The organism is Mesorhizobium atlanticum (assembly GCF_003289965.1).
Taxonomy (GTDB): domain Bacteria; phylum Pseudomonadota; class Alphaproteobacteria; order Rhizobiales; family Rhizobiaceae; genus Mesorhizobium; species Mesorhizobium atlanticum.
Genome location: NZ_QMBQ01000009.1, coordinates 227,802 through 282,112 on the forward strand (window position 1 = coordinate 227,802; position 54,311 = coordinate 282,112).

41 protein-coding genes and 16 pseudogenes are annotated in these 54,311 nt (G+C 58.5%); 12 read left to right on the plus strand and 45 right to left on the minus strand.

The window, feature by feature from the left end; translation table 11 throughout:
* Nucleotides 1-115 precede the first annotated feature (115 nt).
* The 5 genes from proX to DPM35_RS26970 all read right to left on the minus strand — a co-directional run bounded on the left by proX (nucleotide 116) and on the right by DPM35_RS26970 (nucleotide 4,864).
* On the minus strand, nucleotides 116-1,123 hold the full coding sequence (proX, locus tag DPM35_RS26950; RefSeq protein ID WP_112130274.1) for a glycine betaine/L-proline ABC transporter substrate-binding protein ProX: 1,008 nt from the start codon (nucleotides 1,121-1,123) through the stop codon (nucleotides 116-118).
* A 58-nt stretch (nucleotides 1,124-1,181) separates the two neighbouring features.
* Nucleotides 1,182-2,516, minus strand: a complete 1,335-nt coding sequence (locus DPM35_RS26955) for an NAD(P)/FAD-dependent oxidoreductase (protein ID WP_112130221.1) — start codon at nucleotides 2,514-2,516, stop codon at nucleotides 1,182-1,184.
* Nucleotides 2,517-2,560: 44 nt separating this feature from the next.
* Nucleotides 2,561-2,884: a 2Fe-2S iron-sulfur cluster-binding protein gene (locus DPM35_RS26960; protein WP_112130222.1), complete on the minus strand. Its 324-nt coding sequence runs from the start codon at nucleotides 2,882-2,884 to the stop codon at nucleotides 2,561-2,563.
* Between the two features lie 113 nt (nucleotides 2,885-2,997).
* The gene (locus tag DPM35_RS26965) at nucleotides 2,998-4,014 is read right to left on the minus strand and encodes a sterol desaturase family protein (RefSeq protein ID WP_112130223.1); all 1,017 of its coding nucleotides are present in this window, start codon (nucleotides 4,012-4,014) and stop codon (nucleotides 2,998-3,000) included.
* Nucleotides 4,015-4,018: 4 nt separating this feature from the next.
* Nucleotides 4,019-4,864 carry a 3-methyl-2-oxobutanoate hydroxymethyltransferase gene (locus DPM35_RS26970; RefSeq protein ID WP_112130224.1) on the minus strand — a complete coding sequence of 282 codons (846 nt, stop codon included), beginning with the start codon at nucleotides 4,862-4,864 and terminating at the stop codon, nucleotides 4,019-4,021.
* 358 nt (nucleotides 4,865-5,222) lie between these two features.
* Between DPM35_RS26970 and DPM35_RS26975 the strand changes: the two genes are divergently transcribed.
* The 4 genes and pseudogenes from DPM35_RS26975 (at nucleotide 5,223) to DPM35_RS32950 (ending at nucleotide 7,253) form a co-directional block, all read left to right on the plus strand.
* Nucleotides 5,223-6,173 carry a LysR substrate-binding domain-containing protein gene (locus DPM35_RS26975; protein ID WP_181592155.1) on the plus strand — a complete coding sequence of 317 codons (951 nt, stop codon included), beginning with the start codon at nucleotides 5,223-5,225 and terminating at the stop codon, nucleotides 6,171-6,173.
* A gap of 157 nt (nucleotides 6,174-6,330) precedes the next feature.
* A pseudogene (locus tag DPM35_RS32940) lies at nucleotides 6,331-6,819 on the plus strand (ISAs1 family transposase); the annotation flags it as partial.
* A gap of 58 nt (nucleotides 6,820-6,877) precedes the next feature.
* The gene (locus tag DPM35_RS32945) at nucleotides 6,878-7,027 is read left to right on the plus strand and encodes a hypothetical protein (RefSeq protein WP_245431666.1); all 150 of its coding nucleotides are present in this window, start codon (nucleotides 6,878-6,880) and stop codon (nucleotides 7,025-7,027) included.
* Entirely contained in the window at nucleotides 7,014-7,253 is a 240-nt protein-coding gene (locus DPM35_RS32950) for a hypothetical protein (protein WP_245431658.1), read from the plus strand. Before DPM35_RS32945 ends, DPM35_RS32950 begins: the two co-directional genes overlap by 14 nt.
* Before the next feature lie 148 nt (nucleotides 7,254-7,401).
* Here the strand turns inward: DPM35_RS32950 and DPM35_RS32955 are convergent, their stop codons facing one another.
* The 8 genes and pseudogenes from DPM35_RS32955 to DPM35_RS27025 form a co-directional block, all read right to left on the minus strand.
* A complete protein-coding gene (locus DPM35_RS32955; RefSeq protein ID WP_245431667.1) occupies nucleotides 7,402-7,761 on the minus strand; it encodes a hypothetical protein in 360 nt (119 codons plus the stop codon).
* A 172-nt stretch (nucleotides 7,762-7,933) separates the two neighbouring features.
* Nucleotides 7,934-8,173, minus strand: a pseudogene (locus DPM35_RS33235) (hypothetical protein); the annotation flags it as partial.
* Nucleotides 8,145-8,234 (minus strand): annotated as a pseudogene (locus DPM35_RS33240) (DUF2958 domain-containing protein); the annotation flags it as partial. The pseudogenes DPM35_RS33240 and DPM35_RS33235, both read right to left, overlap by 29 nt.
* Nucleotides 8,235-8,584: 350 nt before the next feature.
* Nucleotides 8,585-8,911, minus strand: a complete 327-nt coding sequence (locus DPM35_RS26995; protein ID WP_112130226.1) for a hypothetical protein — start codon at nucleotides 8,909-8,911, stop codon at nucleotides 8,585-8,587.
* 600 nt (nucleotides 8,912-9,511) lie between these two features.
* Nucleotides 9,512-10,276 (minus strand): SDR family NAD(P)-dependent oxidoreductase, encoded by a 765-nt coding sequence (locus DPM35_RS27005; RefSeq protein WP_112130227.1) that lies wholly within the window; start codon nucleotides 10,274-10,276, stop codon nucleotides 9,512-9,514.
* 6 nt (nucleotides 10,277-10,282) lie between these two features.
* A pseudogene (locus DPM35_RS27010) lies at nucleotides 10,283-11,011 on the minus strand (SDR family oxidoreductase).
* A gap of 626 nt (nucleotides 11,012-11,637) precedes the next feature.
* A pseudogene (locus DPM35_RS27020) lies at nucleotides 11,638-11,781 on the minus strand (IS5/IS1182 family transposase); the annotation flags it as partial.
* A 296-nt stretch (nucleotides 11,782-12,077) separates the two neighbouring features.
* Nucleotides 12,078-12,168 (minus strand): annotated as a pseudogene (locus DPM35_RS27025) (IS5/IS1182 family transposase); the annotation flags it as partial.
* A gap of 333 nt (nucleotides 12,169-12,501) precedes the next feature.
* Between DPM35_RS27025 and DPM35_RS27030 the strand changes: the two are divergent.
* A complete protein-coding gene (locus DPM35_RS27030; RefSeq protein WP_112130228.1) occupies nucleotides 12,502-13,608 on the plus strand; it encodes a mandelate racemase/muconate lactonizing enzyme family protein in 1,107 nt (368 codons plus the stop codon).
* Nucleotides 13,609-13,916: 308 nt separating this feature from the next.
* Here DPM35_RS27030 and DPM35_RS27035 read toward each other — a convergent pair.
* Nucleotides 13,917-15,265, minus strand: a pseudogene (locus DPM35_RS27035) (IS5 family transposase).
* 151 nt (nucleotides 15,266-15,416) lie between these two features.
* Between DPM35_RS27035 and DPM35_RS33360 the strand changes: the two are divergent.
* A pseudogene (locus DPM35_RS33360) lies at nucleotides 15,417-15,549 on the plus strand (IS256 family transposase); the annotation flags it as partial.
* Between the two features lie 271 nt (nucleotides 15,550-15,820).
* Here the strand turns inward: DPM35_RS33360 and DPM35_RS27045 are convergent.
* The 3 genes and pseudogenes from DPM35_RS27045 to DPM35_RS33370 all read right to left on the minus strand — a co-directional run.
* Nucleotides 15,821-16,621 (minus strand): CmcI family methyltransferase, encoded by an 801-nt coding sequence (locus DPM35_RS27045; protein WP_181592156.1) that lies wholly within the window; start codon nucleotides 16,619-16,621, stop codon nucleotides 15,821-15,823.
* Nucleotides 16,622-17,319: 698 nt separating this feature from the next.
* Nucleotides 17,320-17,439: pseudogene (locus DPM35_RS33365) on the minus strand (IS91 family transposase); the annotation flags it as partial.
* A gap of 139 nt (nucleotides 17,440-17,578) precedes the next feature.
* Nucleotides 17,579-17,701 (minus strand): annotated as a pseudogene (locus DPM35_RS33370) (tyrosine-type recombinase/integrase); the annotation flags it as partial.
* Between the two features lie 504 nt (nucleotides 17,702-18,205).
* Between DPM35_RS33370 and DPM35_RS27065 the strand changes: the two are divergent.
* Nucleotides 18,206-20,320 carry a prolyl oligopeptidase family serine peptidase gene (locus DPM35_RS27065; protein WP_112130232.1) on the plus strand — a complete coding sequence of 705 codons (2,115 nt, stop codon included), beginning with the start codon at nucleotides 18,206-18,208 and terminating at the stop codon, nucleotides 20,318-20,320.
* Between the two features lie 151 nt (nucleotides 20,321-20,471).
* The gene (locus DPM35_RS27070) at nucleotides 20,472-21,167 is read left to right on the plus strand and encodes an OmpW/AlkL family protein (RefSeq protein ID WP_112130233.1); all 696 of its coding nucleotides are present in this window, start codon (nucleotides 20,472-20,474) and stop codon (nucleotides 21,165-21,167) included.
* Between the two features lie 187 nt (nucleotides 21,168-21,354).
* Here DPM35_RS27070 and DPM35_RS27075 read toward each other — a convergent pair whose 3' ends face one another.
* On the minus strand, nucleotides 21,355-21,600 hold the full coding sequence (locus DPM35_RS27075; RefSeq protein ID WP_112130234.1) for a helix-turn-helix domain-containing protein: 246 nt from the start codon (nucleotides 21,598-21,600) through the stop codon (nucleotides 21,355-21,357).
* Between the two features lie 142 nt (nucleotides 21,601-21,742).
* Here DPM35_RS27075 and DPM35_RS27080 point away from each other — a divergent pair, with 142 nt between their 5' ends.
* Complete coding sequence (locus tag DPM35_RS27080) at nucleotides 21,743-21,997, plus strand: hypothetical protein (RefSeq protein ID WP_112130235.1); 255 nt, start codon at nucleotides 21,743-21,745, stop codon at nucleotides 21,995-21,997.
* A gap of 263 nt (nucleotides 21,998-22,260) precedes the next feature.
* On the opposite strand, the gene DPM35_RS27085 is transcribed toward DPM35_RS27080, so the two are convergent.
* The 4 genes from DPM35_RS27085 to DPM35_RS27100 all read right to left on the minus strand — a co-directional run bounded on the left by DPM35_RS27085 (nucleotide 22,261) and on the right by DPM35_RS27100 (nucleotide 26,476).
* On the minus strand, nucleotides 22,261-23,001 hold the full coding sequence (locus DPM35_RS27085) for an autoinducer binding domain-containing protein (protein WP_425373421.1): 741 nt from the start codon (nucleotides 22,999-23,001) through the stop codon (nucleotides 22,261-22,263).
* A gap of 414 nt (nucleotides 23,002-23,415) precedes the next feature.
* Nucleotides 23,416-24,822, minus strand: a complete 1,407-nt coding sequence (locus DPM35_RS27090) for an aminotransferase (RefSeq protein ID WP_112130237.1) — start codon at nucleotides 24,820-24,822, stop codon at nucleotides 23,416-23,418.
* A 628-nt stretch (nucleotides 24,823-25,450) separates the two neighbouring features.
* On the minus strand, nucleotides 25,451-25,666 hold the full coding sequence (locus DPM35_RS32240; protein WP_146767995.1) for a hypothetical protein: 216 nt from the start codon (nucleotides 25,664-25,666) through the stop codon (nucleotides 25,451-25,453).
* 288 nt (nucleotides 25,667-25,954) lie between these two features.
* Nucleotides 25,955-26,476: a helix-turn-helix transcriptional regulator gene (locus tag DPM35_RS27100; protein ID WP_112130276.1), complete on the minus strand. Its 522-nt coding sequence runs from the start codon at nucleotides 26,474-26,476 to the stop codon at nucleotides 25,955-25,957.
* On the opposite strand from DPM35_RS27100, the gene DPM35_RS32575 reads away from it, so the two are divergent.
* Nucleotides 26,466-26,801 (plus strand): hypothetical protein, encoded by a 336-nt coding sequence (locus DPM35_RS32575; protein ID WP_181592157.1) that lies wholly within the window; start codon nucleotides 26,466-26,468, stop codon nucleotides 26,799-26,801. The genes DPM35_RS27100 and DPM35_RS32575 overlap by 11 nt on opposite strands.
* Nucleotides 26,802-26,827: 26 nt before the next feature.
* Here DPM35_RS32575 and DPM35_RS27110 read toward each other — a convergent pair whose 3' ends face one another.
* The 12 genes and pseudogenes from DPM35_RS27110 to DPM35_RS27165 form a co-directional block, all read right to left on the minus strand.
* Complete coding sequence (locus DPM35_RS27110; protein ID WP_112130240.1) at nucleotides 26,828-28,363, minus strand: E2 ligase fold family C protein; 1,536 nt, start codon at nucleotides 28,361-28,363, stop codon at nucleotides 26,828-26,830.
* A 5-nt stretch (nucleotides 28,364-28,368) separates the two neighbouring features.
* Complete coding sequence (locus DPM35_RS27115; protein ID WP_245431659.1) at nucleotides 28,369-28,800, minus strand: Mov34/MPN/PAD-1 family protein; 432 nt, start codon at nucleotides 28,798-28,800, stop codon at nucleotides 28,369-28,371.
* Between the two features lie 53 nt (nucleotides 28,801-28,853).
* On the minus strand, nucleotides 28,854-29,477 hold the full coding sequence (locus DPM35_RS32970; protein ID WP_112130241.1) for a putative metal-binding protein: 624 nt from the start codon (nucleotides 29,475-29,477) through the stop codon (nucleotides 28,854-28,856).
* A complete protein-coding gene (locus DPM35_RS27125; RefSeq protein ID WP_112130278.1) occupies nucleotides 29,474-29,779 on the minus strand; it encodes a DUF2604 domain-containing protein in 306 nt (101 codons plus the stop codon). Before DPM35_RS27125 ends, DPM35_RS32970 begins: the two co-directional genes overlap by 4 nt.
* 195 nt (nucleotides 29,780-29,974) lie before the next feature.
* A complete protein-coding gene (locus DPM35_RS27130; RefSeq protein ID WP_112130242.1) occupies nucleotides 29,975-30,472 on the minus strand; it encodes an Lrp/AsnC family transcriptional regulator in 498 nt (165 codons plus the stop codon).
* 487 nt (nucleotides 30,473-30,959) lie between these two features.
* Nucleotides 30,960-32,504 carry a fumarate hydratase gene (locus tag DPM35_RS27135; protein ID WP_112130243.1) on the minus strand — a complete coding sequence of 515 codons (1,545 nt, stop codon included), beginning with the start codon at nucleotides 32,502-32,504 and terminating at the stop codon, nucleotides 30,960-30,962.
* A 6-nt stretch (nucleotides 32,505-32,510) separates the two neighbouring features.
* Nucleotides 32,511-33,944: an NAD-dependent succinate-semialdehyde dehydrogenase gene (locus DPM35_RS27140; protein WP_112130244.1), complete on the minus strand. Its 1,434-nt coding sequence runs from the start codon at nucleotides 33,942-33,944 to the stop codon at nucleotides 32,511-32,513.
* A 201-nt stretch (nucleotides 33,945-34,145) separates the two neighbouring features.
* Nucleotides 34,146-35,072, minus strand: coding sequence for a LysR family transcriptional regulator (locus DPM35_RS27145; protein ID WP_112130245.1), 927 nt, complete (start codon nucleotides 35,070-35,072; stop codon nucleotides 34,146-34,148).
* Nucleotides 35,073-35,184: 112 nt separating this feature from the next.
* A complete protein-coding gene (locus tag DPM35_RS27150) occupies nucleotides 35,185-36,105 on the minus strand; it encodes an HpcH/HpaI aldolase/citrate lyase family protein (RefSeq protein WP_245431660.1) in 921 nt (306 codons plus the stop codon).
* Between the two features lie 131 nt (nucleotides 36,106-36,236).
* A complete protein-coding gene (locus tag DPM35_RS27155) occupies nucleotides 36,237-37,388 on the minus strand; it encodes a CaiB/BaiF CoA transferase family protein (RefSeq protein ID WP_112130246.1) in 1,152 nt (383 codons plus the stop codon).
* A 15-nt stretch (nucleotides 37,389-37,403) separates the two neighbouring features.
* Nucleotides 37,404-38,657, minus strand: a complete 1,254-nt coding sequence (locus DPM35_RS27160; RefSeq protein ID WP_112130247.1) for a methylaspartate ammonia-lyase — start codon at nucleotides 38,655-38,657, stop codon at nucleotides 37,404-37,406.
* A gap of 324 nt (nucleotides 38,658-38,981) precedes the next feature.
* Nucleotides 38,982-39,095: pseudogene (locus DPM35_RS27165) on the minus strand (IS630 family transposase); the annotation flags it as partial.
* 321 nt (nucleotides 39,096-39,416) lie between these two features.
* Here DPM35_RS27165 and DPM35_RS27170 point away from each other — a divergent pair.
* Nucleotides 39,417-40,694, plus strand: a complete 1,278-nt coding sequence (locus DPM35_RS27170; RefSeq protein WP_112130248.1) for an ATP-grasp domain-containing protein — start codon at nucleotides 39,417-39,419, stop codon at nucleotides 40,692-40,694.
* Between the two features lie 357 nt (nucleotides 40,695-41,051).
* Nucleotides 41,052-41,678 (plus strand): annotated as a pseudogene (locus DPM35_RS27175) (IS66 family transposase); the annotation flags it as partial.
* 5 nt (nucleotides 41,679-41,683) lie between these two features.
* Here DPM35_RS27175 and DPM35_RS27180 read toward each other — a convergent pair.
* The 11 genes and pseudogenes from DPM35_RS27180 to tnpC all read right to left on the minus strand — a co-directional run.
* Nucleotides 41,684-41,869 (minus strand): annotated as a pseudogene (locus tag DPM35_RS27180) (IS66 family transposase); the annotation flags it as partial.
* A gap of 377 nt (nucleotides 41,870-42,246) precedes the next feature.
* Nucleotides 42,247-43,333, minus strand: a pseudogene (locus DPM35_RS27185) (ISAs1 family transposase).
* A 181-nt stretch (nucleotides 43,334-43,514) separates the two neighbouring features.
* Entirely contained in the window at nucleotides 43,515-44,816 is a 1,302-nt protein-coding gene (locus DPM35_RS33165; RefSeq protein ID WP_281004642.1) for a prolyl oligopeptidase family serine peptidase, read from the minus strand.
* Nucleotides 44,738-45,619: pseudogene (locus DPM35_RS32980) on the minus strand (S9 family peptidase). Before DPM35_RS32980 ends, DPM35_RS33165 begins: the two are co-directional and overlap by 79 nt.
* 339 nt (nucleotides 45,620-45,958) lie before the next feature.
* Complete coding sequence (locus DPM35_RS33375; RefSeq protein ID WP_112130249.1) at nucleotides 45,959-46,906, minus strand: alpha/beta fold hydrolase; 948 nt, start codon at nucleotides 46,904-46,906, stop codon at nucleotides 45,959-45,961.
* Between the two features lie 374 nt (nucleotides 46,907-47,280).
* A complete protein-coding gene (locus DPM35_RS27200; RefSeq protein WP_112130250.1) occupies nucleotides 47,281-48,282 on the minus strand; it encodes an ABC transporter ATP-binding protein in 1,002 nt (333 codons plus the stop codon).
* Nucleotides 48,275-49,285, minus strand: a complete 1,011-nt coding sequence (locus DPM35_RS27205) for an ABC transporter ATP-binding protein (protein WP_112130251.1) — start codon at nucleotides 49,283-49,285, stop codon at nucleotides 48,275-48,277. Before DPM35_RS27205 ends, DPM35_RS27200 begins: the two co-directional genes overlap by 8 nt.
* Entirely contained in the window at nucleotides 49,282-50,214 is a 933-nt protein-coding gene (locus DPM35_RS27210; RefSeq protein ID WP_112130252.1) for an ABC transporter permease, read from the minus strand. The genes DPM35_RS27205 and DPM35_RS27210 overlap by 4 nt, the downstream gene beginning before the upstream one ends.
* The gene (locus DPM35_RS27215; RefSeq protein WP_112130253.1) at nucleotides 50,214-51,200 is read right to left on the minus strand and encodes an ABC transporter permease; all 987 of its coding nucleotides are present in this window, start codon (nucleotides 51,198-51,200) and stop codon (nucleotides 50,214-50,216) included. Before DPM35_RS27215 ends, DPM35_RS27210 begins: the two co-directional genes overlap by 1 nt.
* A complete protein-coding gene (locus DPM35_RS27220; RefSeq protein WP_112130254.1) occupies nucleotides 51,197-52,879 on the minus strand; it encodes an ABC transporter substrate-binding protein in 1,683 nt (560 codons plus the stop codon). Before DPM35_RS27220 ends, DPM35_RS27215 begins: the two co-directional genes overlap by 4 nt.
* A gap of 174 nt (nucleotides 52,880-53,053) precedes the next feature.
* Nucleotides 53,054-54,019, minus strand: a pseudogene (tnpC, locus tag DPM35_RS27225) (IS66 family transposase); the annotation flags it as partial.
* Nucleotides 54,020-54,311: the final 292 nt, after the last annotated feature.

Here is a 54,311-nt window from a genome sequence, read left to right on the forward strand (position 1 = left end):
TGGTCTTTGATCGTAGCGACCGCCGTTGGAGACGATTTGGCTGGGGCAACAGTTTGCAGAGAGAGCGGGGCATTTCCAATCCCGCCCTCTCAGCAAGATTCTGGAAATGGGCCTTCTACTTTGCAGCTGCCTTGGCTTCTGCAATCCAGGCGTCCCATTGCTTCTTGTGTTTAGCCCTCCAATCTTCTGCGTGTTTTTGAACATCGGTACGTGTGCTTTGCCCGTCATGCACGAGCTGGTTCTCAGCGTTGATGTCTTCAACTGAGACGTTCAGCAACTCGAACCATTTTCGTGCGGCCGGATTCTGGTTCAGAAACGTCGTATTGGCGATCACATGCTGTGTAATCACGGGGAAACCGGTGTTTCCTATCCCAGCCGCCTCGGTCACCGCACCAGCCTGTTCCTCGGGAAGAGCGGTGGATGTGACCGTCAGCCATTGGACCTCATGTCCTGGTCTCAAAATCCCGCTAAGCCACATTGGAGTCCACGTATAGTAGAGGGTCGGCTTCCCGGCTTTGATGCGTTCGATCGCATCAGCGATGATGGTTTCATAGCTGCCTTGCAGCTGAGTAACGGTGTCTCGGAGACCGTACGCGTCGAGGTGGTGATCGATGATCCTCTCGCAGCCCCAACCCGGATCACACCCGTATAGATCAGCCTTTCCGTCGCCATCGACGTCAAACATTTTGGCAATATTAGGATCTTTAAACTGGTTGATCGTCTTTATCTTGTAAGCGCCTGCAGTTTTCTTGTCGATGAGATATCCTTGGACTGAGCCATCGACCAAGGTTCCGACAGGCTGGAGTTTCGTCTTGCCGCCTGCTTTCTCGTAGAATGCTTTGTGTAGCGGATCCGCGTAGGCCGAGTAAATCGTCGCATCGCCGTTTGCGACTGCCAGGAAGGCGGCCTGCAACTGCATGGAGACGGGCTCCTTGACGTCGTAGCCGAGCTCTCGCAGGCCCATATCGACGAGCTCCTCTTGAAACCACTCGACAGTATAATTTTGATCCGAGGGTTGGATCGTGACTCCTTTGCCAGGCAGTTCACCTGCGTTGGCAGCGCCAAGTGTAACACATACGACCGTGAGCATTATTGTCGTCACGTTTATTGATTTATACGACATCGTCATTCCCCTTTACTTGTGGTGATCATTTAGTCGACATGTTAACAAGAGTGGCAGTTTAGCTTGCGGCACCTCCAGCAATTGTCGGGCTGTATTCGATCTGGGTGGCTGCATGGCCGTTCTCAGCCTCCGTTCGCAAACTGAGCTCCTGCCGCTGGAGGGCTTGTGCTTTAGGAACCAAGGAGGCGATCGCCAGCAGCGACTTCACGTCCTTCGTCGCGTCGACAACAGCGTCCGCCGATATCGTCTGGCGCGAATCTATGATCCGTTTCCCAATCATGTAGGCTCGAGGATTATTTATGGCATCGACCGCAACAAGCCGATCGCCCCGAAAATACCAGATCGACTTCGAGCGTTGATCGATTGTGCGCTCAACGACCCGATCATAACCGGCATTCAAACCCGCGATCTGCAATTTGACATCATACTGATCAGACCAGAACCAGGGCTTCGCTTCATATGCCTTGGTTCCCCCGATAATGTTTCCCGCTACTAGCTCTGAGTGCTCGATCGAGTGCCCTACGCTTTCGAGTCGAACACGGCCCCCCTCATAGGGGAAGGATGCGCATTCGCCAGCCGCCCAAATTCTGGGATCGGAAGTTCGACCTTGAGCGTCGGTCCAAATTCCATTATCGACAGCGAGCCCCGCTTGCGCTGCAAGCTGCGTGCTTGGCACGACGCCGATACCTACAATGACAAAATCAATAGAAAGGGTGATGCCATTCGATAAGAGAGCGGCAGAAACCCGTCCCTCACCAGCAAGACGATTGACACCGACGCCCTCTAGGATGACGACGCCGTTCGCTGAATGCAGGTCGCGGAAAAAGTTGGAGGTCTCCGCAGCTGCCACCCGTTGCAGTATTCGGGGTGCCGCCTCAATTAGAGTGACCTCAAGTCCGAGCTTTGCCCCAACCGCGGCTGCCTCAAGTCCGATGTACCCGCCGCCAATGATGAGTAATTTCCGACCGGGGCGGAAGTCAGCCATAAGCCCATTGACATCTGCAAGAGTCCGGATCGTATGGACCCCGGGCAGCCCCCCGCCTATATCTTGTGGCAATTTCCTTGCGTATGAACCGGTCGCAACTACCAGGTGCTCATAGGGCACAATTTCACCACCTGCTGTTACCGTCGACGCCGCCCGGTCGATGGCGGTCACACGCCGATCGAGCGCGAGGGTGATCTCGTGCTCTTTCCAGAAGGACGGCGAACGGAGAAACAATCTCTCAAGGCTGAGCTCGCCGAGCAGATATCCTTTTGACAACGGTGGCCGTTGATACGGCGCAAGCGGTTCTTCGCCGATCAGCGTTATCGGGGCTGAGTAGCCGAGCATGCGCGCCTTAGCTGCTAGCGATGCTCCCGCTTGGCCGGCGCCGATCACCACAATTCCAGACATTGCGCTTCCTCTGGCCGACAAATTGGTAGCCGATCGCTCAAGTCTTATGCCTGTCGTTCAGGTAGACGCAAAACTAGCCCTTCGAGAGCTTCGTTGACCCTAATCTGGCAGGTCAGCCGCGATTGAGTGGGATGCGTCTGGTAGGCAAAATCAAGCATATCCTGCTCAATTGGCTCCTTGGCAGGCAGTTTTGCGACCCAACTTGGTTCGACGAGCGCATGACAAGTCGCGCAAGAGCACGCACCACCACAATCCGCTTCGATCCCGGGGATACCGTGATCGCGAGCGCCTTCCATAACTGTTGTCCCACGGGGGACGTCTATCTCGTGCGCCCGCCCGTTATGTTCTACGTACGTAATCTTAACCATCTGCTCTTCCTTAAATCGTTCGCGGTGTTAGGACGGCGCCAAGGCAACGGTTTAGACGCAGTGTTGTGTCTGTTGGAGTTCATGCACGCCGAGAAAACCCTGCCTACAGCGATTCACTTCTTCTCCCGCATTCTTTTCATGCGAACGCGCGTGCGCGCGGTTGCTTCCTCTGAACCGTCGTGGAAAGTGCCGAACCACTGGTCACAAGGCACATCAGGCTCGCCGTAGTTACATTCGAAATAGCGATGGTGTAATTGATGGAAGAAGTCGCCCACTTTAAGACCGGCGTTGCTATCTTCTCCAAGCGTAACTGACTCATATCCAGCGTGCGAGCTGACGGCTAACAGCACCTTGGACTGAAGATGGTATATAAAGTGGAGTGGATGCGAGGCGATCACAAAATGTATCACCACGGAACTTAGGTACATGACGTGTTCGATTGGATGCATTGACATCCCAGACCAGGGACCGACATTCACGTTACGATGATGAAGCGAATGCGCCCGTCTATACAACGGACCCCAGTGCAAAACGCGGTGAATCCAGTAGAAGTGCAGGATACCGTAGAATGGAAGCAGCATGAACCACAAGAGAAACGCAATCGGGCTGCTGCTAAACGACAATATTGGCATATAACCGTTGGCAAACGCCCAAAGGCCAGCAACCTCGTAAGCTGTCCAAATGGTGACGCCACTGGCTAGAGACCAGAAAACGTTGTCGGCAAACTGATTGCTAAAAGTAAATAGCGCATTCTTTCGATGAAAAGGTCGAGTGTCGTAACGGAAGCGGTCGCCTTGCATTTTAAAGGTATAAAGATAGAGATGCATTCCCCCTGCTAGGATGGTCAGGATCAGCAAGTTGCGGAAATACAATGTTGCGATCCAGTCGAACTTGAATTCGCGCGCCACTTGTAATGACGGTGATAAATAGAACCAGGTAAGAACCGACACCCCAATCACGATCCAACGATCTGAAATCGGTTTCCAAGAATTCCAGAGCAGCTTAAGGCCTTCGAGCGGCCCGCGCTTGAGGTCGAACAGCGAGTGGTTTTGCAGTGGGAGTTCGGGATGATAATTCCAAGTCGACCTTGTGGCAGGTGTCCCTGTCGGTTGTGTGATGTCGTGGGTCATCTCATCATCCTCTGGCGACGCTCAAGCGATCTGTTTTGCTTAACCGGGTTCTAAATGCCTCAAGGTGTTCTGGCTTCATCGAGACCGAGACTCGCTCGTAAGGGAACGTTCCGGCACGTACTTCGGTTTGAAAAGCGCTTAGCGCAGCTATGCGTTCTCGCTCGATTTGTTCTTGTAAGCGTCGAACGTTCCCGTAGGCGAAGGCGTGACGCGGTGGATTCTCAGTTTCCCCGCAGATGTCCTCGGAGAATAAAAAGGTGACGTCTCCACCGGATCCCGAGCCGATCGAAAAAGTTACTAGAGTGGTGTGCTTGTTGATTTCCTCCAGGACCTGCTGAGGAACGAGCTCTACCTCGACGGCGAACGCGCCGGCCCGTTCCATGTCGCGAAAGCGCCCGACCACCTTTAGAGCCTCTTCCGCGGTGGTCCCATAGGCCCGCAGGCCCCCTATCCAGGTGCTGTAGGGCGGCACCAATCCGACATGCCCCATAACAGGAAAGTCGAGGTCTGCGAGCATCTTGATGGTGTCCAGGCTCCGGGTGGTGTAGAGCGCATCTGCACCTTCGCCCATTGCCCGCATCGCGCCTTCCAGGACGTCTTTTTCGGTCGGGTGATCAATCAGCATCAACGCAGCCGTGAGGAATGTGTTTGGCGCGGCGGCACGAACCTCTTTCAGCATCTGGGACCGGGTAACGATCGTGTCTATTCCAGCGGCGGCGGCTCGCGCGGCCTGTTCGCCATTCATCGCTGTGACTTCCGTTAGTTGCAGCTTGCCCTTGTTGGCGCGCAAGTCTGCGACCGTCCAGTTTCTCTGGGCGGGACGATGGCCGAACGTAAAAATGTTGCGCATTTTTGTGCTTTCCTGAAACCTCCCTGCCGGGAACTCTCCGATCTCGATCCGGTAACGATGTTGCCAGACCGCCGCGTGATCAAATGAAATCTAAGATCGCGTTGCATTCCCCAAATGAATGCAAAGGCAAGCTGAGGGTCTTCCTGTGAGCTTGGAAATCAGACGCATCTCGGAAAGCGCAAATCCTGTGGGCGATTTTGACGTTCCCAAAGCCATCGCAAGGGAATAATGATTAGTCCCTTGGCTAAAACTGACCGCCAGGGCTATCAGTCATTGCCGGCGCGCCTTCCGCCGCTCGTGAACAGTGAGTGAGAGGTGTCTCTTCAGTTGAATGGTGCATGGAGCCACCAGGAATTGCATGCGAAAGAAGACACTATACCGAAACATTCATCGGCTCTTACCGGCCTTTGAAGCAGCTGCACGACAGGAAAGTTTCACCCTTGGGGGTGAAGAGGTTGGCCTGTCACAAAGCTCGGTCAGCAAACAGATCATTGAGCTTGAGAGTAGACTGGGCCAACCACTATTCATTCGTTCGCATAAGAGAATTACCTTGACCTCGGCGGGTCAACGGCTTTTGACGGCTTACTCGCTCGCAACATCTCAGATTGTTGACACGCTTGACGATTTGATTCAGGAGCGGTCAAGAGGGCAGATCGTCTTGTCGACGTCTACCGCCAATGGAGCATTCATGCTGCTTCCCCGGCTTGCGGAAGTTCGAGAATGCTTTCCCGGGCGGGAGATTTTTCTGGTGACATGGGACCCCCAGGGCATCGAGCCCACGGGGCAGGTTGATCTTGCCTTCACCTTTGGCAAGCCTGATTTTCCCGGCTTCCAGACCCGTCCGCTCTTTCCTGATATTCTTACCCCTGTGTGCTCGCCAGAGTTTCTAGATAGGTATGGACCATTGCGGGAACTGTCTGACCTGCAGAATTGTGAACTGTTGTATATGCAGGCGCAGCATCCATCTTGGGTGGGCTGGCGGCATTGGCTCAGGGAATTCTCGTTGGAGTTGCCGCAGAACCATCAGCCAATGGGCTTCAACAACTACTACAACACGATACAAGCTTGTTTAGCTGGTCAGGGCGTCGCTCTGGGCTGGCTTCGCCAACTTGGCAACATGCTGGAATCAGGACGCCTGGTGGCGCCTTTGCCGCAGTTCTTACAGACCGAGGACCGATATCAGTTGGCTTGGCCTGCAGATCGAGCTCCTGAATTCCCCATCGAGCCATTTGAGGAATGGCTGGGTCGCCGATACGGCGGTGCCATTCCCGGGTTTTGCGTAGATACACAGCCCGCACAGATGCTTTGAGCGCCATATCTCTTAATCCGCACCTGGCTCTCAGCGGCTGTGCAGGGGTCATCTCCCGTGATAGCCGATTCTAGCCGAGGCCACGCCCTACCCGATCACGCCGCAGGCGAATCGCATATGGCTTTTGGGACTTGAAGTTGGCCTGAGAAGGAATTCTTTGGGCAGGCAGTCGAACGAAGGAGAGACTGTCATTTCCGGCCTTGAGAGCTATTTTGGCGCGGTCCCTGATCCGCGCGCTGGCAACGCCACGCATCGGCTTGGCGACCTGATCGTGATGATGATTGCGGCGAGCCTTTGCGGGGCGAGCAACGCGACGGAGTTCTCATTGTTCGCGCAGGAGCGCAAGCAGGCGCTGTCGCGGTTAATCGAGTATGAGGTGGCGCCCAGCCACCACACGTTCTCGCGTCTATTGCGGCGGTTCGACCCGGAGGCCTTCGGACGAGCCTTTGCCGCCTTTTCCGCGGGCTTTGCACGGGCATGCCAGGAGGTTGTCTCGCTCGGCGGCAAGGCGCTGCGGCGAGCCTATGAGAAGGGTCTTGCGGCCAGTCCGCCGCTGACGGTGTCAGCCTTTGCCGCCGAGACGCGGCTGTTCCTGGCGGCGGTCTCGCCCGGCGAGGGAGTGAACGAGGTCCAGGCAGCCCTCAAGGTCGTCGAATTCATTAATCTTACTGGCAGAATAGTCACGGCCGATGCGCTCCACGCGCATGGCAAAGGCCATCACCGAACGCGGCGTCGACTACCTGCTCGCGCTCAAGGGAAACCGCCAGCATTGGGTTGCTCATGCCAAGCAGCGGCTGACCGAGGTCACCCCAGCTGTCGCGGAGCGGACCGAAACCAGCCATGGCCGCAAATGAATGGCGGCAGGCCGAGGTCGTATCCCAAACCGAGCCGCTGATGCCCGGCCATAAAGCCTTCATCCGCATCACCAGTCAGCGCGACCGGGCCACGCCGCTGACGCGTCTGTTCATGGCTTCCACGTTGCTGTTGCCGCAGCAAGCACTCGACGTCAAAGGAGCCCATTGGCAGATCGAAAACGGCCTGCACTGGATGCTCGACGTTCATCTGGGACGAGGACCTTAGCCGTGCCCGCCAGGACAACGCTCCGGCCGACACCGCGCTCCTCAACCGCATCGCCAGAAACATCCTTCAGGCCGCCGATATCGACAAAGTCCCCATCAGCCACCGCATCAAGAAATGCGTTGGGAACGACGACTACTCTCATCCAGGATCAGACCCATATGCGATAGCCCTGGATCAGGTCGGGATAATCCTCGATTGGAAACATCGCCACCCTGGTGGAGATCGACTGGCCGCCGAACAGCCATTGCTTCAGCTGCCAGCCGCGCGACGCATGTTGCTGGGGATCTGAAAACAGCGCCAGCCAATCCTTTTGCTGCGCCTTTGAGGTCATGGTGAGATGGCGCACCGTCTTGGTGTCGATCTCCTCACGGCGATAGGCTTCGCGGATTTTGGGCACCAGATCGCCAAGCGCCAGGATGCGTTTCACCTGAGGCTCGGTGAGGCCGAAGGTGGCGGAAATGTCGGCGATGCCCCTCCCTCCTTGGTGAGGCGCGTAAAAGTTTCCCACTGCGAAACCTCGTCGGGGTCGAGGCGGGCGATGTTTTCGATGAGCGAAGCTCCGAGCGCGTCGGCATCGTCGCCGTCCTATCCATGATGGCGCATGGCAGCGGCTCGGCCTCGCAGCGCTCGTCGGCGACCGTTTTGGCGGCGAAATAGCGCCGCCGTCCGGCGACGATTTCGAAAGTGTCGGGCGAACCGTTGGGGCGGATCAGCAGCGGCACCAGCACGCCGCGCGTCCTGACCGACGGCAGAATATCGGAAATGTCGGGGGCGCGCTTGGAGTGGCGCATGCGCGGCGGCGGCCTGCCGCAAAGGCCGTTCGGCCTCGGTGATGCGGCCGGCAAGGCAGGCGACTTCGGCGTAGATCGAGAGCGGAAACCGCGCACGATCGCGCTCAGCACCCAGGCCAAGCGGTCCATTGACGGCCTGGAGCTCGGCTAGGCTGACGCTGCCGAGTTCCGGAGAAGCCGAAGCCGGGATCGCAAAGACCGAAGTATGTCGAGCACAGCGTTACGTTGAGCACTGGTGCTCCGGTGCCGTTTTCTACGGCGCCGGGATCGGATCGCTTCGCATAATTATAGAGCATGGGCGGTCTCCAGCAGCGTCAACAGGCGATCGGATACGCCGGTGAACATGCCTTTCCTGATCTGTGGCGGCGCACCGGTATTGAGGAGGTCGAGCTTTTCGGCGGGATCAATCCGCAGATAATCGGAACGAGACGAGTCTTGCGGAACTTGGTCTCGCGGATTGCAAAACCATCGGGCACGATGACGTCTCCACCAACGCGACCGCCTCGGATACCCGCTGTCCGGTCGTCGCCAGCAACCCGATCAGATAATGGTTGGTGTAGGCGTGATCGATGCGATCGGCGGGTCCAACAGTGCCGCCTGCATGATGGATCGATGTTCGCCGCTGTGAGGATATGAGGGGATGGTCGTGGTCGCTGGCCACATGAAGTAGGTTTTGGATTGCGATCTCGAAAGCCAAGCATCCACCACGACGCTCTTAGTCGCGCCCTCCGACCAGAGCCAGTCAGCGGCAATGAGCCGACCGCCGAGCCTCGAAACTCGGAACATTTCAGCATAGAGCGCCGGTTTGTCAGCGATGTACAACATCGCGTCCTTCGAGGAAACGAAATTGAAGCTAGTATCCACCAACGGGCTTTCCCGAGTGCGATCAACTTGAAGGTGACGCGCCCGGAGAGGCCCTTCCGCGCAACTGAGTCGCGAGCCGATCGAATCAGTTGCGGCTCGACATCAACGCCGACCACTGCAGCCGCACCGTATTTCTCCGCCAGCAGCACGTTTATACCGCCTAAACCCGAATCGATGTCCAGCACAAGGCGACCCGAGAGATTGGTGCCACGCTAACGCGGTAGATAATGGCAGCGCAGTTCTGAAGACCGTGACAAAGCGAGCGAAGGGAGGTGTTCTGACCATAAGAGGCGATTGCCTTGTCGCCATCGACTCCTTCAACGTTGTATTCGACGCCGATCCTTATGCAGTCCTCCCGCGTCTCGAACGCATGCCGATACGGCGATCGATCTTATCCATAACGTGGGTGTCACGCCTCGTGCCCGCTAACCGATGAAGTTACTAGCGAGAAGCAAAGCGAAACCGCAGCGCTCCTGAAGGTGCAGCAGCGCCCGCAACGCAGTGGGTGTGAAGTTCTGATATTCATCTACCAGCAAGCGACGAGGGTTAAATCGGGCATCCAAAAGTTGATGATCCTTCGACAATAATTGCCGACATTCATTTTCAGGAAGTCGGCAGGGGCAGCTTCTTGGTGCGACCACCGTCCATGATGGAGATCTGCCCGGTCACGAAGGCGCTCTCATCCGAGGCAAGCCAGACGGCCAGATTGCCGACATCCCTAGGCTCGCCCAGTCGCCCGACCGGGTGCATGGCGAGCAGTTCCCTGCGGACGCGGGCGCTGTCGACCATGCTGTCGATGTAGACCTCGCTGAGGTCGGAGTTGATCCAACCCGGCGCAATGGCATTGCAGCGGATACCTTCATGTCCGTGGTCCACGGCGACCGCCGCGGTGAAGCCGTGGACGCCGGCCTTCGAGGCGGAATAGGCAGGGTGCCCGGGATTGGATGCCAGCCCCTCGATCGAGCCGATGTTGACGATGCTCGCTCCGCCTCGCTTGCGAAGATGCGGCATTGCTGCCTTCGTCAACAGGAACGGGGCCTTGAGGTTGATGTTCATCATCTGGTCCCAGTCCGCCTCGGTCATCTCGTCGACGGTCTTCTCGAACATGATCCCGGCGTTGTTGACGAGGATGTCCAGGCCACCGAACCGTTCCACGACGGCCTCGACAGCCGAGCCAATTTCCCGTGAGTTCGCAAGATCCGCCTTCACGTAGATGACGCGCTCGTTCAGCATCGTCTCGGTCGGCGCGTTTCTCTGCACAATGGCGACTTTCGCCCCCTCCGCCGCAAAGCGCTGGGTGATGCCCGCGCCGATACCCCGCCCGCCGCCGGTGATGATTGCTATCTTGCCTGCCAGTCTGTCAGCCATGGGTCCTCAATAGACGGGTTTCGCGCCGTTCACTTCGACCGCCGTGCCCGCGATGTCGCGGGCGGCGTCGGAGCACAGGAAAACACCACGTCGGCGATGTCCTCCGGCTCGGCGATCCGGCCAAGGCGGAACCGACTTGTTGAGCTGCGCGATGGCCGTGTCCGGATCGAAGCCTCGGCGGACAAAGCCGGTGCGGATCATCGGCGTGTTGACCTCGTTCGGGCAAACTGCCTTGACGCGTATTCCGTCAGGCGCGTGATCTTGGCCAAGGCATTTCGACAAGGAAGCGACGGCGGCTTCGCTGGTGCGGTAGGCAGCATGGCCAGGTCCAGGATAAAGACCCAGCGATGAGACGTTGACGATCGCCCCACCGCCGTGGCCTTTCATATGGCCGATGGGCTTCCTGAAGGTACAGAACATCGACGTCAGGTTGATGTCGAACGTGCGGTCCCAATCCTCATCGGTCGTCTCGAGGATGGGCCTTGGTGATGATGCCGGCGTTGTTGACAAGCTCGTCTAGCGGTCCCGTGGCTTGAACGGAATAGTAGATCAGTTCCTCGCAATGGCCCTTGTTGCTGAAGTCGCCGACCCTGCTCCCAGACAGTGTGTCAGGTTGAGCTCGGCCTCAAGCCTGTCTAGATCAGCCAGGTCGGCGCCGCCCGAAACGACACGATAGCCGTTCGCGACGAACTGTCTGGCGATCGCTTGTCCGATACCTCCAGCCGCGCCTGTTATTACTGGGGTTTTCTCTTAAAGTCAGTCATAATCTCCACCCACTTCGCTAACATGTTCCGGCCGATAGCGGGCGCGGTGCCGCGCTGCAGCCTGAATTGGCAACTCCCTCCCCCGTCTTTTGGCTGTGCGCTTATACCAGGATGTCTGAGTCTCACGTTTGGTCGGCTCGAAAGGCTGTGATCTTTAAGGCCCCACGCTTTTTCGATGATCATGAGACGACCTCCTTCTTAATGCGGTTGTCGACGCATGAACCATGCCAGAGGAGGAACCTTCATTGAATCACCGGTTGTCGGTTTATGCGCCCTGTCAGAAACGCGACGGTTGTCGGGTGACAGGCCTGCCTAATTGTAGAACCCAAGCCAAAGCCGATCGTCCGCTATTCCCGTTGACGCCGATCGAATAACAGGCGCTATCGTGCTTCACGGCTTACGTGGGCTATGGAGGGCTCGGCGCTTTCTCGAGTCAACGCATGCGGGCTGACCATGTGGTCTCGGTTGGTAGCCGAAGGCGATGCAGATGCTGGCCCTGGTCATGGAAGACTTTGTGGCGGGTCAGAGAGGAAATAGTCCGGGGTGCAGAATTCCGCGGACCTAGGTGCGGGGCTGATCTGGTTGACTCGAAACTAGTCATGCAGGACGCGGAGCTGCCACGCGGCGCAGCATAAGACGGATAGAGGCGATGATCCATGCCTCGGCGCTGGCGATGGTCGCCTCGAAGTCCTTGGCGAGCCGGCGACAGCGATCCAGCCAGGCAAAAGTTCGCTCGACTATCCTCTGTACAATGTTGCGTGTAAATAGTCGTTTCGCGTGGTGATTTTGGGCCGGCCGGGCCATCGATCGGGGGCACCCGGAGGGTCATCTCAATGTGCGCGTCGTCCATTTCGACCCGGCGAACCACGGTGCTGATGATCTGCCGCATTCCGGTCCGGCCGGGGCCGGCGAGCCCTGCTGTCGCCTTGGTCTTCTTCCTGATGGCTTGTGGCCAGCGAACCGACCACGTTTTATCGAAACGCAGCACCTTGATGGCATTACCGCCAAACGATGAGGCTCAAGCCGAATATCCCATCTGTCGATGATGCCGGCGCTCGGGCTCGCCTCGCGACCGACGGCCAGACGTGCCGCAGCCACTAGGTGGAAGTTGATAGTCCTCCACAGCCCCATTGTCTCACCACAGGGGTCTCCCTTACGCCGCGGGTCTGCTTGACGCCATTGTTTCGGATGTGATTACTATCAGTGACGGCGTTCTCGGACGACAGTCCGGCCGGGTTGCGAGGACATTACCGACAGTATTGCGAGGACATTACCGACAGTCGCAGATCGTCGGTGAGAATACCATCTTCGGCAAGAATGTTGCATGTTTATTCCTCGTTCCCGAGCGATCGCATCTCTGGAGACGCCTTGTTACACGGTGACAACAAACGAAACGGCGCAAGACCGTTCTACTCACCCCGGCACCCCAAACCGGCACCTCTTCTAGAAATTGAGATAGTCATGAAGATAACGGAAATTCACGTCTACGCACATAATCTGCCGGTCAAGAACGGCCCCCATGTTATGGCCAACGCCAAAGTCTGGTCATTAGACAGCACGCTGGTGAAGCTAGTCACCGACACAGGCCTCGTCGGCTGGGGCGAAACCTGCCCGGTCGGACCAACCTACCAGCCGCAACACGCCAAGGGTGCCCGCGCCGCGCTGGCTGAGATGGCTCCAGGATTGATCGGTGCCAGCACACTGCAACCAATGCTGTTGCGGCGGCTGATGGATGGCCTGTTGAACGGTCATCGCTATGCCAAAGCCGCTATTGACATCGCAGCCTATGATCTGATTGGCAAAGCTTATGGAATGCGGGTGTCCGACCTTTTAGGCGGGGCTGCCACCGAAAACGTACCCTCCTATTATGCCGCAGGCGTCGGCGACCCGGACGAGACCGCCAGAATCGTCGCTGAGAAAGTAGCCGAGGGCTACCCGCGCCTGCAGGTCAAGATCGGCGGCCGTCCGGTGGAGGTGGATATCGCTGCTCTCCGCAAGGTCTGGGAGGTGGTCCGCGGGAAGGGCGTGCGGTTAGCCGCCGATGGCAATCGCGGCCTGACGACTCGCGACGCCCTGCGGCTCTCCCGGGAATGCCCGGACATTCCCTTCGTCATGGAACAGCCCTGCAATACGTTGGAAGAGATCGCCGCGATCCGGAGGCAGATCCATCATGGCATCTATATCGACGAAAATGGCGAGGATCTGGCCACGGTCATCCGCGCCGCGGGGACAGGCCTTTGCGACGGGTTCGGGATGAAGGTTACACGGATCGGGGGGTTGCACGCCATGGCCATCTTCCGTGACATTTGCGAAGTGCGCAGCATGCCCCATACCTGCGACGACGCTTGGGGTGGGGATATCATTGCCGCAGCCTGCACCCATATCGGTGCCACGGTGCAACCCCGACTGCTTGAAGGCGTTTGGGTGGCCGAGCCCTATATCGAGGGGACGTATGACCCCAACGGTGTGAAGGTCGTGGGCGGCCACATCAAACTGCCCGAAGGCCCGGGCCTTGGGGTCGTGCCGGAAGATGGGATATTTGGGAAGCCCGAATTTTCAGTCGGCTGAGATTCTCAGCCTTCCAAACTCAAGTTTGGCAGATGCTGAACGTAGCGGCTAAGTTAAAATGTCCGGATCTGGAAAAGTAGGAATGACGCTCCTGCTTATGCCCTACCAATCTCCCCCCGCGTGGCCGTTCCTCATATATCGTGCCATAACCTGAAGTCCACCACATTCTGGAGCAGACCAGGCGCCGCACCTATGTCGTGCGCACCTGCCCCAATGCCGAAAGCTGTCGTCCGTGAAGAATGCGACTTCCCAGCATCAGTTGCGGAAGGCGCACCGTTGGAGCGGGCTATACCAGCTGGGCTGCGGCGTCAGGCTAATCGCGGCCGGGGGGGTGGCGTTGCTGTGGTTGCGAGCATCGCCAGGATGAAGGCGCACAAAAGCCCCAGCCAGTTGAGCAGGAGGCTGAAATTGTAGCCGACGGCAGCGAGCACGGCGTTGTTGGCGTCGCCTTGGGCGAAGGCCAGGAAGTTGCGGCCCATGCGATGGTCGCTCTTGAGATGGCCGATGACTGGCTCGACGGCGGCGCGCCGTCGCAGCGCCCGCTTGACGGCCTTGGTGAGGCCGCGCTTGTAGCCGGCGACATGGACCTTGAAGGTCTTGTCCTTCGGGGCGTTGTGGCCGCGATAGCCGGCATCGGTGACGACCTTGGAGAGGTTGACGCCGATCGCCTCCTCGATCGCTGGGAGGATGGTGGCCAGCGTGTGGCCGTCATAGGGATTGCCGGGCAGCGCCTTGACGTGGGCGACGAACTGGCCGCCGCGGCTGCGCTTGAGGGTGGTTGCGACCGAGACCTTGACGCCGAACTCGTAGGGCTTATGGGCCTTGCCCTTGCCGATGCACTCCACCTCCGGAGCGTGCAGGGAGTAGACCTTGCGGCCCCGCTCGCGCTGGCGCTGGTCCCTGACGCGGCGGGCCAGCGACAGCGACAGGCCGAAGACCTGCATCAGGCCCGGCTGTCCGGCGATCTTGCGGGCGATGTCGCGGATCACCGCGCCCAGCATGGTGCGCAGCCGCTTGAGCTGCCGGTTGGCGCGCTTGAACTGCTTGGCGTGGGCATAGCGCTGATGCTTGATCAGCGCGAACTTGCCCACCCGCGCATAGGACTGGCGCAGCACGACGCCATGCTTCCTGGCCAGCTTGACCAGCCGCTCGCGGGCCCGCTGCATCAGCTTGGCGTCGGTCGGAAAGGTGATCGCCTTCTCCTGCACGGTGGTGTCGACGATCACCGCACGGAAGTCGGCCGGCTTGGCCGCGCCCAATCGGGTTGCCCGCAGCCAGGCTCACCTGCAGCAGTGCCGTCAGCCGTTCTTCGCCCATGCGCAGGCGCCAGCGCATCAGCGAGGTGCGGTCGAAGACCAGCCGGTGCTGGAACAACTCCTCGCCGCAAAACAGCTGATAATAAGGGTTCTTCAACCAGCGCTCGCACAAGCCTTCATCGGACAGGTTGTGCATCGACTTCAGGATGGCCAATCCTGCCATCAACCGGGTCGGCAGCGGCGGCCGGCCAGGGTCGTCGTCATAGACCTCGCCAAGCCGATCTTGGAGAAAGCGCCAATCGATCGCCTTGGCCAGCTTCACCAGCGCATGAGAGGATCTGATCGAGCCGAGCCCGCAACAGGTCGCTCTGCCCGCTGTCTCGTCGTTCCTTGGGCCGCATCGCGTGCTCCCTCGCGTCAAACCAGACGAATCACGCGTATGATTACAATTTGCCAGAAATTGCCCCCCCAAAGCCACGATTTCCGGTGAATTAAAACCCAAAAACAGGGGAAAAACCTAAATTGAATCAAAACCTCCCGTGTTCTTCACGGACAACAAGCTATCTGCGCCTGGTCAAGACGCTCGCCGTCGAGACCAACGATAAACTGGATGAATGCCAACCGCTACATCAATATGGACGACCTGCGCGAGCACAAGAAGCTCGCCTTGCGCCAAGTCGCATGACCAGCTTCAAGGCCGCCCCAATTTCAGAACTTGACGAATACAACCCGCCGCCGAATTGTCCAACTGGTTACATCGCTACAATTGGAACAGGCCTCACGGAGCCTAAAATCCACCACCCATCAGCTGACTTGCGATGGCCGAGGACACTGTTGAGGCTCCACAACTAGGTGACGTGGTCCCAGTGGATCACGCCGTCGACGGCTCGCAACTTTACTCAGTCGAGCTGCCGCCTGCGTTGTCAGCCCAACAGATGTCTATATCATAGCCACGGTTACGACTTTCGAAGCCACGCATTTGGAGCACAAGTGACATTAAATCCGAACGCGTCTGTATAATAAGTATCAATTAGGAAACCTAACTCCTCTATCATCTGAAATCCGTCAATAATATCTTTATTTACTGCAGCAGGATTGTCTTCAATTACGTAGTAATCCCCTGTCTGCATATATTTATTAATATAAGAAAAAATCGAAAATATGTTTACGTGCGCGTCATCGATCACGAGCCACGGATGTGGAAGCCTCGCCAACAAATTTTCGTCAAAGTTGGCGACATCAGAAAGGTCTATCTGGTGGAAAGTAATCAATGGATGCTTTGTCGCACTCTCATGGATGCACCTGGTGTACAAATCAAATGAGTGTACTTCTCCTGGCTTATCACATAGCATAGACATATTGTCAGCGAACCACAGTGCGCTTCCTCCTTGATATGAACCAAGCTCTATAATGGTCATAGGCTGAAATTCCCAAATTAGCCTTGGATACAAAGCGAGATCAAAAGGAGTCTTGATAAGTATCAGTCCTTTATAAGTCTTAGCCAAGGCCCCAATTCTTGTGGAGCGGTTGTCAGCGGTCCACGGGAAGATAGACGATATCCATGTTCGATCGGACGGTTTTGCAAACCGGTCAGAATCATCAGCATTCAGGACGTTCCTTATGGTGTCAAACATTCCTAGCCAGTCAGGAATGATCTCTCGCCACCCCTGATCAAGAAGTCCGTCGGGCCTCATCTGATCGGGGTAGTTCTCGTGAGCTGCATCCCAAAAAGCCTTGTACCCGGACGCGAGTTTCATCGGTCTGTCTCCATGTTGCATCTGCCTCTATAAGAGCAATCGGCGTGCCACTCGCGGAAGGAGGTCCCGCTGCTTTAACGAAAGCGAAAAGCTGCCCGCATGCTCCCACCGGAATGTCCGCGCGATTGTCGGGTCCGGGACATCATCGACAAAGCCCAAACGAGAAGGTCTGGCATTTTTAGCGCAACCTTCGTGTCGTTGGAATTGAGCCCTCGAAATGGCTGATCACGTCGGTCGGGAGATGATGTCGAAGCACATGGTGACGGTGACGACATCGCCGGCCTGCTGGCGCGGTTCACTTATATCGACAGCCCTCGGACCGCCGCACATTTCGGTATGATCGTTCCAGCTCCGCCCCCGGGTGAGAGTTGTCCAACCTGTCCTCACCTTGGCCAACGGAATTGGAGCCTCGCTGAACATCCCAGTTGCGAGCTGCATCGTGATCACACTAGCGTCGAGGAAGGCAAACGTCGCGAGGCCGCTACGTGATGTTGTCGCGCTGTGGATCAACCGGGCCCTTCAATTGTATCGGCGGCAGCCGTGGGTTGCTTGGAGGGCCTTATGCACTAAAATGGCAAGCCGCTGCTGGAGATCCTGCGTGGCTATTGGCGGCCACGCCACCGCGCCCTTTCTCAGAACCAAGTGCACCGAGCTGTTGTGAATTGGCATAGATCCCGGCCCAGTTGCTTCTCCTTCGCGCAGGCCTCGATCGCAGCCATGACCCGACGCTCGACGCGACCAAGATGGCCGGCCCGTGCTTGCCGATAGGCCGCGCCGTGGCGACGGAATACGTCCGCCACCTCCGAGGCGGAGCGCATGGATGCCGATCAACCGGGCGGCATGACTTTGACTAGCAACTGGTTGAAAGGACTGATTGGTGCGGCCGATCATGTCTGTCGAGACCTGAGCGTAGAGCGTTGTCGACGCCAAGCTGCGATGGCCAAGCAGCACCTGAATGATGCGAATGTCCGTGCCTGCCTCAAGCAGGTGAGTCGCGAACGAATGCCGCAGCGTATGTACGGTCACCCGCTTCTCGACGCCCAGGGCCTCGCAGGCCACACAACACGCGACGTGAAGCACCTGCGGGTTTACAGGACCGGAGCCGTCGCGGGGAGGAAACAGCCACCCGGGCGGGCCGGATCAGGCGCTAAAGGCTGCGGAGGACTGGTCGCGGGTGGCAGCTAGCCTACATCGCACCAAACGGTCGGCGCGGTAGTTTAGGCGCTAGAGCAACTCGCTGTCCCAGCTTGCTCGCCATCGCATCCTGCTGGCGACACATACCTCTAATCCTGTCAGATCACTCGCCAGCGCAATAGCGATCTCCTGGTGGGACTTATTGTCGGAACTTCGACGATGTCGGACATGAGATATCGACGCTACAGCGCGATCTCGTTGTTCCCAACCGATTTTCCTGGTTGGCACGGTATATGCTGTCCTATGCGCAAACGCGTTGCCACACCGCCGATAGGGAATTTATCCGAGACCGCGTTCACCGAACATGCCGGCGCGAAAACTAGGTGTCCACAGCCGAAGGAGATCCTTGCGTTTGTTACCAGCCGACATCATCTCTCATGTTTTCCTGCCATGACGGCATTCGATTTCCGACCAACGCCGGATGCTCCCGACGATGATCCCCATCTTTGGCTTGAAAATGTTGAAGGCGATCAGGCGCTGACCTGGGCGGCCGGCCAGTCGGCCAGGACCTTGCGGCAGTTCGGTGGAACGCGGTTCGACCGCGACCGGGACGCCCTGAAGGCGATCTTCGATTGTCCTGAGAAGATTCCATTTATCGCGCGCCGCGGCCAGCACCTCCACAATTTCTGGCAGGACGCCCAAAACCCGCGCGGGCTCTGGCGCCGAACTACACTTGCCGACTACCTGACGGGCGATCCACGGTGGGAGGTACTGCTCGACCTGGACGCTCTCGCCGCCAATGACGCAATGGACTGGGTCTGGGGTGGCGCCTCAATTGAGCCGGAAAGACGCGAAAGAGCCATTGTGCGCCTCTCGCACGGCGGCAGCGACGCGGTCGTGCACCGCGAATTCGACATGGTGTCTTTGAGCTTTGTCGCCGATGGCTTCTATCTCGCGGAGGCCAAGGGCGGGATCGATTGGCTCGACCCGGACACGCTGCTGCTCTTCAGTGCCCTTGGGGACGGCATGGCCACGCGCTGCGGCTATGCGCGCACCGTGCGGGTGTGGAAGCGTGGCGCCGATCCGCTCGACGCGCCGGTCATCTTCGAGACCGGCTCGGAATCCGTCAGCGTGTCTGGCTATCTCGACCGCACCGCCGAGAGCGAGCGGGTGTGGTTCATCGAGACGCCGGGTGCCCATGAGAAGATTGGCCGGATAGGGGACAGGAGCGGGCCGAAGATTGAGGTCGACCTTCCCAAGAATGCCAGATGGAGCGTCTTCGGCGACTGGCTGGTGGTAAGGCCACGCATGCCCTGGACGGTGGAAGGCGCCACTCATGCCGCAGATACGCTGATTGGCATTTCGCTTTCCTCCTTCCTCGCCGGCGAGCGCAATTTTGTTTCGCTCTTTGAACCGGGCGACAGGAGCGCCCTGCAGTCCTTCTCCTGGAATGACGGCAAGCTCATCATCGCCTACCTCGTCAATCTCCTACCGCGTTTCGACGTCTTAAGCCCCGGCCCACAACAATGGACACGCAGGGCGCTCGATTGCGTGTCCAGCGAAGGAACCGTTCACGTCTGGTCGCTGGATCCCGGAGTCCACGAGACCAATGGAGAGGTCCTTGTTTCGGCTCAGGATCCGATCACGCCGCCGACGCTCTTCCTGTTGGATCTCAATGCCACGCCTCCGCTCGACCATCCCATCGTCCTGAAGCGCAGTCGGGAGACTTTCGATGCGTCCGGGCTGACGATCACGCGCCACGAGGCAGTTTCGACCGATGGAGAGGTGGTCCCGTACACGCAAATCGGCCCAGCGGACGGGAGCGGCGATGCTCCGGTTCACCTCACTGCGTATGGCGGGTTCGGCATCTCGCTCCTTCCTTCCTACAACTCCTCCCTCGGCAAGCTGTGGCTCGAACGTGGCGGCACGTGTGTGGTAGCCAACATCCGGGGCGGCGGCGAGTTCGGCAGCCGTTGGCACGAAGCCGGGCGCCGGGAAGGTAAACGCCTGTCGCATGATGATTTCGCCGCGGTTGCTGCCGATCTCGTGCGGAGGGGCGTTACGCAGCCGAGGCGAATTGCCGCCCAAGGTGGCTCAAATGGCGGCCTTCTGATCGCCAACATGCTCACCCGCTACCCGGAGCGTTTCGGCGCGCTGCTCTGCACAATGCCGCTTACCGACATGCGCCGCTACACCAAGCTTTTGGCTGGTGCCAGTTGGACGGGCGAATATGGCGATCCCGACAAGCCACAGGATTGGACCTTGCTAAGGCAAATCTCCGCCTATCACGCCGCGTCTCCGGGACAGCCCTATCCGCCGATACTGCTTGCCACCACGACGCGCGACGACCGCGTCCACCCAGGCCATGCGCGCAAGATGGCCGCAAAGCTGCAGGCTCTCGGCTATCCCGCTTACTTCTACGAGCTCAGCGCGGGTGGCCACGGCCATGGCAAGGACAATCGGGAGCGGGCCGCATTCATTGCGCTCGGCAACAATTTCCTGCGCGGTGCGATCGGCTGGAACGCCGATTGCGTTGGGCAGCGTTCGGCCCCGCAACAAAGGTGAGTAGCAACGCACAGAGCGCATGCTGCTGTTCTTGAGCAGGCGGGATATCGGGAGCCTTACGCACAGGAATCAGGAACGCTCCGTCTACCCCGATTGGCTCGAGCAGAACAGTTCCTGGTGCAGTACGTATGAACAACAAGGAGAGATTCTCATGGCCAGAAAGCTATTGGACTTGGTGCAGGCGATAGCAGCGGCAGTCGGCTTCATGACCGTTGGGCAGCAGGCGGCCGCAGCCGATCTTATGCAAGCTCCGTGCCCCACCGAAGCAGAAGTGTTGGTCACGCAAGCGCCAAGCCCTTGGCAGGTCCGCCTGCGTGCCCTGGGGGTTGTCACCAGGGATGCGGGCTATGTCGGCGGAGTGCCGGGCTCCAATCTTTCCTATTCCGACACTGTAACGCCCGAACTCGATATCTCCTATTTCTTCACGGACAACATCGCCGCCGAACTCATCCTCGGCACCACCTACGCCAACATCAATGGCCAGGGAGCGATCGGCGACCTGGGCAAGATCGGCAAGGTCTGGCTGCTGCCGCCCACCCTCACATTGCAGTATCATTTTACCAATCTCGGTGCCTTCAGGCCCTATATCGGCGCCGGCTTAAATTACACGATCTTCTATAATCAGGATGTCGGAAGTGCCGACGCTCTCAATGTCAAGAACACGTTCGGCACCGCGCTGCAGGCCGGGTTCGACTACATGGTGGACCAACACTGGGGCTTCAACTTCGACGTTAAGAAGCTTTTCCTCAAACCGGACTTCGACGTTACCGTGAACGGCGCGAAGCTGACGGGCAAGGCCGCACTTGATCCCTGGTTGATTGGCGCTGGCCTAACCTACCGCTTCTGAAAACGAAGCCGTGAAAGCCTCCCAAGGCAGACCGCACATAAAGGGCGCCCGGCGCGCCCTTTGGCCACCGGCTTCATGGTCTCCTCGGATCATTCGAGAAACTCCTACTGTCCTTCATATGGCGTCAATGGCATGCCGGAGACCATCGTTGCCGTATCCACGTTGCTGTCGGGCAACTGGGCATGATTCAGCCCCGAGAGCCGGGAACAGCTTTGCTCCTGGCTGGACGCGGTCTGATCAACTCGCAGGGATCGACGTTCATTGCCGCGGCGAGCCGGCCGAGGACGGTGACGCTCGCAGAAACACGTGCGCGTTCGATCGAGCCCACGTAGCGCATGCTAAGCTCAGCGCGCGCAGCCAGCTGTTCCTGCGTCAGGTTCTGGTCATGGCGCAAACGACGCATATTGATCGCCATGATCTCCTTGAGATCCACGACGAGATAGGGACTGAACCGGAACGATCGTTCTAGGAACGATCGTTCCTATTCGTTATAGAGGGACAGATCGCCAGAAGTCTTTTGTGCAGATCGGCTCCCAGGCGCGCCTCCGCCGTAGCTTAGAGAGACTGCGTTCGCCATGAAACTGGAACTGTCAGCTGAAGTGCCATGGTCGGACAGCCTGACAGCCTACGACAAAGAGCATTTCACGATCTACATGCAGCTCCTTGACGCCGCTGCCGAGGAGGAGGCGACTGAAGAGGAGATGGCTCTCCTGATCCTCGGCATTGATTCAGCATGTGAGCCGGAACGCGCGAAGAAAGCTCTTCGCAGCCATCTAGATCGTGCGAGCTGGATTTTGACCACCGGCTACAAGGAATTGTTCGCGAGCTGACAAAATGCCGAGTGCCTTTGATGAAAAAGGACCTCAGCGACTGTGGGCCTGAGCTGCCGCGCCGTTCAAATGGCACGAGCCTGCGGAGTACGGGGCAACGAACCGGTGCCGCGATGCCCCTAATGAACCTTAGGCGGTCTGGAGCGGGAAAACGTAGGCCTGGCCAGCCGGATCCGGTGGAAACCCGGGCCTCCAACGGTTTTGTGCCTGGAGCCGTGCTATTGAGCTATTCGAGCGCGCGCGAGCGGCTTTGCGGCCGACAGCTACACAACTTCGCGGGACACGGCCGAAGACCGTGACGAGGCCAACAGAGCAATAGCCTGATTTTGGGTACGTACGCCGAGTTTCTTCTTGGCGTTGTCCAGATGGAATCCGACGGTGCGCTGCTTTATGCCCAGGATGCGACCGATAACCCAGGCGGATTTGCCGCGCGCCGCCCACTGCAGGCACTCATATTCGCGAGGGGTCAAGGAGACGCCGTCTACCTTTCTATCACCTGAGAGGTTGCGGCGGACGTAGATGTGAAAACAGGTCGCCATGAACTGGAGCGACTGTTCATACCTTTCAGCGACCCGAAGAAAGGCCGGATCAGGCTCGTCGGCAGCAAATGTAACCGCGGCAATGCCCCCGCGGCGATCCACAATCGGAATTGTCAAACCGCAGGAGATGCGGAATTCGGCGGCCTCATCGAATACTTGCCGCTGGGACGAGGACATTCCAGCGCCGCACAGATTCGATCCCCATCGGAAGGGATGGCCACCGCACTGCGCACGCAAGACCACAGGGTCAAGCTTGTGATACCGCTTGTGCAGATAGCGCGTTGTCCAGGGATCCGGATAGTTGGAGATTACTCGAGGCTTACCCGAGCGGTGTGTGGGCAACGAGAGATACGCGAAAGCTGCCAGATCGAGGTTAGCGGCCGCGCAACTCATCGCCTTCTGGAAATCTTGTTCGTCGGCGCTTTCCGACAGATCCTCCAAAAACCGCTCAAAAACGACTTGCATGTCCTCTGTCATGCCCTGGGCTCAATGCCTGAGAAGTGTATATTGCCGACCTTCGCAGGCCCAGCTGTCAGCAATCGGCTAAACAGTGAGAATCGTGCTGGCATGCCGTGGCCTGTAATCACTCTCATCGGGAACACTGCCCTGCCAGCGGGGAGGTAACACCGGCAGGGCACGCCGCGCTTGGATCGCAGCCGCGTTGCGACCAGACAGCGGCAACAGGGATGTTGAGATTCCCCTCTATTGGCTTTTGCCCGCAGTTTCGTGCGAACGCTCCACCGCCAGCCTCATCGAGGCAAGCGGTGGGCCAGGCCAGTCCGGTCCTGCAGCCTCTGCGCGCAGTGCTCTAGCGCATAGTCCGTCGGCGAGGACCGTTGAGCATTCGGCCCGAGGCGATGTTTTCGCCAGCCGCCTGGGTCAAATCGAGCCCTCGGCCCGCAGAGCGCGATAGACCGTGTCTACTGATTTCGCCGTCGCGCCGACGATAAGGTCGATCTCTTTTCGGTTGATGATCAAAGGAGGAGCAAATCCGATGATGTCGCCATGCGGCATAGCGCGGCCGATGACACCATTCTCGAACAGAGCGGCCGCGGCGCGCACGCCGACCTGAAGTCCGGCATCAAATGGCACTCGCTTCTTAGGGTCTTTCATCAGTTCCACGGCCGATAGAATGCCGACGCCGCGGACCTCTCCAACGATGGGATGCCCCTCCAGTTCGGCTTTCATACGGGTATGCCAGTAGGGTCCGACGTCGCGAACATGTTCAACGATGTTTTTTTCCTTCAGCAGCTTGATATTGGCAAGCGCCGCCGCAGCGCAAAGCGTGTGGCCAGAATAGGTCCAGCCGTGGCCCAGGGGCCCATGCTTTTCAGTTCCTTGTTCCAAGACGGACCAGACACGGTCGCCGATGATGGACCCCGAGATGGGCAGGTAGGCCGAACTTAGACCCTTGGCGATCGTCACGAAGTCCGGACGCATGCCATAGAGGTGAGAACCAAACTTCTCGCCAGTCCGGCCGAAGCCGCAGACCACTTCGTCGGCGATCAGAAGGATCTCGTATTTATCAAGAACTCCCTGGATCGCAGTCCAGTATCCCTTTGGCGGTGGAACGATGCCCCCCGTCCCAAGCACCGGCTCGCCGATGAAGGCAGCAACCGTCTCTGGCCCCTCGGCAAGGATCAGGGCTTCGAGTTCGCTGGCACAGCGCTTGGAGAAGGCTTCCTCACTTTCGCCCTCATGCGCTTGCCGGTAATGGTGTGGCGTCGTCGTGTGGCGCACCAAGTTCAAAGGCAGGTCGAAGAAATCGTGAAAGAAGGGAAGGCCGGTCAGACTGCCGGTGACCAGCCCGGATCCGTGATACCCTCGATGACGTGATATGATCTTCTTCTTCTCAGGCCGGCCGAGAATGTTGTTGTAATACCAGACGAGCTTGATGTTCGTTTCGTTGGCGTCGGAGCCGGAGAGGCCAAAGAACACCCTGCGCATGTTTTGGCCGAAATATTCGACAACGGCCTCGGCCAAGAGGGCGACTGGTTCGGTTCCCTGGCTCGCATAGATGTGAGCGAAGGGCAGCTCGTGCGCCTGTCGTGCAATGGCCTCTGCAATCTCCGAACAACCATACCCCAGGTTGACGCAGTAGAGCCCGCCGAAACCGTCGAGGCTCTTGCGACCGTCCGTATCCCAAATATAGACGCCCTCTGCGCCAGCCATCATACGGTTCGGCGTCTCACCGCGACTGTGCTTGGCCAAGTGGGTGGACGGATGAAAGACGAAGCTTCGATCCTTCTCCCTCAATTGCTCGGTTCCCAGGTTGCTCAGGCGCATCGTTCCTCTCCTTGCGATCAGTCGGCGGAGAGCCCGTTGGCCAGCCGCTCGGTTGAATCAGCATATCCATAAACATCTGTGCAATTTCGCGGGAATGCGCCTCTTTAGCCGACGAATTCGCGCAAATCGGTCCAAACGGCGTGGAAAACAAGATTTCTTGAGCTTATCTTCGCCCTGGGCGACAAGGTGATTAACGCGGTAATGTTTTGTTCGTCGGCAGGATGGTGTGTAGCCGCACGCCTAAACACCGGACTGAATGCGGGATCCGCTGCGGGACGGCCCGCATTCAGCCGCCGTAAAAAGAACCTCCGCGGTTTATTTTTCGTTTCGGCGGAATTCGTTTCAGAACGATGGTAATTTGCACGCTCGTGGTGTTAAGAGCATCCCATCAGTGCAAGTTCCCAGGCAGTGCTGAGATCGTGAGTCGCGCGGCAGGGAAGCGGGCTGGCTCCTTGTTCAGCAAGGCCTCGCCTTTAACATCGCCGGCGTACGGCTTCTCCCTTCGAAGAAGCTCAGTAGCGTGTCAATCTCGCCTTAACCGAAGCGGGGCAAGCCGAAAATGTGAACATCAGCTCCAAAAGGCTTGTCGACTATCGATTACTGGTATTTTCAACAGCCGACGATTTTCTTACTGTCCCCTGAAGTGTTCGTTGTTGTCGATGTGCTGAGCCACTCTAAGAAGCTTGAAACGCGGGTGAGAGCAGCCACGGCAAGGCGGGAACGGCTTACCGAAGACACAAGTCACCTCGTGCTCTTGAACGTGGTTTTTGTCATGAAGAACTTTGTAAATACCAGAGTTCGGAACCTTGTCGCCGGGTTTGAAAACATCTCCTATTTCAGCCATCGAATCGCTCCTTTGTAATTTTCGGCGCTTACTACTGACAATGTGGCCGTTTGGAAAGTACATATCGCCGGCGGGTCTGAAATTAAGACATGTTCACCAGGCATATTGCCCGCGGAGGGCGAACAATACACATCTTACAATCCGAAGGGTGCAGCGGATGGATGTCGACAGCGCTGTATTGATAGTGCTGATGTTTTTAGGTTCTGCCTGTTCGATCAATAGCGGCTAGGGCGGAGGTGGAATACAACCTTTTAAGACACCCGAAACGAAAGATGCCAGGCAGCTCCGTTATGCAATCAAGCGCTCCAACTCACGCATGGCTGTCGGCGCAAAGCGTCTTGCCTCCTTTGCCACGTTGACTTCAAGGGTGGCCTTTGCCGTTTCGAGCAGAGTGTGCTCCGGCTGATAGCCCTTTCGGCCTTTCAACCAACCCAAGACATCGCTCAGATGCCATAGCGCGCCGTTGCCTTCATGCACTGGGGCTGGAAAATCATTGTTGCCCATCATCAGCTTGCGAAGGTACTGGCGGGAAACGCCCATCATTTCGGCCACGTCTGTCAGCCCCACAAGATCAGGTGTGGCTTCTATCAAGGTTGCTGTCGGGATAGCGGCTTTCACATCTGCAAGCGCACTGCGGACTGCTTCCTGCGCGCTTCCCGCGTCTCGGGTGAACTCAAGCGCCAGTCGACCGACAATGCCAATGCCGACAACAGCATCGGTGCATCCAACCTCACCGAGACGTTCCACCAAGGCATCCGCGTCCTGGTCATCGTCTGCGAGACGGTACTTTAGGGTGAAGGTGTATTCCATCACGTTCTCACTCCTCGCTTATAGCCGTCTCTATGGCTTTCGCCTTATGCGTCGTGCAGTTATCGACAAGGCGCTTCAGCTTCTTTGCTTCGTTCCCAGCGTTCTTCGGCGTGCTCCAAATGCCGATGATGCAGAATTCGCCGCAACGACACTGGTCATCGTTATATGGGCAAAACATCTTGCCCCAAGCGTGACTGCCACCCAGTTCGATGCGCCATCCTTGCGCTTCGGCATGCTTGAGTGCGGCCTCGATTTCCTTCTTTGGGTGCGACCTACGCGCCATCTGAACCCTCAATATGCGATTCAAGAAGCGGTTGTCAAGTGACAACCACTCTCAATGATCTATTGCCCCTACCGGCTGGACACGACGACGGGACCGTACTTGACGCGGTACGCAGCGAGGTAGTCGGCATCCTGGCAAATGCACCGCCCTTGTGGGTCCTTCTTCCGGCGTTCAGTGATCACGTCGCTCGGCATTTTTCGCAGCAGGTTCAGCTTGGCCGTGGTCCAAGCGCTCCCCCCATTGCTCCCTGCCCTTTTGATGATTTCTCCGGCTAGCATGATTCCGGCCATCACGGACTGAAAAGCCATCGGCACTTCCACCTTCACGGGGCTCCGACCACCAGTGACTTCGAAGACAACACCGCCGCAGATGGCCTCCTGATAAAGAGCGCGCAGCGGTTTGCCGACAAAAGGAAGGAGAGGCTCTATCGGGATGGCCAGCCTGCTGGAAATTTCCGCCATGAGCGGCAGGTCGACGGGGCTTCCGTTGTGTAGCATGGGGCGAACCACCTCGAGCTTAAGATCCTCAAGACCTAGCGCGGCGGCAATCACGTCGTCCTGGTCGGGCACGGTTCCATTCGGCAGGTAAAGACACGCAAGGCACGCCATATCGTCGTCGAAACCATGATGCGAAACTCCAAGGTCTCCGCGCTGTGTCCATGAGTTCATCGTCCAACGGGGGAGCGCACCCTGCAAAGCGATCCGGTCCTCAGCTGAATCGAGTGCAACTGCCACATGCTGCATTTCACCTGTGGTGAGCGCCTGCCATCGCATCTCGTGCCCGACAACCGACAGGCCAGAGTTGTTTTTGAGATATCCGCGGGCGAGCTTCACTTTGCTTCGTCCGACATCCCGTTCAAGAGCCAGCACGTATCGCTGCAGGTTGCCCTGATCGATCGTTTCTGGATCGACGAGCTCAAGCGTTCCCCTCAGGCCCGGGACCCGGGAGAGCCCCCAAACCGCGCCGTTGCCAATCGCCCCAAGGCCAAGCAGGAAAAGACGATCCAAATCCACGGCGCCCGAAAGCGCCGGGTTCGCCTGCGAGCCGGGAGCATAGTCGAACACCGAGAAGGCGACCGTCTCGTCGATCGATGCGCCGTTCAGTTGCGCGATGAAGACCAAACGAAACAAATTGGCGGCTGCGATGCACGCCGCGGCCCCCGCTCCGAACGGGTTGTGACTATCTCCCGAACCAACTGGCTGCGACACCGAAAATTTGGCGAGCCACCCGTTCGAGCCCAGATACAGAGTCGGACAGGAGATTTCGGGGATCGCGGAGCCAACCACCACGCAATGGGAGATACTGGCCCCTCGGCGGGCCAGGGTGATCCGGCTGTTTATCGAGCGCGCAAGCCTCGCGAGAGCCTTCGCAAGCCTTCCTGCCTCCTCTCCCTCGGGAAGGAAACAAATCGAAGGATAGAGTCGCGCGAGCAGCCGGACCAACAGGTCTAACGACGCCCTGCCCTCCGTCGAGCAAGCTTGCCCATCGAAAGCGATTCCCACCACCAGCCCGTTGAGCAGCCGCTCGAACGCACGAGCGTCGAACCTTTGAAGAACCTGGGAAGCGGCCGTGGCGGTGCGGCCAAAGTAACTCGCAAGTGCCATTTTGCTCAGTCCACGATCTCAATCAGACGGCAAGCGTTCTGTGGTGGCACCTCAAGCCAGCTACCGGCCGCATTGAGCCGATAGACAGCCGTTGACGACAGGTCGAATGGCCGCCTCGCAAAATCGGGAACGACAAGCGAGAGGCTGCCGATAGCCGTCGCTACTGCATTCTCGTCATCCGTTTGGGAATGGTAGGCGTCCGTTGGATGGCTGTGGATCTGGGCCAGTATCCGCAGATCGTGCTCGAACAGCCACACGTTCAGGCGATGCAGCTCGTCGCCCCCCATATGTACACCGACGCCGGACGCACTTCGAATGAGATGCTGTTGCGGAATCAATGCTCGCTCGACTGTCGCCGTTTCGCCCGTCGCTTTCCCGACCCAGAGACCAAGCCCCTCGTAGCCCGATTGTCCCACAGCCGCCAAATGCTCGTGCACGTCCGCAATGGCTTGGCGGGGAACCCGGAACCGTTCAACCCCCGCCAGCCTGGCTATCGAGGCAGTGCCGCCCCATCCACCAGGAACCCCTGGAACTGGAGCTGGTACTGTACGTGATAGTTGATGTTCCTGATCGGATTGATGCCGCTCGCCCAAATTTGCTCGAGAATAAAGTGCAAAGAACCTTCGCCAGAACGGCGGTGCAATAGCCATGAATCACCTGTGTGGGCTGGATGATCGTGATACTCCCGAACGCCAGGCAAGCACAGGAAGGGAACCTCCTCCGGGCTGTGCGCCTGAATCAGCTCCTGGAACACCAAACGCCCTTGTTGCCCCATCGCAGTGATTGTTTGTGGCGTAGCATTCGCCACGCCATCGAGCCGACGCATGTTGAAACCAAGACTCTTCATCGGCAGCGGGATGCCCGTAAACGGATCGACAAACGTAACCGATGGCGGGACGAGGTCGTAGTTTGTGAAATCGAGGCGAACGGCGCAGACAATCGTCTTTGGAGCCAACTTAGGACTGGCGAAGATCACCAGGACAGTTGGGAATGCCGCCTCAATGAGAAACCAGCCCCGCCGACGGTATTCGCCTTCGAGCTCCCGGTAGCGTGCAACCTCGCGCTCGAATTTGCGCCGGGAGACCGCCTCATCAACGAACTGACCCCGGATCAACCCGCAGCACCGGCCTTCAGGCTCAAGAAAAGCTTGGTGCCGGCGGCAAATCCAAGACCCTCGATCTTCTTGCTCGCATCGAGAACGTTGCCAGCAGCGTCCTTCAGCTCCCAGTTCTCCTGCGGCTGTCCAACATTGCCGGACTCCGCCAGGGCCTTCCCGATCACCGTGTGAAGAGGTGCATTCAGGTTGGCAACAACAGAAACGGGATCTCCATTCACGACGATGATGAAAGTGACCTCGTTTTTAGATCCTGTAGCCTGACCTGCAGCCTTTTTGGAAGTCTCAGTAGGTTGTTTCATCTTCCCCGCCTGTATGATCGCACAATCGAATTTACCATACGCCTCGTTGCTCTCCGGCCGAAAATCGGCGCAGAACCTCGGTCGAGCGGGCACGTTATAGGCGCAAGCGCCTCTCGAATTCCGCGGAAATGTGCGTATTTGCCCGGTGAATTCGCGGAATTTGTCGCTAGAACCGGGAATTAAGCGCTCCAGACATCATCGGCGCTTAAGCGAGGACAACGGAATCGGTGAATTGGCCTTCACAGGTTTCGTCACGACAAGGCTGTAATACTGATCGATCCCCAATCCTGCCTGCAGGAGTCCCTCCATGAATTCCTGATACGCAGCCATTGAAGGAGACGAAACCCGCATTAGATAGTCGATGCGTCCACCGATAGCCCAGCAGTCCAGGATTTCAGGGATCTCTTTGACGGCAGCCTCGAAGTGTCGTTGATCCTCAAGGCGGTGGCGATCCAAAACCACCTCCACCATTATAGAGACGATGCCCCCGATGAGGGCTGGACTAAGCCGCGCATAGAATCCCTCAATGACCCCCGTGGCTTGTAGGACACGGAGCCGTTCCGAACAGGCTGAAGCCGAAAGATGGACACGCTTTGCAAGCTCGCTTTTCGAAATCCGACCATCTGACTGGATTTCTGAGAGGATCCGGATATCCCAAGCGTCGAGATGCGCAGCATCGGGTGTCGACTTCATAATCATTTTGCTCTTAAGCGGTGGCCGAAAGGGCAGTCGGCACCCAGCGATTCAATCCTCAGTCGGAGCGGGCCAATGATGGGCATATCCGCCTTCGGCCCGAAAATCGGGTGCGTGACGTTGCGAACCTCATCTGCGGCGCCACGTTTGACCAGAAGGCAAGCAGGCCAGGTATCAACTGCCTCCGATATCCATGCGATGATGTATTGGAGCGGGTGACAGCCTGTCGGCAGCGACTTTCCTCCCGCTGAACATCGCATTGTTGGTGCAGCGGTTTTTTCATCTGATTTCAGCGGGGCGCCCTCGACAACGCTGAGTATGGATCGGACGGCCGTGAGGCCGATGCAGTGTTTACATTCGGCCATACCATGACGTTGCACCTTCATTGCGTTTCTGATCTGATGCCGAGGGCTGACGCTAAGCAATTTCACCGTTGCGGTTCAAAGTCCTAGAGCGGCGGCCCGGGCAAATTTCGCGAGTGGCAGGCTCAAACGCCGATGCTGCGGGCGATGTCGTCGGCGGCCATGCGCTTGCGCCATTCCAGAGGTCCTGAACTATGAATAGAGTTCCCCTCGAGGTCGACAGCCATGATGACCGGCATGTCCTGCACCTCGAATTCGTAGATGGCTTCCATACCCAAATCTTCAAAGGCGATGATCCGTGCCGCCTTGATCGATTTTGAAATCAAATACGCAGCCCCGCCAACTGCGACGAGATAGGGCGTTTTGTGCTTCATGATCGATGCGATGGCCGCTGGCCCCCTCTCGGCTTTGCCGACCATTGCATATAGCCCGGTTTCCGCGAGGATCTTTTCAGTGAAACCGTCCATCCGGCTGGAGGTTGTTGGGCCAGCTGGCCCGACAACCTCATCCCTCACCGCCCGGACTGGTCCGACATAATAGATCACGCGTCCCCGCAGATTTACCGGGAGCGGCTTGCCGGCATCAATGAGATCGACCATTCGTTGGTGGGCGGCGTCACGGCCTGTCAGCATCTTTCCGGACAAAAGAAGGGTTTCCCCGCAGCGCCACGATGCCATCTCTTCTTTCGTCAGCGCATCAAGATTGACCCGACGGACATCGGCCGTCCGCAAATCCTCACTACCGATCTGGGGCCATTCGGAAATGTCGGGCGGCTCAAGCTTGGCGGGACCAGAGCCGTCCAGGAGAAACTTTAGATGTCGGTTGGCGGCGCATTGAGGGATGAGTGCAACAGGCTTGGATGCCGCATGGGTAGGATAAGTCGCCACCTTGACGTCGACCACCGTGGTGAGACCACCAAGGCCCTGAGCGCCGATGCCCAGCGCGTTAATTCGCTCGTAAAGCTCGACCCGCAACGCCTCCTCTTCGCTCGACGGCCCCCTGGCGATCAATTCCGACATATTGATCGGTTCGTTCATGGCCTCCTTGGCCAGCAGCATCGCCTTCTCAGCGCTGCCACCGACGCCCACCGAGATCAGGCCGGGCGGGCACCATCCGCTGCCCAGCGTCGACACCGTGTCGACTACCCAGTCGGCAACGGATGCACTGGGGTTCAGAGTGGCGAAGCGCGCCTTGTTTTCGGATCCGCCGCCTTTTGCGGCGATGGTGATCTCAATGCGGTTGCCAGGCACGAGGTCGACGTGGATGACCGCAGGCGTATTGTCGCGGGTATTGATCCGCCCGGCGAGCGGATCGGCGACGATCGACGGCCTAAGCGGGTTGTCCGGGTCAAGATATGCCCGGCGGACGCCTTCATTCACGATGTCAGCGAAACTGGCCGCTGATTTGATGCAAGCGTCCATGCCCACCTTGGCAAAGACAACTACGAGGCCGGTGTCCTGGCAGATCGGGCGCCGTCCGAAGGCCGCCATGCGAGAGTTGAGCAGGATCTGCCCGATGGCGTTCTTTGCCGCCGGGCTTTGCTCGCGTGCATATGCCTGTGAAAGGTACCGGATGTAGTCCGTGGGATGGTAATACGAAATGTACTGAAGGGCGTCTGCGACGCTCTTTGTGATATCCTCCCCGGCAATGGTCGATCTTGTCCTATTCACGAAATCTCATCCGAATGAACCGAACCCGTTGACCAGTTTCAGGCTTTGGAAGCTACGCACCCCCTGCTCGCCTCCTTCATATCCATACCCGCTCTGCTTAACGCCTCCATACGGCGCATCCGCGGAAACCCCTTTGAGATAATTTACACTAAGAGCGCCGGCCGAAAGACCGCCGATCAGCGCCCGTTTGGTATCGTCAGCACCGGTGAAGAAGTAGGCGGCCAAACCATAGTCAGTGGCGTTGGCTTCTTCGATTGCTTCCTCGATCGTGTCGAACGGCGCCACAGTGAGGATCGGTCCGAACGGCTCGTCATGAAGCACTCTGGCATCCTTTGGCACGCCCGTCAGGATGGTTGGAGGCCAGTAAAAACCCGGTTGGTCCAGGCGGGTGCCACCGGTTTCGACGGTGGCGCCGCGCTCGACCGCATCTTGGACCAGGCGCTCCATGGCCTCTATTCGCCGGGCATTTGCCATTGGACCCATCTCCGTCGCGGGGTCGTCCGGCGGACCGATCCTGATCGTGCGGGCGGCTTCGGCCATGCGGGACAGGAATTGCCCATAAAGAGGCCGCGCGACGAGGATCCTGCTGGGCGCATTGCAGCTCTGGCCAGCGCACTCGAACTTATAATCCGAAATTGCCGGTATGGCCGTCGCCAGGTCGGCATCCCCGCAGACGACGACCGGGGAGTGCCCGCCGAGCTCGAGGATGCATCGCTGCAAGTTACTGGCGGCGAGCTTGGCAAGCTGTTTTCCAACCTCGGTAGAGCCCGTGAACGTTAGTACCTTCACGATCGGCGAGCTGAGGAGATGGCGGGATATTTGCACCGGCACGCCAAAGACGAGATTAACCACGCCGTCCGGAATACCCGCTTCTTGCAAGGCCTCAACGAAATGGACAGCCGCACTTGGTGTCTCTTCAGCCCCTTTGAGGATCACTGGGCAGCCTGCCGCCAAGGCGGGAGCGAGCTTGCGGGCGATTAGAACGGCGGGATAGTTCCACGGCGTAAAGGCAGCTACGACGCCAAGTGCCTCGGGGACGATCATCCGGTTCGGGCCCATCGGGCTCGGGGCCGACAACTCTTCGGCGTGCGTTCCGTTCCACTCCAGAGTTTCGACAGCGCGCGCGTACTCACCTGTCGCTTCGGCAATCGTCTTTCCCTGTTCGGCTGACAGGTCCCTAGCCGCTACTGCAACTTTCGCTGCCAGAATTTTGGCGGCTGCTACGAGAATCTCGCCACGATCCTTAGCAGGCCGCAAGGACCAGGTTTTGCGGCTACGCTCTGCCGAAGCGAGGGCCTCATCCAGATCCGGTATCGTCGCCGAAGCGACCGAGGCAAATACCATCTCCGTCGCGGGATTAATGACTGGCAGAGTGGCCCCGCTGCCACCGGCTCGCCATTTGCCATTGATGAACAGCTGGTAGCTCTTGGCGTTGGACATCCCATGCTCCGCTCGAGTATTTCTGCCAATGCGAGACCGGCCGATCCCGACCCGCAGCTCACTTCTCTGCAGTCTCATCGCGATGGTCGCGCCGGGTCAAATATGGAATGTCGCCTAAAACCATCTCGAATCCAGATTGATGGCCGGCTCGGACCCGCCGTGGAAGCGGGATAGCACTGGGACTCGGTTTGCCGGATATGCCTAAGCCCGTTCCGGAGCAGTGGCCGGCCACTGCCCGCTCTCGATTAATGTCCTGGTGACATTGGGGATCAGCTTGCGGACAGCAGAGACAGCGGGAGATTGCTCATCTTTGGGGTTGACGGCGAGCACAACGGAGCGGGTAATCACTGGATCAATGATTTTGACTGTCCGGACCCGTCCCTGAGAGGCTTCCCTCTGAATAGCCGACGGGGCAAGGATAGAATACGCTTTTCCTTCCATGACCATATCAATGATCGTAGAAAGAGAGTCGACTTCGAATCTGACGTCAAGCACACGACCGTGCTGTGCAACGACATCAGCCACCGAACGCCTGGCATTGTTGTTGCGCATGGGAACCGCCAGTGGGAACGAATGCAGGTCGGCGAGCGGTACCTCGTCTTCGAAAGGCGGTTCACCCGGCGGCACGACCAGGTAAAATTCCTCGCGTGCCAGCACCGTCATCCGCCCTGTGCTTTCGGCAGTCCGGTAGAGGATAGCCAGATTGAAGCGGCCCGCAGCCATCCATTCTTCCAGCGGTCCAGTCATGCCCTCGATCATCTTGAGGGAGATCCTCGGCAGCTCGTCTCTTGCCGATTCAAGCAGCGGACCGCTTAGGACACGCGCGGCCCCGGACGGAATGCCAATGGTCACCTCTCCGGAAGGAGAAGCCACCGTGTTGGTCAGTTCCATTTCGGTCAGACGAATTTCCTTGAGGATCGTGCGCGCCCGCTCAAGCAGTTTGTTTCCGGAGGCCGTCACACTGATGCCGGTCCTGTCACGCACCAGTAGCTGAGTGCCGAACCCTTCCTCCAGTTGACGCACATGGAGGCTAAGGGCGCTTTGAGCGACATGCAGGAGCGAAGCGGCCTTCGTGAAACTGCCGGCTTCCACCACGCCGACAAAGTATTTTAACTGCCTGATATCCACGGCTTAACCCAACTGAAGGGCAACTTCCCCCAGTCCCTTGCCTTTATCTCGAAACGAGATGGGCCGCAAGGGAAACATGCAGGCGCACAGCCGAGAAAGGGCCCCTGTCAGACTACTGAGCGGAGGCAGGTTGGTTACTACCGGCGAGGGTCAGGATTTCGTATGCGCGCCGCACCACTGGCGGATCAACCATCCGACCATTCAAGGAGAATGCAGACAGTCCGCGGGCGGCGGCATCGTTCTCCGCTGCAACAACAGCGCGGGCCCACTCGACGTCCTCTGCGCTTGGCGAGAAAGCCTCATTGAATATGGCCACCTGTGTCGGATGGATCGCCAAGGCTCCGGCAAAGCCAAGCCGCCGCGCATTCTCCGCGGCTTGGCGAAGGTTATGAGTGTCCGAGAACTCGCTGATGCTTCCTACGAAGCCCAGCGGGAGCAACCCGGCCGCACGAGCAGCAAAAAGAACTGCAAGGTTCGGAGCCAACAGAAGGTCAAATTCCGGAGTGCCGCCGACAGCGGCACTGAAGTCTTCAGGGCCAAGCGCCATTGCCACCATCCTGGGATGGGCCGACGCAATGCCCGCGAGCCTTTGCAAGGCGCCCGGCGTCTCGATCTGGGCAAGGAACCGGATGCGCCCCTGAGGGAGATTTCGTTCTCGTTCAAGTTCCGAAACCGCATGCGCGATCTCCAATACCCACTCTCCCGAATCCGTCTTCGGAAGAACAAGTGCGTCAACGCCTGCGACCACGGCGGCATCGAGATCGGCGGCCAAGGCGCGCAAACCACGATTTACGCGCACCAAAACAGATGCGCCCTTCCGGCCCACCTTTGTCACGGAATCGGAAAGCTGCCGCCGTGCCTCTCCCTTTTGATCCTGGGGAACGGAATCCTCCAAGTCGAGAATGATGCCATCTGCACCGCGCTCATGAGCCGTTTCCACAAACCGCGGAATGTGAGCGGGAACGAAGAGCAGGGATCTCCAGCGGGGTATAGACGTCGCGCTTTCAATGGCCGGAACGGCGTCCTTGATCATAGGGACTCTGCAGTTGGATTGGAGCCAGATGGCGGCAGTGAGCTTGCTGGTGGCCTATGCGACTAGGTGACCGAAATATGCGCGATTCGTGAAGATCGTGAGTGCACCAACCTTACCGACAACGCTCATGCTCACGCAGACGTGGCTCGGGCTCGCAAACGCCCCAGGATTTCCTTGCGAACAATCTCGGTGTGAGCACCAAGAGCCGGAACGGGGCGCAGTGAAGGGTGTTCGGAGTTGAAAATCGCCGCCGGCGCTATTGTCTCGACGGTACCTTCGGGTGTTCCAACCTCAACCCTGCGAACGTGTGGATGTTTTGAAACATCCACCACTTCGTTTAGTCGGCCATATGCCAAGCCGGCGGCCTCGAGCTCCAGCATCGCTTCATGGCAGGAGAGTTCACATAAGCGCCTCTCAATGACCTCATCGAGCTGAGCTCGATGACTGAGGCGCTCCATGTTATTGGCAAAACCAGGTGCGCGTGTAAGCTCCGGCTGCTTCAGGAATTTCTCGCAGAAGTTTACCCATTCGCGGTCGTTCTGAACCGAAAAGATGACCTCTTTGCCGTCGGCGCAACGATAGGCGCCATATGGCGCCAGCGACGGGTGTTTCACACCGGCGCGTACGGTGTGGTAGCCGCTGTAGTCGCTTTGCAGAACCGGAACATTCATCCAGTCGGCGATGGCATCGAACAATGACACCTGGATGCTGGCGCCTTCGCCGGTGACCTCGCGGTGATAGAGGGCCTGAAGAATGGCGCTATGCGCTGTCATGCCGGCCGAGATGTCGCAGACCGAGACCCCGACGCGGGCAGGCCCTTGTTGATTGCCTGTGATCGCGCATAGACCCGTTTCGGCCTGGACGATGAGATCATAAGCCTTCAAATGGGAATACGGCCCTTTGTCCCCGAAACCGGAGATGTCGCAGGCGATCAGCCGCGGAAAACGGCGGCGCAGATCAGCAGACCCGAAGCCCAGTTTTTCGATACTGCCCGGCTTCAGATTTTGAATAAAGACGTCAGCATCGGCAATGAGGTTGTCGAGGATTTCGCGGTCCGCCTCCAACTTCAGGTCTAGACACACCGACTCTTTACCCCGATTGAGCCAGACGAAGTAAGCGCTCTGCCCTCGAACCAACTTGTCATAACTTCGAGCAAAGTCCCCTTCCGGCCGTTCGATCTTGATCACCCGGGCGCCGGCGTCCGCAAGGCGAGACGATGCGTAAGGCGCAGCCACGGCCTGCTCCACGGCTACGACAGTGATCCCCTCAAGAGATTTCTGCATGAGACATCGTGCTTTTCATCGAACGTTTTCAGTTTGAGCTCGACGATGGTTCAGCACCGCGAGCAATCGGTTCTGTTCGTTCCCAACAATTGAGAATGCCTCGTCGACACCCATTCCGGGCTTTGCAAGCATCATGTCGGCCTGGGTTGCTACCGCTACGTGGACCGAAGCCTGGGCTGAGAGGTCGGTCTCGGTACAGCTTCCCCCGACATATGCCCCTACCCTGTTCGCCTTGCAGACGAGAACTGCGCGTGCAGTATCGGCGATTGAGCCGACATCGGGCGTCTTGATTTGAACGACATGCGCGGCCTTGGCTTCGGCAAAGAGCCGAATCTCCTCAAGCGTATTGCATCTCTCATCCACGACAATGCGTGCGCTAGAACTACGATGATCCAAAATCGATACGATCTCGGCGTAATTCTCAATTTGAGCTTTTGTGGAACCAAAGTCCGCTGGCGACTCCACATTGAGCGTGAAACCCGGAACGCTCTCAGCAACCCTGCAGATAAAGTCAGCTATTCTTTTCGGCTCCAGCCCGATTTCCCGGCCAATCCAACCATACACATCGAAATGCAGGACTGGATGATACCCAGGGTGGCCGATTTCGCGGGTGCGCATCGCAACCCACTTCACGAACTCCAGGAATGTCTGGCCGCCTACGCCGAATTTCGGTCGTGAGTTGATTAGGCCGTGGGGAAGCACATCCACCGCCTTTAAGATCATTTTGTCCACGTTAATTTCCCGAGCATCACCGCTCTGGCAGTAGATCGGGACCGACCGCGTTGGCAACGGTAGGTTAAATTCGTTGCATACGATCTCCGCCATCGTCGTACAATGAAGGTGGGCGCCTGCGCGAAGCAGCGCCTGACTGACGCCGTACTCAAGTGCGAGGGGTAGCCGCTCTTCTTCGAATGGCTCGAAAACCTTTTCGCAGGCCTCAAGATAACGAGATGCATCGACATCAAAAAGCCGTGGCGCGATCACCCGTGACGTAAAATCAGAGATTTGATTGGTGTCAAAGAGAGGATCGCGTCCACCGGCACCAGAGTACTGGACGTTCATCATGTCGCCCCAAACAACGGTCTCATCGGTCAGGACGAGCCCGATGCTGAGCGAAGATGCCGGAATACGAATGGACTTAAACCCAGGCGTTCTCGTTGCACCAACATAGATGAAGCCGTCCTGGGTCGCACCGGACCTGATGGCTTCCTGGTCGTCGTAGAAAAATGCGCCGTTGCCAGGCGCGAGCACGACATCTTTGATCTGCAATTGCTTCGCTCGATTGTTGTCGGATAGCGTTGATGGGCTGCGTAGGGGGCCGCCTCCAGCCTAGTATGTGCACTTTGTGTTGCGTTCACCAATATAATGTTCCGGATGGTATCATCGCATTTTCAGATGGCTGGTACCTTGCCACGCTGCAGGGGAACGGGCGGCGCGAAGTCCACGGCTTGACGAAGAGCTGGCGTTGCAAAAGTTGATACCTCGCAACTTCCTTCGTACACCCAAAGTGTCTCGCTGACGCCGTAACCCGCTACGGTAGGCCACATTCCATCAATAAGGTGAAAGGTCATATCCGGCTAGATCACGGCTCGTTTAATCCGGTTCATATCCTGCGGCTTTGAAGTAGTTGGCACATTCGACTGGGGTGAAGAGGTCGACGGCCGTGCCGACTGCGTCTCACAAAGCCTTGATGGTTCTCTCGGCCTTTGCTTGCGGCAGCGCCGTAGGACTCGGTCCCCGCTTGCCCGCGACGGCTTTGGCCGGATGGGACTTGCGCCCACGAGCAAACAACGGCTTGGCATGAGGTACTGCCATACAGGTGTAGCACGGCGGTATCGCGAGCGCACCCACAGTCCGGAAAAACAATCTAACTTTAACAGTACTTCAAATAATTTTACAAAACCTTTGTGAACGCGGCCAATCGACAATGGTATGTTCCGCAAAGTCTGAGGTCCGGCCCGGCCAAGAAAGCTGTGCCGGACTGTGCAGGGAGCGATGCTCAGCATGCAACGTGGGAGTCAACAGCGAATGGCGCGAAGAGCACTCATCCTAATTGAAGGCGCGGGCGCCTCTAATATGCGGCGCTTCATCCAAGCGGCCAAGCGTCTTCTCCTTCATCCTATTACTCTGTCGATTGATCCAGCCGATTACGACTACCTTGCAGCGGAAGGTATTGAGGCAATCCGGGCCGAGACAAACAATCTCGATGCGTTAATCCGCGAATGTTCCCGGCTACGTTTGACGTATGACATTGCTGGCATTACGAGCCCAAGGGAATCGTTTTACGCGACGGTTGGCAAGCTCTGCAAGTATTTCGACCTACCAGGACCGAATCCCACATCCATTGAACAATGCTGTGACAAGTTCACACAACGTCAACTCCTCGCGAAAGCTGGCGTTCCAATACCTGCCTATCGATTGGCAGCGAATGCGGAGGACGTAAGAAACTCTGCTGCGGAGATCGGGCTGCCGGTCATTCTTAAGCCAGCCGTAGGTTACGGCAGCTTGGGTGTTCGATTGTGCCGCAGTGTCGATGAGTTGGCGGAACATACAAACTACCTTTTGGGTGAGCGGCACATTTGTCCGTCGTCGCCGAGGATACTGGTCGAAGAATTCGCACAGGGCCCCCACTATGGCGCCTATATTATGGGAAATGAGGTCATTGGGATTGGCACCGCTGACTTCGGTCCCCCACCGCATTTCGTTTATCGTGAGTTCACTTTTCCGGCCCTCGTGACTGATGACGAGCAGGAGCGTATCACCAATGTATCGCTGAGCTGTTTGCGAGCCCTCGGTCTTGGCTGGGGGCCAACGAGCATCGAACTTCGGTGGACCAAGCGTAGCCCAGTAGTCATCGAAGTCAATCCCCGCCTTGGTGGCGTGCCCGATCCTCAACTGTTTCAGGCGGCTTACGGTGTCGATCTGATCACCGAGCACATCAAGGGCGTTATCGGCGAGGAATGGGATTTGCGCAGAAAGCATTCGATGAGCGCGGCAGCGCGGATCCTGGTTGCCGATCGCGATGGCACCCTCGATTGGATCAATGGCGGCGATCGTGCGGCTGCCGTGCCAGGTGTCGCCGAAGTTAAATTATATGTTGAACCAAAGGCGTCGATCGTCAGGCAGGGCGATTACCGCGACTGGATCGGTCATGTTGTGGCAGCTTCCCCCAACGTTGTTCAGACTAAGGGGATACTTCAGCATGCCGTCGACGTAATCGGTTGGTCGATCACGCCATTTTCGATCCGTGGCGAAGAGGAACAATCTGCGCCCTGCACCGCGCAGACAGCGCCACATGCGAGGTGATCTTTACTGGACATTGGAGCGGTGGAGGGCAGGAGACAAACATAGGTCGATAATCTCCGGCGCGCAGTGAATCAGGCTGCAAGCTCAATAGGCCGGAAAGGTCGGTGGCCGAACATGCTTCGATGGCGGCCACATCACTCCAGACTGAGCGAACCACTGCTGGCGCAATTGTAAGCATCGGGCAGGCACGCGGGCGAGAGACGCGCGCGCGATGTTGAACTGAGCTACGATGAAAGGGGAGCGGGTTCAGGCGGCCTGCTGATGAGGGGAGTTTTCTGCTCGCCGGCGGCCCTTCCATTCCCACGGCAGCAGTTCATGGAGAAGGGCGGCCGGCAAGTCTGCGATGCGGGCAAGGACATCGATCTGTCGCCCCAGACGCTGGCCGATCAGGTCGGGCACGTCACCTTCGCGCTCAAGCGGACCTTCGACCTGATCGAGGCGCATGTGTTTGAGGCCGAGCGGCTTCACGGCGACGATACGACGATCCCGATCCTGGCCAAAGGGCAATGCACGACCGGACGCATATGGGTTTACGTGCGCGACGATCAGCCGTTCGCCGGGCCGGCGCCGCCGGCGGCGGTCTTCTACGCCTCCAGCGATCGACGCGGCGAGCACCCGCAAAGGCATCTGGCCGACTTCAGCGGCATCCTTCAGGCTGATTGCTACAATGGCTTCAATCCGCTGTTCGACCGGACGAAGAAGCAGATGCCGGCGACGCCCGGCTTCTGCTTCGCCCATGCGCGCCGGAAGTCCTTCCAACTGGCCGATGTGGCTCGCAATGCCCGGCGCGGCAAAGGCGCCAAGCCGATCTCGCCGATTGCCCTGGAGGCCGTGAAACGCCTCGACGCCCGTTCGCCATTGAGCGCGACATTAATGGCTTGAGCGCGGCCGAGCGGCTCGCAGTCCGACGGGAAAAGAGCAAGCCGTTGCTCAGTGAAAATGGAGGAATGGCTGCGCACCGAGCGGGCAAGCCTCTCGCGCTCGGTAAGCATGGCGGCCGCGCGGTCCGCGCCACGGTCGGAACCGGCGAAGAGCCAAGCTTTTCTTCCGCAAGCTACACCGCGCAATGCTCTTTCCGCGGCATTGTTCGTCATGCAGATCCTGCCTTCGTCTGCATAGCGGGCAAAGTCGGCCCAGCGCGTCAGCATGTAGTCGATCGGCTCTCTCACCGGCGACGGCTCAGCGCCATGACATTTCGCGCTCGCACCTCTACGAATGGCGCCGGCTTGCACGAGCGTGGCAATTTGAGCTGGCGGGGCGAACCGAGGGTTTTGTCCCCGCGGTGATTGTTCCGGAGACGAGCCCGACGAGCAAGCTGGCCGGAATAGACTGGCGCGCGCCGCAGGAAACCTGGCGCCCCAGCCGGGTCTGATGGCGTTATGCATTGAGATTGCTGGGAAACCTGATTCAATATCGGCATTACGTTGCCGCCGCTTTCTCGGCCTTCTGACCTTGCCGGCGTTAATCGAAGTGGAGACTCAAGTATTCTCGAAGATGCAGGCACACGAGCGGTTGAGAGTGAAGCACTCCGGCTGGGAACAGGGGAATCGCTTCAGGTTAATGGCGGTTTGTGACGGATGATGGCTTCGACGTAGTCGGGATCGAGCTTGGCGAGTTTTTGGCGGACCTTGAGGCTGTGTTTGTCCCTTGGGTTCGCACAAGGTTAATGGCGATGTGCTTGACGACGGCCACGTTTTGCGGCCCGAGGCCTGTGCTGAGGCGAGGTCGTCGTGGAAGACGACGTCGAGTATCCAGTGGAGCCTGTTCTCGACATGCCAGTGGGTGCGCACGGCGTGGGGCGAATGTCTGGGCGTCGAGCTTAGCGGAAGAGTGATAATAGCGCCGCTCATGCTTGGTCTTGCCGTTGCGCTCGACATGTGTCTCGACCATGCCGATCATGGCCATGTGGGGATAGCGGCGGTCAGAGAATAGCTAGGCGATGTCATGGCAGACGCAGTGGCGGCGGCGTTCGAGGCGGCCGTGATCGTTGTCTACGGAAGTGGTCCTGGAGCAGGTCAGGCGACGGATTGGCAAAGAAGTATTCGCTCTCGGCGTAGGTGGCCGGCCGGCTGGCCTTGAGCGCCTGGAGATAGTCACCGCCGCGCCTGACTATGGTCTCGGCGATCTCTGTTTGGGTTCCCATGGCATCAATCGTGACCAGTGCGCCGGTCAGTTCCAGGCGTTCGAGCAGGCGGGGTATGGCTGTGATTTCATTGGATTTCACGTCCGTTGCCTGCTGTTCCCAGCACGAGGCGCTGGCGCGCGGCCCAGGCCGAAACCATGTACAGCGGCTCGCGACCCGTGCCGCATGCATTGCTGCGCCGCGAGGTCTTGCCGTCGATGGCCTCGACCCAGCTTGTGAAGCAGGTCTTGAACAGTTCCGGATTGAGCGCGTTGATCACGTGCTTGGGCGTCGGGCCGGAAGGCCGCGCCATAGGGCATGAAGCGGCGTAGAAAATCGAGCCTTTGCTTGCCCCACTACCGGGTCTCGACGAAGTCATCCATCCCGCACAGCGTGGCGAATAGTACCAGAAACAGGACCTCCGCAAAGGATAGAAACCCGCCATCGCTGACGCGGGTCCGACAGCGCCGAAAAAATGATCGAGGATCGAACACGAACGACGAGGATGGCGCGACATCGAGGGCTCCGCAAATCACGAAGCACCCCCGTGAATCATATTCCCAACCAACGCGCACCAATCGTTAACCTGAAACGATTGCCCTGCGGCTGGGAAGCCCATGCCTTGCAGATGAACTCGAAATCTGATTCCCCTCCTAAGTCACGGGCGACTCATCGTCCGGATCCTCACGGAACTGCGCTCAGCTGCCGGAGCGTCGAACCTGGTCAAGTATCCAGGCCAAACGAAATGCTGCTTCCTCAGCCACGCCAGGCCCATGTGAAGCCCCATTGTGGCCGCCTACCGTCCGCGTGCAAAAGACAAGCTCGGGATCGTGATCGGCGGTGCAGGACCGACGCTGGGCCACATAGCGAGCGGGCTGGTAGTGGAGCACCTGACCGTCATCGATCGCGTTGTCGACATACGTTGGCGGAAGCGGGCGGTCGGCACCGAGGTTGTAGTAGGGGTCGTAGCTGCGCAGGTACTGGTACTCGTGTGCGATATGGGGATCGCCGTACTCCGCCGTCTCCTGTATGGCATAGGGCATTGTGAAGTCTATCTCGGTATCTACGATGTCGGTGAGTGGAACCTCTGCGACCACGGCGCGGAACAAGTCGGGCCGCAAGGCGGCCGTAGCAAGCACCACCCCTCCCCCAGCGCTCCTGCCCCCAATGATGATGCCATCACCGGAAGCGATTTCCTGCTCAACAAGCCCCTCGGCAGCGGCGATCAGATCGGTGTGGGTCACAAGTTTTCGATGGCGTGTCGCCACTTCATGCCACGGGCGGCCGAGTTCGCCGCCACCTCGTACGTGCACGATGCCGAAAGCAATTCCACGATCAAGCAGGCTCAAGCGGGAACCGATGAAAATCGGCCAACTTGGAATGCCATAACAGCCGTATACATACAACAAAACCGGCCCGGGGTTTGCTCGATCGCGACGCGCGACCAGTGAGATCGGGATGTCAGCCCCGTCCTCCGCCTTCGCCGTAACGACGAACGCGACATACTGATCCGGGTTACATGCCGGAATCCGGGACTGATGTAGGATTGCCGATTGGTCATCCGAGAAATCATGCTCAATGAATGTTTCCGGCGTCAAAAACGAGCTGACTGAGTAAATCAGCTTCGAGCCATGGAACGCATGTCGTGCGGCCGAATAATGACGGCCGCCTGCCGATAAGCCCACGGTGAGCGTACAACTGGGCAGATCAGGAACGACCCTTGCCCTAACCCTGCCGGATCGGTCACGTGAGACCAAGCGAGGACGAAGACCCTCTCGCTCCAGGACGACCAGGTGCTGCTCGAGCACGTGGACCTCCTCTAGGGTCACCCCGGCTTGATGTGGAACGACTTCCTCCCAGCGTGAACGTGACGGGTCACTTATCGGCGCCCGCACGAGACGCCAGTACGGTCCACTGTCGTTCACGCGGAACAGGAACGTGTCATGCCAATGCTCGGCAAAATCTCGTGTCCGAGTTCGCGTGCCACGATCCGGCGCCATTGCCCCCGAGGCTCCTCAGCAGGAAGGCACCATACCTCTGCGGCTCCTCGCTGAACGTAGGCCGAAATGTCCGATGTCGTAAGTACGTCGAGAAACAACCAGTCGCCACTGTCAGACCGCCGAACCAGTACCTCAAGTCGCTCATTGGCCTCCTCGAAGATTACCTGTGAGTCGCTTATTTTGACGTCCAACCGGACAATCTGATCATGTCGCCGTCGGTCACTCCGTTCCCGTGTGAAAAAAAGCGTCCGATTGTCGGCGGCCCAAACGGCCCGACCGACGCGGCGCGAGTCACGCCAGATGTCGCGGCTGTCAGTCATGTCCCGAACTCTCAACTCGTAGCGCTCGTCGCCGACGAGATCAAAGCTAAACGCGATGTAACGCCCGTCATCGCTCGGTTCGAAGACACCGAGCGACCAGAAGACCTCGGCCCCAGAAAACGCATTCGGGTCGAGAACAAGCTCGGCCGAGCCTCCAGTCATCGGCCGGCGCCACTACGCCGGATGAGACAGTCCCGGCTCGTGTCTTTGGAAGTACTCGAAAGGCCCAACTTGGAACGCGGGCGGGGCGTCCTCGCGAGGCTGGCGCCCTTCGATCTCGGCGATGAGTTCCGCCTTTAGATCTGCCAAGTGCGCTGTCGCTTGTTCCGCGTAACTGTTCTCGGCTTCCAGATACGCGCGAACGTCCGGGTTCTCCCGGCCGCGGAGCCAGCCATACCAATCCATGGTGACGTCGTCATGAAGGACCCGAATCCGTGGCTCTGCACGAGGAAGCGGTGGTTGCGGGCGCTCGCCTTCCATCATATCGTCTCCATGTTACAACAGGAGTATTTTACTGCGACTGTTCGCGAGCAATATTGCCTGCGCATCAATGTTGCTCGTAGTGTGAAGACCATTTATCGAGCGATGGTAGCCGTGATCGCCATCTTTTCTCCTCCAACGATGGCAGCACCGCGTGCGGTACGCGCCAAAGCCGCTGCAACGCAACTGCCGATTCTGAACTTGGCCAGCCACCACGCGACCACATATTCCGACCTCACTTCGGAGCTCCCGCAGCGCCGGAATGGTGTGACCGGGACGAGCCTGACCCTGCCACCATACCAATTCCGTCGCAAGCTCCTGCTACCAAGCCGTGGATTCGCACTAGGATCGAACCTCGTCCTGCACCAGCCACGCCAACATATGCGGCATGAGTTGGCTCAAGTTATGCCCGAAGTGGGGAAAAAGCTCCAAGCTTGCATTCGGGATCTGGGTCCGCAGCCACTCGGAGTGACGCCGCGCCGCCTGGAGATCATCGAGGCCATGAAAGATCCTGGTAGGTACCGTTATTGAGGCCAATTCAAAGCCCCATGGCTTCACCCATGACTGAACATCATCAACGTAGGCATCTTCTTCCGAATAGGGAGATTCAGGCAACGCCAACTGTTGAGTGATCTTGTCTCTTAAAGGGCTCAGTAAGCGAGCAATGCGACGATCATTTTCAGAATACAATTGCTTCTCAACTTCAGGATCGCGCAATTTGCAGGGCACACGGCGGTAGAATTCGCGGGATGCCTGTGGACCTTTCCGCGCCTCAAGCATCTCCTCGCGCATTAGGGGTGAAGGACCGTCGGCGTAGTCGAACCCCCCCGAACCATAGTTTGGGCCATTGCCGGCACTACACACAGCCCGCGAAATGCGCGTGGGTAGGAGCGCTGCGGTAGCAAGCGCGAGCATTCCACCCCCAGAATGGCCGTACACCGCTGCAGTGTCGACTGATAAGTCATCAAGGATTGCCTCCACGACCGGGGCGATGTCGCGGACCTTACGCCCGGGCTCCGGGGTTGAGCCCCCATAGCCTTGACGATCGAACGCAACGAGGCGGCAGAAGATTGCGCCGCTGGCTATGTAGTTCACAACTTGGCCAAGCCCAGTGCTCGGGGTTCCATGGATCCCGACCACGACTGGAACGTCAGGCGGCCCAACCTCATAGGCGCGGACAGTCCTGCCGCGAGACATTGGAACTTCGAAGACCCGCGGGGTTAGATACTTCTCGATCAAAGATAGTTCCTCCTGAACGTCTACAAGTGATGAAGCTGCGGATGGATCCATTTGGAACGATGGATCGGTATAGTGTGGTCTTTGGCCGTGTTTCCTCACAATATCGAAGGGAGCAGACCCTTTTCTCTTGCTCGGGGTTCAGGAATGACTTTGATGTGACGTCCGTTGGTTTTACTTGAAAAAATTCCCAAGGGATTGCCGGCTCTCTCTGAGAGTAGGATGTGTTGACTGCAGCTCTGGACGATCAACACGCCGGCGCGTGCATGTAACGGGGCCGCCGACCTCAAACTATCGTAGTTGCAGGGCCGTCCCGGATATTGCAATGAATTACGCTGCAGTCGACAGTCTTGGTCATTACACCGGCTCCTGCTTGGTAGCCTACGCTCAACAACGAAGCAAGTCTGAAAAGTGTGCCGCGCCGGCGTTCACTGTGCTAGCCAGCATGCAGACATGTGCTGCGGCCCGACTTCGACGGACGGCGGCTCGTCTTGCCGGCAGCGGTCGAAGGCCAAGGGGCAACGCGGATGGAACCGACATCCTTTCGGCACGCGCGCGGCGCTTGGAACCTCGCCTTGCAGAGCCCGCAATTCGGCGGGATTTGCATTGCCACCGATTTGCGGAGTGGCGTTGCGCAAGGCGGCGGTATACGGATGGCGAGGATTAAATGTGATCTCGTCGGCGCTACCGATTTCGACCAATTTTCCAAGATACAGGACGGCAATTCTGTCGGCGATCGACCAGGCAAGCGGCAAGTCGTGGGTGATAAACAGCAGCGCCATGTTGTGCTTGGAGCGCAGATCAACTAGAACCTGCAGGATCTGTGCGCGTATCGAAACATCGAGCATCGACACCGGCTCGTCGGCGATGATTAGCTCAGGCTTCACGGCAAGGGCGCCGGCAATCACAACCCTCTGGCGCTGCCCGCCCGACAGTTCGTTTGGGAAGCGGGAGAAGAAATCGCCGGGAGGACTGAGCCCGGCGGAGGCAAGCGCTTCACCGACCCGTTCGGCGAGTTGGGTCGCGTTGTCGACCAGCCGCAGTGACCGCAATGGCTCCCCCACGATATCAAAAATTGTATGTCGGGGGTTGAGGGCTTGATAAGCGTCCTGGAAGATCATCTGCACGCGATGCCGGTAAGGCCGCAGCGCCGAGGAGCCACGCTCCGAGGTAATGTCGCGACCCTCGAACAACAACTTGCCGCCTGTAGGCTGGGCAAGTTTGGCAATGACGCGACCTACAGTGGTTTTGCCGCTTCCCGATTCCCCAACGAGTGCGACGATCTCGCCCCGTGTCAGGTTGAGGTCAATCCCGTCCACCGCGCGCACGGCGCCGGCAGGACGGCCCAGGGCACGATCGAAAAGCCCGCCCTGGATAGGAAAATGGACCTGCAAGCTCTCAAGACGCAGGATGTCGGTGGTGTCACGCATGAGATGCGCCTCTGTCTTCTTGCGAGGACCGGTAAAGGTGACAGGCTACGCGCTCCTGCCCGAACTGATCGATGCTGGGGACTTCGGTGGGGCAAACAGCCATCACCGAGGGACAACGCGGGTGGAAGGCACAGCCCGACGACGGTCGGTTCATCAGGTTCGGGGGATCTCCGGGAATGGGCCGGATCATCTTTTTGCCGTTCGCCGGATTCGGGATCGAGTCGATCAGGAGGCGAGTGTAGGGATGTTTGGGCTGAGCGAAGATCTCGGCGACAGTGCCTTCCTCGACGATCCGGCCCGAGTACATGATCAAGACGCGATCGCAAGCTTCAGCCACCACAGAAAGGTCATGGGTGATCAAAATAAGAGCAAGTCTAAGTTGCGATCGCAATTTACCCAGCAGTTTGAGGATTTGAGCCTGCGTAATCACGTCGAGCGCCGTGGTCGGCTCGTCGCCGATGACGATCGAAGGCCGACATGCGAGCGCCATGGCAATCATCACCCTTTGACGCATACCGCCCGACAGCTCGTGCGGATAGGCAGTGCCGCGATCCGCCGGAATGCCGACGAGCTCGAGCAGCTCCCTTGCCCGCGCGGACGCCTCGCCGCGCGGCATACCGAGCTTCAGCATGCACGGCTCGGCGATCTGCGTGATGATGCGGTGTACTGGGTTGAGCGCATTCATCGCACCCTGGAAGACAACGGACGTTTCGCTCCAGCGATGTGGCCGCATAGCGGCATCATCGTCGATCGGAAGCACGTTGCCGCGATAGCGCACCTCGCCGCTGCTGACCCGCGCGTTGGGTGACAGCAGACCCGCGATGGCCATAGCGGTCGTGGTCTTCCCGCTGCCTGACTCTCCGACGAGGCCGACGGCCTCTCCGGCCCCGAGCGCAAAGCTTACGTTTTCTATCGCACGCGATGATGCGCCCATAAGCCCGTAGGTGACAGACAGCCCGTCAACCTCCAATAGCGCCGCGCTTCTTTTAGAGGTGTTTATCATGGGATCACTCGCCGCCGTGGATTGAACGTGTCGTCGAGAGCATTGCCAATCAGGACGAAGCTGAGCGAAACGGAAAGGACGCACACTCCTGGGGCACCGAGGTACCACCATGCTCCGGCGCTAGCGGCTCCAGCGCGTTGAGCGAGCGACAGCAGAGTGCCCCATGAAGGCTGTAACGGATCGCCAAGTCCGAGGAACGAGAGCGACGTCTCGACATAGATTGCGCTGGCGACGACTAGCGCACCATTGGCCGCGATTTGCGGCACTAGATTGGGCAGGATGTGCCGCACCATAATGCTGAAATTGCTGCTGCCCACAACGCGTGCGCGATCGATGAATGTTCGTTCCTTAAGCGATAACGTCTGGCTGCGAACGATGCGTGCTACGAAGGCCCAGCTCGTCATGCCGATAACGACAAGGATCACGAAAAGAGAAGGACGAAAGCCTAGGATGTCTCCACCGCGCCCCATCACCTCGAGCACCACGGGTGTGATGACCAGGGCCAGCACGAAGGAGGGCATGACGAAAAAGAAGTCCGCCAATCGCATCAGCCAAACGTCAACGCTGCCACCATAGTAGCCTGCGATCATACCGATCGAAGTTCCGACGAAGAGGCTGATCAGAGTCGCCAGCAGAGCGATCGTAAGCGAGATCCGCGCACCATGAACGACCAGGTTGAGCACGTCCCGCCCCACCTCATCGGTCCCCAGCAGATGCTGGCTTGATGGTGGTGCGAGGAAGTCGCCGGTTGCATTGACCGCAGTTTGGAGCGGCCCCACCAGAACATTGGGCATCACGGCAACACCAAGAAAGAATACCAAGCATACGAGGCCGACCTTAGCACCACCGTGGCTAAGTAACTGCTGCAGAAAGCCTTTTACCGCCCGCGCCGGGCCTAGCGGGGAATAACGAGTTGTACTTTCGCTCATCACCGAACTCGCGGGTCGAGAAGACCGTAGGCAAGATCGGCGGTCATGTTTGAAACAACGATCGACGCACCAAGCAACAGGAATACTCCTTGAAGGACGGGGTAGTCCCGTGCATTCAGCGCTTCCACAGTCAGTCCTCCTATACCCGGCCAGGCGAATACGGCTTCGACGGTGATGGCGCCGGCGACAGCATAGCCAAGATTAAGCGCAATCAAGGTTACGACCGGCAGCATTGCATTGCGAAATGCATGACGCATGAGCATCTGACGATTGGTCAGGCCTTTAGCCCGCGCAGTCACCATGTAGTCCTCTGTAACAACGTCACTCATTGCGGCACGTGCGACCAGGACGTATTGACCAATAAGTCCGAGAGCCAACGCGGTGACCGGAAGCGCGAGATGCCTGAGGTGATCAAGTATCGAGTCAATAGAACTGATGGTTCCTCCCGGAGAATATGCACCATAGCCTGGAAGCCAGCCAAACTTCGTGCTGAAGACCACCACAAGGATCATGCCCACCCAAAACGACGGCGTCGAAAAGAGCAGCAGAGAGGCAACCGTGCCGCCATTGTCCAAGGCTCCTCCTCGGCGCCAGCCCGCATACATGCCAAGCATCACACCCACAACAATTGCAATTAACTGAGCAACCGCGACCAGGACGATAGTGGCTGGCAAGCGCTCCAAAATCAGGTCGGCGACATGCCGGCCCCTGAATTTGAAGCTATAGCCCAGATCGCCCCTTACGGTTGCCGATAGGTAGTCGACCAACTGGTCCGGAAGCAGCGGTCGATCGAGCCCCCAATTCTGGCGCTGCGCCTCGATCTGCTCAGCGGTCGCGCTGACACGCCCACCACCAAGCAGTAGCTTGGCAGGATCGCCTGGAATGACTCGGAACAGGATGAAGTTAAGGATCGCCACCATCAGAAGCGTCACAATCGCCCTGATGAGGATGCGTCCGATATGTCGGCTTGTCCCGCCTCCGTTCACGGCGCAGCCACGGGCTTTAGGCGATCAAAGGGGAAATAGCCCCACATCGACACCGCATCTTCCGTACCCCAACTGGCGAAACAATCCTTGCGATGAGCATCGAGTAAGAATGGATAGGCCAGCATGATATACGGCGCTTCGGTGTAAATGAGGCGCGCCGCCTGATTGACTAGTTCCTGGCTCTTCTTGAGGTCGACGGTGACTTCAGCCTCAGATAGGAGCGCGTCAAATTTATCACTCTTCCAATACGATGTGTTGTGAACCCCTATTTCCTTTGCGCTACCCAAGCTGAGCAGGTCGTGAGCCGATGGACCCAACCAGCCTGCGCTGACGAGCAGATCCCATCCGCCGCCGCCATCCGCCGGAGCTGCAGCGCGGGCGTTGAGCGCGCCGGAGTCGAGTTGGGTCACGGTGACAGGTATGCCAATTTGCTCGAGCCAGCCCGCGATAAGCTGTATGGCTGCGGTCGGAATTTCAAGGGATCCTGACGCGGTGCCGGTAATCAGCTGCAGTTGGAACGGTTTTCCCTCCCGGTCCTCACGCAGACCGTCGCCGTCGGTATCCCCATAGCCGGCGGCATCAAGCCGCCGCCCTGCCTCAGCAAGGTCGAAGCCCCGCCTGATATCGTTCAGATCCGAGTAGTAATCGGCCGCGACCGGCATTGCCAGTCCAACTCCCGGGTCGGCGTGCCCCCGGAAGGCCCGATCAACAATGGTCTTCTGATCGATCGCGAAGCCGATCGCGTCGCGAAACGCCGAATCTTGCAGCGCCTTGGTACTGCCCTTTCCCTGACCGGATGCTGTGTTGAAAGCTAGGTAATTCCGTTGCTCGACGCGCGATTCACCAACCACGATTTTGGGTTCATTTGAGAGATCGGTCCACTGGGCGACAGTTAAGCTCATTCCGTAATCGAGATCGCCGCTCTTCAACCCCTGAGCGATGGGATCGGCACTATTGAAGAACCGATAGGTCATTCCGGCGGTCGCCGGCGGTCCCGCGCGGAAGTACTTGTTAGGAACGAGACTGGCAAACTGTCCGGGTTGAAATTCTGAAACGATCATTGGCCCGGTTCCCACGAGCGGCGGCTTGTTTTGGAAGGTGCTGCGGGCCTCGGCGTAAGATACGTCCTTCCAGATGTGCTCGGGAACCATCAATGTAAAATTGTCGACAGGCCAACGAGTGGGGCTCTTGGTCACGATTTGCAGAGTCTCGTCATCCAGTGCCGTGATTGACTCGATGTTCTCCAAGCCACCGGTATTATTGTAGCCAACGTTCAGCTCGTCCGGCCTACCTATGGATTCTCGCAAATAGTTATAAGTGAACGCCGCGTCCCGCGCCGTCGCCGGCTGCCCGTCAGACCACTTCATGCTAGGCCAAATCTTGAATGTCCACGTGAGGTTGTCTTTGGCAACGGACCATGATTTGGCAAATCCTCTACGATCGTCGTGGCGCTGGGCGTCCACGCCGACCAGGGCGTCATAGGTGAAGTAAAGGGGCCAGGACGAACTCCAAGTGGCAAAGGGATTCATCGTGTCGGGCGCGGCAACTCCGGCGATTCGCACGATGCCGTCGGCGCAAGATGAGCCGGCTAGCGCTTCCGAATTCATGACCCAAGGTGCAACCGACGCCAAAAGCATTGCCTTCGCCACGGCGCGGCGACTGAGCGGCCACTTGTCCATAGTTCCCCTCCTCATGTGTAAATTGCATTTGGTACAGGCTGGCGACGCAACACACTTGTCATCACTAAACCGACAGCAGCAGTTATCCTGTTCCATTAAGGGTTGCCGCTGACTGATGCCGCAAGTATAATTTTTATATTGCAACAATCTGGAAGTCAGATGTAAGCGGTGTTCTCAGGCCACGGCCTTGAGCTCCGGCTTGGCGATGTAAGCCCAAGGCAGGAGATCGTCGATCTGGCTGTTTGGGTGCCCGTTGACGATTCTGGTGAGCACGTCGGCCAGGTAGCCGAGCGGCTCGACGTTGTTCAGCTTGCAGGTTTCGATCAGCGAAGCGACGACGGCCCAGTGCTCGGCGCCGCTGTCAGAGCCCGTGAAGAGGGCGTTCTTGCGGTTGAGCGCGATCGGACGGATTGACCGCTCGACGGTATTGGAGTCGAGCTCGATGCGTCCATCGTCGAGGAAGCGCGCGAGTCCTTCCCATCGGGAGAGCGTGTAGCGGATCGCCTCGGCGAGCTTGGTCTTCTGGCTGATCAAGCCGAGCTTCTCGCGCAACCACGGCTCAAGCTCAGCCATGACCGGCCGGCTCCTTTCCTGACGCACGGCAAGACGTGCGTCTGCCGGCTGGCCGCGGATGTCGTCCTCGACGCGATAGAGATCTGCGATGCGCCGGAGCGCCTCGCTCGCGATCGGCGCTGGGCCGGCCGCGGCGAGTTCGTAGAAGCGCCGGCGCACGTGCGCCCAGCAGAAGGCGAGCGTTGCGCCGCTCTTGTCTGCGAGCACCCGATAGCCACCATATCCGTCGACCTGCAGGATTCCGGCAAAGCCCGCCAGATGGGCGATCGGTCGCTCCGCCTTTCGGTCCGGCGCATAGACATAGGCGACGCCCGGTGGGTCGCTCCCGTCCCATGGCCGGTCATCGCGGGCGTAAGCCCAGAGCTGCCCGGTCTTGGTCTTGCCGCGGCCGGGGCCCAGCACCGGCGCCGTGGTCTCGTCGGCAAAGAGCTTGGGCGAGGACTTCAGCTTCTCCAGCAGCCGCTCGTGGACCGGACGCAGGTGCCAGGCGGCGCGGCCGCCCCAGTCGGCGAGCGTGGAACGGTCGAGATTGATGCCCTGCCGGGCGTAGATCTGCGCCTGGCGATAAGATGTTGCGCTGAGGATTATGCTGCGGAAGCTCCGGTTCTGCCCGAGTTTCAGGCGATCCCAAGCAATCTCCGCAACATAATTTTCTAAAGCACATCCGATGGCATGATCCAGGCGCCAACAACAAGGAGACCTGGATTATGTTTGAAGTTCTTTTTCGCCGGCCGTCGCGAGGTTGCGGCGATTGATCTGGAGGGACTGCTATGATCCTCCGTGACGCAATCGACTCCTATGTAGCGTGGCGGCGTGCCCACGGCGCCCGATTTATTACCAGCGCAAAGACATTGTACCA

Bases quoted from the DNA above. Each gene is read 5' to 3' on its own strand.
- proX (WP_112130274.1), bottom strand. From the start codon at position 1,123: ATGTCGTATAAATCAATAAACGTGACGACAATAATGCTCACGGTCGTA.
- DPM35_RS26955 (WP_112130221.1), bottom strand. From the start codon at position 2,516: ATGTCTGGAATTGTGGTGATCGGCGCCGGCCAAGCGGGAGCATCGCTA.
- DPM35_RS26960 (WP_112130222.1), bottom strand. From the start codon at position 2,884: ATGGTTAAGATTACGTACGTAGAACATAACGGGCGGGCGCACGAGATA.
- DPM35_RS26965 (WP_112130223.1), bottom strand. From the start codon at position 4,014: ATGACCCACGACATCACACAACCGACAGGGACACCTGCCACAAGGTCG.
- DPM35_RS26970 (WP_112130224.1), bottom strand. From the start codon at position 4,864: ATGCGCAACATTTTTACGTTCGGCCATCGTCCCGCCCAGAGAAACTGG.
- DPM35_RS26975 (WP_181592155.1), top strand. From the start codon at position 5,223: ATGCGAAAGAAGACACTATACCGAAACATTCATCGGCTCTTACCGGCC.
- DPM35_RS32945 (WP_245431666.1), top strand. From the start codon at position 6,878: ATGGCAAAGGCCATCACCGAACGCGGCGTCGACTACCTGCTCGCGCTC.
- DPM35_RS32950 (WP_245431658.1), top strand. From the start codon at position 7,014: ATGGCCGCAAATGAATGGCGGCAGGCCGAGGTCGTATCCCAAACCGAG.
- DPM35_RS27005 (WP_112130227.1), bottom strand. From the start codon at position 10,276: ATGGCTGACAGACTGGCAGGCAAGATAGCAATCATCACCGGCGGCGGG.
- DPM35_RS27030 (WP_112130228.1), top strand. From the start codon at position 12,502: ATGAAGATAACGGAAATTCACGTCTACGCACATAATCTGCCGGTCAAG.
- DPM35_RS27045 (WP_181592156.1), bottom strand. From the start codon at position 16,621: ATGAAACTCGCGTCCGGGTACAAGGCTTTTTGGGATGCAGCTCACGAG.
- DPM35_RS27065 (WP_112130232.1), top strand. From the start codon at position 18,206: ATGACGGCATTCGATTTCCGACCAACGCCGGATGCTCCCGACGATGAT.
- DPM35_RS27070 (WP_112130233.1), top strand. From the start codon at position 20,472: ATGGCCAGAAAGCTATTGGACTTGGTGCAGGCGATAGCAGCGGCAGTC.
- DPM35_RS27080 (WP_112130235.1), top strand. From the start codon at position 21,743: ATGAAACTGGAACTGTCAGCTGAAGTGCCATGGTCGGACAGCCTGACA.
- DPM35_RS27085 (WP_425373421.1), bottom strand. From the start codon at position 23,001: ATGCAAGTCGTTTTTGAGCGGTTTTTGGAGGATCTGTCGGAAAGCGCC.
- DPM35_RS27090 (WP_112130237.1), bottom strand. From the start codon at position 24,822: ATGCGCCTGAGCAACCTGGGAACCGAGCAATTGAGGGAGAAGGATCGA.
- DPM35_RS32240 (WP_146767995.1), bottom strand. From the start codon at position 25,666: ATGGCTGAAATAGGAGATGTTTTCAAACCCGGCGACAAGGTTCCGAAC.
- DPM35_RS27100 (WP_112130276.1), bottom strand. From the start codon at position 26,476: ATGGAATACACCTTCACCCTAAAGTACCGTCTCGCAGACGATGACCAG.
- DPM35_RS27110 (WP_112130240.1), bottom strand. From the start codon at position 28,363: ATGGCACTTGCGAGTTACTTTGGCCGCACCGCCACGGCCGCTTCCCAG.
- DPM35_RS27125 (WP_112130278.1), bottom strand. From the start codon at position 29,779: ATGAAACAACCTACTGAGACTTCCAAAAAGGCTGCAGGTCAGGCTACA.
- DPM35_RS27130 (WP_112130242.1), bottom strand. From the start codon at position 30,472: ATGAAGTCGACACCCGATGCTGCGCATCTCGACGCTTGGGATATCCGG.
- DPM35_RS27140 (WP_112130244.1), bottom strand. From the start codon at position 33,944: ATGTCCAACGCCAAGAGCTACCAGCTGTTCATCAATGGCAAATGGCGA.
- DPM35_RS27150 (WP_245431660.1), bottom strand. From the start codon at position 36,105: ATGATCAAGGACGCCGTTCCGGCCATTGAAAGCGCGACGTCTATACCC.
- DPM35_RS27155 (WP_112130246.1), bottom strand. From the start codon at position 37,388: ATGCAGAAATCTCTTGAGGGGATCACTGTCGTAGCCGTGGAGCAGGCC.
- DPM35_RS27170 (WP_112130248.1), top strand. From the start codon at position 39,417: ATGGCGCGAAGAGCACTCATCCTAATTGAAGGCGCGGGCGCCTCTAAT.
- DPM35_RS33165 (WP_281004642.1), bottom strand. From the start codon at position 44,816: ATGGCGCCGGATCGTGGCACGCGAACTCGGACACGAGATTTTGCCGAG.
- DPM35_RS33375 (WP_112130249.1), bottom strand. From the start codon at position 46,906: ATGGATCCATCCGCAGCTTCATCACTTGTAGACGTTCAGGAGGAACTA.
- DPM35_RS27200 (WP_112130250.1), bottom strand. From the start codon at position 48,282: ATGCGTGACACCACCGACATCCTGCGTCTTGAGAGCTTGCAGGTCCAT.
- DPM35_RS27205 (WP_112130251.1), bottom strand. From the start codon at position 49,285: ATGATAAACACCTCTAAAAGAAGCGCGGCGCTATTGGAGGTTGACGGG.
- DPM35_RS27210 (WP_112130252.1), bottom strand. From the start codon at position 50,214: ATGAGCGAAAGTACAACTCGTTATTCCCCGCTAGGCCCGGCGCGGGCG.
- DPM35_RS27220 (WP_112130254.1), bottom strand. From the start codon at position 52,879: ATGGACAAGTGGCCGCTCAGTCGCCGCGCCGTGGCGAAGGCAATGCTT.